This is a genomic window from Microbacterium laevaniformans, assembly GCF_016907555.1.
Taxonomy (GTDB): domain Bacteria; phylum Actinomycetota; class Actinomycetes; order Actinomycetales; family Microbacteriaceae; genus Microbacterium; species Microbacterium laevaniformans.
This window is the reverse complement of record NZ_JAFBCE010000001.1, coordinates 1,713,539-1,769,763: the sequence shown is the minus strand read 5'-3', so window position 1 is coordinate 1,769,763 and position 56,225 is coordinate 1,713,539. Positions and strand designations below refer to the sequence as shown.

At 70.1% G+C, this 56,225-nt stretch carries 59 protein-coding genes and 1 tRNA gene (2 of these 60 running past the window's edge); 41 read left to right on the top strand and 19 right to left on the bottom strand.

Going from position 1 to position 56,225, the window contains the following annotated elements; all coding sequences use genetic code 11:
- Positions 1–106, top strand: partial view of a fumarylacetoacetate hydrolase family protein gene (locus JOE53_RS08370; protein ID WP_204947393.1) — the 3' end only. The gene continues 629 nt to the left of window position 1, outside the view; only the last 106 of its 735 coding nucleotides appear in the window; its start codon lies off the left edge, out of view; it ends in the stop codon at positions 104–106.
- A 16-nt stretch (positions 107–122) separates the two neighbouring features.
- Here the strand turns inward: JOE53_RS08370 and JOE53_RS08365 are convergent, their stop codons facing one another.
- Complete coding sequence (locus JOE53_RS08365; protein ID WP_204947392.1) at positions 123–827, bottom strand: FadR/GntR family transcriptional regulator; 705 nt, start codon at positions 825–827, stop codon at positions 123–125.
- Positions 828–993: 166 nt separating this feature from the next.
- Between JOE53_RS08365 and JOE53_RS08360 the strand changes: the two genes are divergently transcribed.
- The 7 genes from JOE53_RS08360 (at position 994) to pth (ending at position 6,900) form a co-directional block, all read left to right on the top strand.
- Positions 994–2,379 (top strand): GntP family permease, encoded by a 1,386-nt coding sequence (locus JOE53_RS08360; RefSeq protein WP_204947391.1) that lies wholly within the window; start codon positions 994–996, stop codon positions 2,377–2,379.
- Complete coding sequence (locus JOE53_RS08355) at positions 2,372–3,139, top strand: SDR family oxidoreductase (RefSeq protein WP_204947390.1); 768 nt, start codon at positions 2,372–2,374, stop codon at positions 3,137–3,139. Before JOE53_RS08360 ends, JOE53_RS08355 begins: the two co-directional genes overlap by 8 nt.
- 15 nt (positions 3,140–3,154) lie before the next feature.
- The gene (locus JOE53_RS08350) at positions 3,155–4,183 is read left to right on the top strand and encodes a zinc-binding dehydrogenase (RefSeq protein ID WP_204947389.1); all 1,029 of its coding nucleotides are present in this window, start codon (positions 3,155–3,157) and stop codon (positions 4,181–4,183) included.
- 2 nt (positions 4,184–4,185) lie between these two features.
- Positions 4,186–4,692 carry a gluconokinase gene (locus tag JOE53_RS08345; protein ID WP_204948203.1) on the top strand — a complete coding sequence of 169 codons (507 nt, stop codon included), beginning with the start codon at positions 4,186–4,188 and terminating at the stop codon, positions 4,690–4,692.
- An 81-nt stretch (positions 4,693–4,773) separates the two neighbouring features.
- A complete protein-coding gene (locus JOE53_RS08340) occupies positions 4,774–5,247 on the top strand; it encodes a shikimate kinase (RefSeq protein ID WP_233449518.1) in 474 nt (157 codons plus the stop codon).
- 362 nt (positions 5,248–5,609) lie between these two features.
- Complete coding sequence (locus JOE53_RS08335; RefSeq protein ID WP_036315218.1) at positions 5,610–6,233, top strand: 50S ribosomal protein L25/general stress protein Ctc; 624 nt, start codon at positions 5,610–5,612, stop codon at positions 6,231–6,233.
- 82 nt (positions 6,234–6,315) lie between these two features.
- The gene (gene pth / locus JOE53_RS08330) at positions 6,316–6,900 is read left to right on the top strand and encodes an aminoacyl-tRNA hydrolase (RefSeq protein WP_204947388.1); all 585 of its coding nucleotides are present in this window, start codon (positions 6,316–6,318) and stop codon (positions 6,898–6,900) included.
- Positions 6,901–6,945: 45 nt separating this feature from the next.
- On the opposite strand, the gene JOE53_RS08325 is transcribed toward pth, so the two are convergent.
- Positions 6,946–7,506 (bottom strand): hypothetical protein, encoded by a 561-nt coding sequence (locus JOE53_RS08325; protein ID WP_204947387.1) that lies wholly within the window; start codon positions 7,504–7,506, stop codon positions 6,946–6,948.
- Between the two features lie 111 nt (positions 7,507–7,617).
- On the opposite strand from JOE53_RS08325, the gene mfd reads away from it, so the two are divergent.
- Positions 7,618–11,244: a transcription-repair coupling factor gene (gene mfd / locus JOE53_RS08320; RefSeq protein ID WP_271171041.1), complete on the top strand. Its 3,627-nt coding sequence runs from the start codon at positions 7,618–7,620 to the stop codon at positions 11,242–11,244.
- Between the two features lie 34 nt (positions 11,245–11,278).
- Here mfd and JOE53_RS08315 read toward each other — a convergent pair whose 3' ends face one another.
- On the bottom strand, positions 11,279–12,718 hold the full coding sequence (locus tag JOE53_RS08315) for a basic amino acid/polyamine antiporter (RefSeq protein WP_204947386.1): 1,440 nt from the start codon (positions 12,716–12,718) through the stop codon (positions 11,279–11,281).
- Positions 12,719–12,833: 115 nt separating this feature from the next.
- On the opposite strand from JOE53_RS08315, the gene JOE53_RS08310 reads away from it, so the two are divergent.
- On the top strand, positions 12,834–13,433 hold the full coding sequence (locus JOE53_RS08310) for a gamma carbonic anhydrase family protein (RefSeq protein WP_204947385.1): 600 nt from the start codon (positions 12,834–12,836) through the stop codon (positions 13,431–13,433).
- Between the two features lie 30 nt (positions 13,434–13,463).
- Here JOE53_RS08310 and JOE53_RS08305 read toward each other — a convergent pair whose 3' ends face one another.
- Positions 13,464–16,136: a phosphoenolpyruvate carboxylase gene (locus tag JOE53_RS08305; RefSeq protein WP_061682938.1), complete on the bottom strand. Its 2,673-nt coding sequence runs from the start codon at positions 16,134–16,136 to the stop codon at positions 13,464–13,466.
- A 180-nt stretch (positions 16,137–16,316) separates the two neighbouring features.
- On the opposite strand from JOE53_RS08305, the gene JOE53_RS08300 reads away from it, so the two are divergent.
- From JOE53_RS08300 to ilvA, 20 genes are all read left to right on the top strand, one after another.
- On the top strand, positions 16,317–17,471 hold the full coding sequence (locus tag JOE53_RS08300) for a Na+/H+ antiporter NhaA (protein WP_204947384.1): 1,155 nt from the start codon (positions 16,317–16,319) through the stop codon (positions 17,469–17,471).
- Positions 17,435–18,175, top strand: coding sequence for a nucleoside triphosphate pyrophosphohydrolase (locus JOE53_RS08295; protein WP_005052518.1), 741 nt, complete (start codon positions 17,435–17,437; stop codon positions 18,173–18,175). Before JOE53_RS08300 ends, JOE53_RS08295 begins: the two co-directional genes overlap by 37 nt.
- Positions 18,176–18,206: 31 nt before the next feature.
- Positions 18,207–19,478: a histidine--tRNA ligase gene (locus JOE53_RS08290; RefSeq protein ID WP_061683026.1), complete on the top strand. Its 1,272-nt coding sequence runs from the start codon at positions 18,207–18,209 to the stop codon at positions 19,476–19,478.
- Positions 19,479–19,651: 173 nt separating this feature from the next.
- Positions 19,652–20,101, top strand: coding sequence for an MFS transporter (locus JOE53_RS08285; RefSeq protein WP_325168493.1), 450 nt, complete (start codon positions 19,652–19,654; stop codon positions 20,099–20,101).
- Positions 20,102–20,231: 130 nt separating this feature from the next.
- Entirely contained in the window at positions 20,232–21,014 is a 783-nt protein-coding gene (locus tag JOE53_RS08280; RefSeq protein ID WP_036284805.1) for an SGNH/GDSL hydrolase family protein, read from the top strand.
- A gap of 72 nt (positions 21,015–21,086) precedes the next feature.
- On the top strand, positions 21,087–21,452 hold the full coding sequence (locus tag JOE53_RS08275) for a GntR family transcriptional regulator (protein WP_061682935.1): 366 nt from the start codon (positions 21,087–21,089) through the stop codon (positions 21,450–21,452).
- Positions 21,449–22,456: a DUF1648 domain-containing protein gene (locus JOE53_RS08270; RefSeq protein WP_061682934.1), complete on the top strand. Its 1,008-nt coding sequence runs from the start codon at positions 21,449–21,451 to the stop codon at positions 22,454–22,456. The genes JOE53_RS08275 and JOE53_RS08270 overlap by 4 nt, the downstream gene beginning before the upstream one ends.
- Positions 22,457–22,499: 43 nt before the next feature.
- Complete coding sequence (locus JOE53_RS08265) at positions 22,500–23,168, top strand: O-methyltransferase (RefSeq protein WP_036284813.1); 669 nt, start codon at positions 22,500–22,502, stop codon at positions 23,166–23,168.
- 109 nt (positions 23,169–23,277) lie between these two features.
- Complete coding sequence (gene eno, locus JOE53_RS08260; RefSeq protein WP_204947383.1) at positions 23,278–24,558, top strand: phosphopyruvate hydratase; 1,281 nt, start codon at positions 23,278–23,280, stop codon at positions 24,556–24,558.
- A 72-nt stretch (positions 24,559–24,630) separates the two neighbouring features.
- The gene (locus JOE53_RS08255; RefSeq protein WP_005052540.1) at positions 24,631–25,158 is read left to right on the top strand and encodes an FtsB family cell division protein; all 528 of its coding nucleotides are present in this window, start codon (positions 24,631–24,633) and stop codon (positions 25,156–25,158) included.
- A gap of 86 nt (positions 25,159–25,244) precedes the next feature.
- Positions 25,245–25,715 carry a DUF501 domain-containing protein gene (locus JOE53_RS08250; RefSeq protein ID WP_061683025.1) on the top strand — a complete coding sequence of 157 codons (471 nt, stop codon included), beginning with the start codon at positions 25,245–25,247 and terminating at the stop codon, positions 25,713–25,715.
- Entirely contained in the window at positions 25,712–27,076 is a 1,365-nt protein-coding gene (locus JOE53_RS08245) for a S8 family peptidase (RefSeq protein WP_082784293.1), read from the top strand. Before JOE53_RS08250 ends, JOE53_RS08245 begins: the two co-directional genes overlap by 4 nt.
- 20 nt (positions 27,077–27,096) lie before the next feature.
- Positions 27,097–28,566: an NAD(P)/FAD-dependent oxidoreductase gene (locus tag JOE53_RS08240; protein ID WP_373876952.1), complete on the top strand. Its 1,470-nt coding sequence runs from the start codon at positions 27,097–27,099 to the stop codon at positions 28,564–28,566.
- Between the two features lie 83 nt (positions 28,567–28,649).
- Positions 28,650–28,722: transfer RNA gene (locus JOE53_RS08235), tRNA-Leu, on the top strand.
- Between the two features lie 107 nt (positions 28,723–28,829).
- On the top strand, positions 28,830–30,062 hold the full coding sequence (locus JOE53_RS08230) for an alanine racemase (RefSeq protein WP_204947382.1): 1,233 nt from the start codon (positions 28,830–28,832) through the stop codon (positions 30,060–30,062).
- Positions 30,059–31,372, top strand: a complete 1,314-nt coding sequence (locus JOE53_RS08225) for a D-arabinono-1,4-lactone oxidase (RefSeq protein WP_204947381.1) — start codon at positions 30,059–30,061, stop codon at positions 31,370–31,372. Before JOE53_RS08230 ends, JOE53_RS08225 begins: the two co-directional genes overlap by 4 nt.
- Before the next feature lie 107 nt (positions 31,373–31,479).
- Positions 31,480–32,046, top strand: coding sequence for a LemA family protein (locus tag JOE53_RS08220; protein WP_005052555.1), 567 nt, complete (start codon positions 31,480–31,482; stop codon positions 32,044–32,046).
- A gap of 13 nt (positions 32,047–32,059) precedes the next feature.
- Positions 32,060–32,947, top strand: a complete 888-nt coding sequence (locus JOE53_RS08215; protein ID WP_204947380.1) for a M48 family metalloprotease — start codon at positions 32,060–32,062, stop codon at positions 32,945–32,947.
- A gap of 16 nt (positions 32,948–32,963) precedes the next feature.
- Complete coding sequence (locus tag JOE53_RS08210; protein WP_204947379.1) at positions 32,964–34,163, top strand: AI-2E family transporter; 1,200 nt, start codon at positions 32,964–32,966, stop codon at positions 34,161–34,163.
- Positions 34,160–35,386 carry a threonine ammonia-lyase gene (gene ilvA, locus JOE53_RS08205; protein WP_061682927.1) on the top strand — a complete coding sequence of 409 codons (1,227 nt, stop codon included), beginning with the start codon at positions 34,160–34,162 and terminating at the stop codon, positions 35,384–35,386. Before JOE53_RS08210 ends, ilvA begins: the two co-directional genes overlap by 4 nt.
- A 14-nt stretch (positions 35,387–35,400) precedes the next feature.
- Here ilvA and greA read toward each other — a convergent pair whose 3' ends face one another.
- Together greA and JOE53_RS08195 are read right to left on the bottom strand one after the other, a co-directional pair.
- Complete coding sequence (gene greA, locus JOE53_RS08200) at positions 35,401–35,889, bottom strand: transcription elongation factor GreA (RefSeq protein WP_005052563.1); 489 nt, start codon at positions 35,887–35,889, stop codon at positions 35,401–35,403.
- Between the two features lie 105 nt (positions 35,890–35,994).
- On the bottom strand, positions 35,995–36,402 hold the full coding sequence (locus tag JOE53_RS08195) for a DUF4307 domain-containing protein (protein ID WP_005052566.1): 408 nt from the start codon (positions 36,400–36,402) through the stop codon (positions 35,995–35,997).
- 63 nt (positions 36,403–36,465) lie between these two features.
- Between JOE53_RS08195 and JOE53_RS08190 the strand changes: the two genes are divergently transcribed.
- A complete protein-coding gene (locus JOE53_RS08190; RefSeq protein WP_204947378.1) occupies positions 36,466–36,780 on the top strand; it encodes a hypothetical protein in 315 nt (104 codons plus the stop codon).
- A gap of 37 nt (positions 36,781–36,817) precedes the next feature.
- Here the strand turns inward: JOE53_RS08190 and trhA are convergent, their stop codons facing one another.
- Positions 36,818–37,522: a PAQR family membrane homeostasis protein TrhA gene (trhA, locus tag JOE53_RS08185; RefSeq protein ID WP_204948200.1), complete on the bottom strand. Its 705-nt coding sequence runs from the start codon at positions 37,520–37,522 to the stop codon at positions 36,818–36,820.
- A 121-nt stretch (positions 37,523–37,643) separates the two neighbouring features.
- Here trhA and JOE53_RS08180 point away from each other — a divergent pair, with 121 nt between their 5' ends.
- The 3 genes from JOE53_RS08180 to JOE53_RS08170 all read left to right on the top strand — a co-directional run bounded on the left by JOE53_RS08180 (position 37,644) and on the right by JOE53_RS08170 (position 41,246).
- A complete protein-coding gene (locus JOE53_RS08180; RefSeq protein WP_005052573.1) occupies positions 37,644–38,429 on the top strand; it encodes an isoprenyl transferase in 786 nt (261 codons plus the stop codon).
- A gap of 43 nt (positions 38,430–38,472) precedes the next feature.
- A complete protein-coding gene (locus tag JOE53_RS08175) occupies positions 38,473–39,726 on the top strand; it encodes an aminotransferase class V-fold PLP-dependent enzyme (protein WP_204947377.1) in 1,254 nt (417 codons plus the stop codon).
- Positions 39,727–39,890: 164 nt separating this feature from the next.
- Entirely contained in the window at positions 39,891–41,246 is a 1,356-nt protein-coding gene (locus JOE53_RS08170) for a PhoH family protein (protein WP_204947376.1), read from the top strand.
- 37 nt (positions 41,247–41,283) lie between these two features.
- Here JOE53_RS08170 and JOE53_RS08165 read toward each other — a convergent pair whose 3' ends face one another.
- From JOE53_RS08165 to xseA, 7 genes are read right to left on the bottom strand one after another with little or no spacing between them, the layout of a single operon-like run.
- The gene (locus tag JOE53_RS08165) at positions 41,284–41,940 is read right to left on the bottom strand and encodes a response regulator transcription factor (RefSeq protein WP_005052579.1); all 657 of its coding nucleotides are present in this window, start codon (positions 41,938–41,940) and stop codon (positions 41,284–41,286) included.
- Entirely contained in the window at positions 41,937–42,929 is a 993-nt protein-coding gene (locus tag JOE53_RS08160) for an ATP-binding protein (protein ID WP_271171042.1), read from the bottom strand. Before JOE53_RS08160 ends, JOE53_RS08165 begins: the two co-directional genes overlap by 4 nt.
- A 35-nt stretch (positions 42,930–42,964) precedes the next feature.
- Positions 42,965–44,362, bottom strand: a complete 1,398-nt coding sequence (locus JOE53_RS08155) for a class II fumarate hydratase (protein ID WP_039412314.1) — start codon at positions 44,360–44,362, stop codon at positions 42,965–42,967.
- A 59-nt stretch (positions 44,363–44,421) separates the two neighbouring features.
- A complete protein-coding gene (locus JOE53_RS08150; protein WP_204947375.1) occupies positions 44,422–45,072 on the bottom strand; it encodes a carbonic anhydrase in 651 nt (216 codons plus the stop codon).
- Entirely contained in the window at positions 45,069–45,695 is a 627-nt protein-coding gene (locus tag JOE53_RS08145) for a DUF4245 family protein (protein WP_036318402.1), read from the bottom strand. The genes JOE53_RS08150 and JOE53_RS08145 overlap by 4 nt, the downstream gene beginning before the upstream one ends.
- Positions 45,695–45,925, bottom strand: coding sequence for an exodeoxyribonuclease VII small subunit (locus JOE53_RS08140; RefSeq protein WP_083867978.1), 231 nt, complete (start codon positions 45,923–45,925; stop codon positions 45,695–45,697). The genes JOE53_RS08145 and JOE53_RS08140 overlap by 1 nt, the downstream gene beginning before the upstream one ends.
- Before the next feature lies 1 nt (position 45,926).
- A complete protein-coding gene (xseA, locus tag JOE53_RS08135) occupies positions 45,927–47,210 on the bottom strand; it encodes an exodeoxyribonuclease VII large subunit (RefSeq protein ID WP_204947374.1) in 1,284 nt (427 codons plus the stop codon).
- Between the two features lie 61 nt (positions 47,211–47,271).
- On the opposite strand from xseA, the gene JOE53_RS08130 reads away from it, so the two are divergent.
- The 3 genes from JOE53_RS08130 to JOE53_RS08120 all read left to right on the top strand — a co-directional run bounded on the left by JOE53_RS08130 (position 47,272) and on the right by JOE53_RS08120 (position 49,465).
- Positions 47,272–48,333 (top strand): 4-hydroxy-3-methylbut-2-enyl diphosphate reductase, encoded by a 1,062-nt coding sequence (locus JOE53_RS08130; RefSeq protein ID WP_204947373.1) that lies wholly within the window; start codon positions 47,272–47,274, stop codon positions 48,331–48,333.
- On the top strand, positions 48,330–48,899 hold the full coding sequence (locus tag JOE53_RS08125; protein ID WP_204947372.1) for a DUF6264 family protein: 570 nt from the start codon (positions 48,330–48,332) through the stop codon (positions 48,897–48,899). Before JOE53_RS08130 ends, JOE53_RS08125 begins: the two co-directional genes overlap by 4 nt.
- A gap of 68 nt (positions 48,900–48,967) precedes the next feature.
- Positions 48,968–49,465, top strand: coding sequence for an MOSC domain-containing protein (locus tag JOE53_RS08120; protein ID WP_325168492.1), 498 nt, complete (start codon positions 48,968–48,970; stop codon positions 49,463–49,465).
- A 111-nt stretch (positions 49,466–49,576) separates the two neighbouring features.
- Here JOE53_RS08120 and fbaA read toward each other — a convergent pair whose 3' ends face one another.
- Positions 49,577–50,608, bottom strand: a complete 1,032-nt coding sequence (gene fbaA, locus JOE53_RS08115) for a class II fructose-bisphosphate aldolase (protein ID WP_204947371.1) — start codon at positions 50,606–50,608, stop codon at positions 49,577–49,579.
- Positions 50,609–50,792: 184 nt separating this feature from the next.
- Here fbaA and glpX point away from each other — a divergent pair, with 184 nt between their 5' ends.
- Positions 50,793–51,782 (top strand): class II fructose-bisphosphatase, encoded by a 990-nt coding sequence (gene glpX, locus JOE53_RS08110; RefSeq protein ID WP_112931245.1) that lies wholly within the window; start codon positions 50,793–50,795, stop codon positions 51,780–51,782.
- Positions 51,783–51,938: 156 nt separating this feature from the next.
- A complete protein-coding gene (locus tag JOE53_RS08105; RefSeq protein WP_259457147.1) occupies positions 51,939–52,091 on the top strand; it encodes a hypothetical protein in 153 nt (50 codons plus the stop codon).
- 12 nt (positions 52,092–52,103) lie between these two features.
- Here JOE53_RS08105 and JOE53_RS08100 read toward each other — a convergent pair whose 3' ends face one another.
- From JOE53_RS08100 to adhP, 3 genes are all read right to left on the bottom strand, one after another.
- A complete protein-coding gene (locus JOE53_RS08100) occupies positions 52,104–53,411 on the bottom strand; it encodes a DNA recombination protein RmuC (protein WP_204947369.1) in 1,308 nt (435 codons plus the stop codon).
- A gap of 62 nt (positions 53,412–53,473) precedes the next feature.
- On the bottom strand, positions 53,474–54,079 hold the full coding sequence (locus tag JOE53_RS08095; protein ID WP_204947368.1) for a 3'-5' exonuclease: 606 nt from the start codon (positions 54,077–54,079) through the stop codon (positions 53,474–53,476).
- Between the two features lie 126 nt (positions 54,080–54,205).
- A complete protein-coding gene (gene adhP / locus JOE53_RS08090) occupies positions 54,206–55,273 on the bottom strand; it encodes an alcohol dehydrogenase AdhP (protein ID WP_204947367.1) in 1,068 nt (355 codons plus the stop codon).
- Positions 55,274–55,366: 93 nt separating this feature from the next.
- Between adhP and JOE53_RS14725 the strand changes: the two genes are divergently transcribed.
- Both JOE53_RS14725 and JOE53_RS14720 read left to right on the top strand, forming a co-directional pair.
- Positions 55,367–55,711: a class I SAM-dependent methyltransferase gene (locus JOE53_RS14725; RefSeq protein WP_233449516.1), complete on the top strand. Its 345-nt coding sequence runs from the start codon at positions 55,367–55,369 to the stop codon at positions 55,709–55,711.
- Positions 55,692–55,985, top strand: coding sequence for a hypothetical protein (locus tag JOE53_RS14720; protein WP_233449515.1), 294 nt, complete (start codon positions 55,692–55,694; stop codon positions 55,983–55,985). Before JOE53_RS14725 ends, JOE53_RS14720 begins: the two co-directional genes overlap by 20 nt.
- A gap of 24 nt (positions 55,986–56,009) precedes the next feature.
- Here JOE53_RS14720 and JOE53_RS08080 read toward each other — a convergent pair whose 3' ends face one another.
- A protein-coding gene (locus JOE53_RS08080) for an ABC transporter ATP-binding protein (protein WP_204947366.1) crosses the window boundary here: on the bottom strand, positions 56,010–56,225 show its end. 831 nt of this gene lie beyond the right edge of the window; the window shows 216 of its 1,047 coding nt (coding positions 832–1,047); its start codon lies beyond the right edge, outside the window; its stop codon occupies positions 56,010–56,012.

Here is a 56,225-nt window from a genome sequence, read left to right as displayed (position 1 = left end):
CGACGTCGTCATGACCGGAGCGCCGTTCAGCGCCGCTCCGATCGAGCCGGGTCACCGCGTCGACGTGATCGTCGGTGATGTGAGGCTGACCACGCCCACATCCTGATGATGCTGCCCGCGCCTCAGAGGTGGGCGACTTCGCCGGACACGAGCGTCAGGTGCTCGCGTGCCGAGGCCTCGGCGCCCGCGCCGTCGCGCTCCACGATCGCCTGCGCGGTGGCCACGTGGGCCTCCAGCGTGCCCACCCGCGGCAGGCTCGGCGTGAGGCCGCGCACCGCTCGGCCCCGCAGGATCTCGGCGATCGGTTCGCTGAGCTTGCCGAACAGCGGATTGCCGCCGGCGCGCAGGAGAAGCGAGTGGTAGGCGATGTCGGCTTCGAGATACTCCTCGGTGTCGCCGAACCCCTGCGCGCCGAGCTCGTTGAGGCGGGTCGCATGCGCGAGGAGCAGCTCGCGTTCGGTGTCGTCGGCGCGCTCGGCCGCGAGACGGGCGGCGATCGGCTCCACGGCGGCGCGCAGCTCGGTCAGCTCCCGGAGGACGTCGTTGCGCCGGGGGCCGTCCAGAGTCCACTCGATGACGGTGGCGTCGAGACTGTCCCATTCCTCGCGCGGTCGCACCACGAGTCCCACACGGCGCCGGGAACGCAGCAGGCCGTGGGCTTCGAGCACGCGCACCGCTTCGCGGACGACGGTGCGAGAGGCGGAGAACTCCTCCTCGAGATCGGCGACGGTCATCCCCGACCCGGGGGCGAGCGTGCCGCCGGCGATCCGGCGGCCGAGGGTCTCGACGATGTGCGCGTGCGACGCGGTCGGGGCGGTGGTGGGCATCGGCGTCCTTCTGTCATGGGACACGCTACCGGGAGGCGGCGCCTCCCGCGGGGTACGCGCGAGAAAAGTACGACTATTCGCTTGCGATAAGTAGTACTTTTGTGAAACGGTGGTCCCGCTGCCGGGAACGACCCCGGCGCATGGACGATTCATCGGAGAAGCCCCCATGCAAGATTGGACGCAGACGCTCGGCGCCGTCCCGCTGCTGCTCATCGCAGCAGGCGCCATCGCGCTCATCCTCATCCTCATCATCTGGGCGCGCATGCACGCGTTCCTCGTGCTCGTGCTCGTTTCGCTCCTCACGGCGCTGGCGACTGGCATTCCGATCGACGGAGTCGGCAAAGTCCTCATCGACAGCTTCAGCGGCACTGTCGGCGCCGTCGCCCTGCTGGTCGGATTGGGCGCGATGCTGGGAGCTCTGGTGGAGACCTCCGGCGGTGCACGCGTGCTCGCGGAGAAGATGGTGTCCGTCTTCGGTGAGAAGCGGGCCGCATTCGCACTCGGTGTGGCCTCGCTCATCATGGGATTCCCGATGTTCTTCGACGCGGGACTCATCGTGATGCTCCCGGTGATCTTCGCCGTCGGACGACGCATCGGCGGCAAGCACATGCTCCTGTACGGCATCAGTGCCGCCGCCGCGTTCTCGGTCATGCACGTCTTCGTGCCGCCGCACCCCGGGCCCATCACGGCCAGCGAGACGTACGGGGCCAATCTCGGGCTCGTCCTCCTCATCGGTATCGTCGTCGCGCTGCCGACGTGGTACCTCACCGGCTACCTGTGGGCGACGTTCACCGACAAGCGCATCCCGCTTGCGATCGTCGACCTCTTCGGCGGCCGCGACGTCGAGCCCACCAACCCGCCCAAGGCCGGCACCGTCATCGGGGTGCTCGCGATCCCGCTCGTGCTGATCCTGCTCAACACGGGCATGTCCGCGCTCGTGTCCGCCGGGGCCGTGGACGGCGCGCTCGTCTGGGTGCAGGCGCTGCGCCTGATCGGCACCAGTCAGATCGCCCTGCTCATCTCCGTGCTCGTCGCCCTGTTCGTGCTGGGCACCCGACGCGGCGTGCACGGCACGGCGCTGGAGAAGATCGTCGACTCCGCCCTCGGGCCGATCTGCTCCGTCGTGCTCATCACGGGCGCCGGTGGCATGTTCGGCGGCGTGCTGCGGGCGTCGGGCATCGGCTCGGCGCTCTCGGACTCGCTGTCCTCGATCGGCATTCCGGTGATCTTCGCCGCCTACCTCATCGCGGTCGTCCTGCGCGTCGCACAGGGCTCGGCCACGGTGGCCCTGGTCACGGCGGCGGGCTTGGTCTCGCCCGCGGTGCTCGCAGCCGGCTTCAGCCCCCTGCAGGTGGCGTGCGTCGTTCTCGCCACCGCCGCCGGCTCCGTGTTCGCCGGGCATGTCAACGACTCCGGCTTCTGGCTGGTCGGTCGCCTCATGGGCATGGACGTGAAGACCACGCTGAAGACGTGGACGGTTCAGCAGGCCCTCGAGTCGGTCGTCGGCTTCGCCTTCGTGCTCATCATCTTCGGGGCGGTGTCCCTTGTCTGATCTGTTCGACCTCAGCGGGCGTACCGCCCTCGTCACCGGATCTTCGCGGGGGCTCGGACAGAGCCTGGCGGCGGGCCTGGTCGATGCGGGCGCGCGCGTGATCGTCCATGGGCGCAGCCGGGAGGGTGTCGCCGACAGCGCCGCCCTGCTGGCCGATCGGACGAGCGCGCGCGTCGAGACCGTCGTCTTCGATGTGACGGATGCCGCGGCCGTCGAGGCCGCGATCGCCGAGCTCGTCGCGCGCGTGGGCGTTCCCGACATCCTCGTCAACAACGCCGGCATCCAGCGTCGAGCGCCGTTCGCCGAGTTCTCGGTCGCGGACTGGGACCAGGTGATCGCCACCAACCTGTCCAGCGCGTTCTACGTGTCGCGCTTCGTCGTGCCGGGGATGATCGCACGCCGCTCGGGGAAGATCATCAACATCGCGTCGGTGCAGTCCGCGCTCGCGCGGCAGACGATCGCCCCCTACTCGGCGAGCAAGGGCGGCATCGCGCAGCTGTCGCGGGGCATGGCTGCCGATCTGGCGCGCCACGGCATCCAGGTCAACACGCTCTCGCCCGGCTACTTCGCCACCGAGATGAACGCTGCCCTCGTCGCCGACGAGGACTTCACCGCCTGGGTCGCCCAGCGCACCCCGGCTGGTCGGTGGGGGCGGGTCGGGGAGCTGCGCGGCCCCCTGACCTTCCTCGCCTCGGCGGCGAGCGACTTCGTGAGCGGACAGAACCTGTTCGTCGACGGCGGCATGACCGCGGTCGTGTGATCGAGAGGAGCAACCATGGATGCGGTCGTGATCAGAGGGCGCCAGGACGTGGCGGTCGGACAGGTCGACGTGCCGCCGTGCGCCCCCGGACAGGTGCGCCTGCGAGTCGGCTACGTCGGCATCTGCGGCTCTGACCTGCACTACTACTTCGACGGCGCGAACGGGGCGTTCGTGGTCACCGAGCCTCTCATCCCGGGGCACGAACTCGCCGGCTGGATCGACGACGATCCCTCCGGCACCTGGGCGCCGGGCACGCCCGTCACGGTGCACCCGGCGCGCTTCGGGAGCTGCGTGCCCGCCATCGCCGAGGCGCCGCACCTGTGGCCCGGGGGTTCGTACCTCGGGAGCGCCTCGACGACACCGCATACGCAGGGGGCGATGGCAGATCGCCTCGTCGTCGACGCGGCGATGGTGCGGGTACTGCCCGACTCCCTGTCGGTGCGGCGTGCGACGCTGGCGGAGCCGCTGGCCGTGGCCCTGCATGGCGTCGGTCGCTCCGGGAGTATCGACGGCGCGCGGGTGCTGGTGTGCGGCGCCGGTCCGATCGGGCTTCTCGCCGTCGTCGCCGCGCAGGCCCGCGGCGCTGCGGTCGTCGACGTCAGCGATCTGCTGCCCGAGGCGTTGGAGCGCGCGGCTGCGCTCGGCGCCGATCGCACGTGGCGCGCGGGAAGCGATGAGGTGCCCGGCGAGGCCTACGACGTGGTGCTGGAGTGCTCGGGCGCGGCGGCCGCCGTCAGCACCGCCGTGGCCGCGGTGCGTCGGCGCGGCGTCGTCGTGCAGGTCGGCATGCTGCCGAACGAGCCCCGTCCGATCAACCTCGCCCCCTTGGTCGCCAAGGAGGCGACGCTCACCGGCGCCTTCCGCTTCCTCGACGAGATGGAGGAGGCGATCGCTCTCCTGGACGCGCAGCCCGCGGTGGAGAGCGTCATCACCCACGAGTTCGCGCCCGCCGACGCCGTCACGGCGTTCGAGACCGCTCGTGACTCGGCATCCAGTGCCAAGGTGATCGTGGCCATGGCGTCCGCGCGAGAGGCGGGGCGGTGAGCATGCCCTCCCGTGCGCCGCGCATCGTCGTGATGGGCCCGAGTGGCTCGGGCAAGACCGCCGTCGGGGCCGCGCTCGCCGTCGACTTCGGCGTCGACTTCGTGGATGCCGACGACCTGCACCCCGTGCAGAACGTCGCCAAGATGGAGTCGGGCGTGCCGCTGGACGATGACGACCGACGGCCCTGGCTCGACGTCGTCGGACGGCGCCTGGCGTCTTCACCGGGGCTGGTCATGGCCTGTTCCGCTCTCGCCCGTCGCTATCGCGATCGCATCCGCGAGGCCGCGCCCGATGTCCGCTTCGTCGAGCTCGTCGTGTCGCGCGAAGAGCTCGACCGCCGGATGCGCTCGCGCCAGCATTTCATGCCGGTCGCCCTCTTGGAGTCGCAGTTGGCGACGCTCGAGCATCTCGGTGCCGACGAGGACGGGGTCGCCGTCGAGAACATCGGGGGCATCATCGAGGTCGCCGCCCGCGCGCGCGCCGCTCTGGATCAGGCCGAGCGCCGATAAGCAGACGGGCGGCGACGAGAAGGAGGGGTACGCTCGCATCGCGGGGCGCAGTGGCCGGTCCCCGCGGCAGCGGAGGTGAAGATGGCGCGGGTCGTGTTGATGGGGTCGTCGGATGCCGCGGTCGAGCTCACCGGAGCGGCGCTCGCCGCGCGACTGCGCGCCCGCTACATCGACGGCGACGAGTTGCGCCCGCCCGCCCGCCGGCGTCGCCGCCGCGCTGAGACGACGCCCGCAGCGTCCGATGCCGAGATCTGGTTGGACGCGCTGCGCCTCGTTCTCGCGGAGGCGGCGGCCGTCGTGGTGACCACGGGACCGCTCACGCGCGCGGCGCGTGATGCCGTCCGTGCGCGCGTGCGCGACGTCGTGTTCGTCGAGCTGGTCGGCCGCGAGAGTGTCGGCGAGCCGCTCACGCAGGACGAGGCGGGATTCCGCGTGGCCGCGGGGGCCGATCTGCAGATCGTCGTCGATCGGGTCGCCGATCTGCTGACAACCACGACACTCGCGGATGCGGGCGACGGGATCAGTCCTTGCGGTAGCCCGAGCGCCCGAGCGTGAAGAGGGCGCCGACGACGGCGACGGTCGCTCCCACCGACATCAGTCCGATGATCCACAGGAGTGCGTGCGACATCCAGCCGTAGTCCATGGGTTCCTCCGGAGTGAGAGACGGGTGGGCGCGGCCTCGGCCGCGCGAGGGCACCCGTGCGGGCACCGTCTCCATCGTAGCGGCGTCGCTGGTAGAGTGGAGTCCTCCCTCGGCGAGGGATGCCGTGTGTTCGCGTATCGGCATCCGTGATCGACGCGGTGATGCGGGCCCACGCGGCGCGGACGGACAGTCCGGGCGGGCTCTCCTCACGTGACCACGTTCGAGTCGAGACCCAGACCCAGACCAGGGCGAGAAGCCCGCAAGGAGAATCATCATGTCGACCGAGACCGACACCAAGGTCATCGCCGAGGTTCGCGAGAACTTCGGCAAGGGCTTCGCCCGCCGTCTGCGCGCCGCAGGCAAGATCCCCGCCGTCATCTACGGCCACGGCACCGACCCGGTGCACGTCGCGCTGCCCGGCCACCAGGTCGCGCTGCTCGTGCGTCGTGCCAACGCCGTCCTCGAGCTCGAGATCTCCGGTGCGCAGCAGCTCACCCTCGTGAAGGACGTCCAGAAGGACCCGGTGCGCCAGATCATCGAGCACATCGACCTCCTCGTCGTGAAGAAGGGTGAGAAGGTCCAGGTCGACGTTCCCGTCGTCGTCGTCGGCGAGCCCTTCGCGGGCACCATCGCCAACCTCGACAACGCGACCGTGTCGCTCGAGGTCGAGGCCACGCACATCCCCGAGAACGTCGAGGTCGACGTCGAGGGCCTCGAGGACGGCACGCACATCACCGCGGCCGACCTGAAGCTCCCGCGCGGCGCCGCGCTGGTCACCGACGCCGAGACGCTCATCGTGGCGATCTCGGTGCCGGCGGCGACGATCGCCGAGGTCGACGAGATCGAGGCGGCCGACGAGGCCGTCGCCGAGGAGCAGTCGGAAGAGGCTGCCGAGTAATCGACGCATCATGAACGAAGCCCGTCGCCGCCGATACTGGTGGGGCGGGCTTCGTCGTGGATCGACCGGTGAGGACATGAGCATGGCCGAGACATGGCTGGTGGTGGGGCTGGGAAACCCCGGCGTCCGCTACGAGAGCACCCGTCACAACGTGGGGCAGATGGTGATCGCCGAGCTCGCCTCTCGGCGGGGCGAGACGCTGCGTGCGCACAAGGCGAACGCGCGCGTCGCGGAGAGCTGGCTGCGTCCGGGCGGGGCGAAGCTCGTGCTCGCCACCCCCAATTCGTACATGAACGTGTCGGGCGGGCCGGTTTCGCAGCTTGCGCGCTTCTATGACGTTCCCGCCGACCGCGTCGTGCTCGTCCACGACGAGCTCGACATCCCGTTCGACACCGTCAAGCTCAAGACCGGCGGTGGACATGGCGGCCACAACGGCATCCGCGATGTCGCCAAAGCACTGGGTACCCCCGACTTCCCGCGCGTGCGGGTCGGTATCGGTCGTCCTCCGGGACGCCAGGATCCGGCGGACTGGGTGCTCGATCCGTTCTCTTCGGCCGAGCGGGCCGCGTTGCCGGTGCTGGTGTCGGAGGCTGCCGACGCGGTCGAGCTGCTCGTCGGGGAAGGACTGCTCGCCGCCCAGCAGAAACATCACGCGCCGCGCGCCTGAGCCTGCGAGCGGCTTCGTCGGGAGGTGTTCGGTGGTCGGGGAGCGTCAGGAGTAGGTGGGGATCGCGGCGACGACGCCGGCAAGGACGGCGAGCATGACCGCGACGGCATAGACGATGGGGCCCGCCGCCGCGACGATCACGGCGCCGATGCCCTGCCCGCGTCCCCGCCGGCTCGCGATGGCGACGATCCCCTGGATCAGAGCCCAGATGCCGAGGACGGTTCCGCTCCAGAATCCGATCTCGGCCCACAGCACGAGCCCGCGCACGGGACTCAGCAGGGCGAGGGTCTGATCGTCGGAGAGATGCTCCAGCGGCCTGGTCGATGTCAGACCTGCGTGGGCGACGGCTCCCGACGCGGCGGCGAAGCTCGTGGTGGCGCTGAGCACCGAGGAGAACGCGACGGCGCAGATCGCGACGATCACCGCGATCGTACCGAGAGCCTTCGAGGTGGTCGGCGCGGGCGGCGTCACCGATGGCGGCAGGTAGACCGGGGGAGCACCCGGCACGGACTGGACGTAGCCGCCGGTCGGCCATGCGGGTCCGCCGGGTCCCGGAGCTCGCGTCACGGCGGGCGGTACGGGGGCGTGCTGCGGGTTCTCGCTCACCTGCTCATCCTAGGGACAACCCCGGTGAGAGCAGGAGCCACATCGTGGCGCACCCCTCACGCGGGGCCGGCGGGCGAAGCGCGTGTCGGTGGGGCGCCGTAGACTCGTTCGGTGACAGTTTCCGGGATCGTTCGCGCCCTCCTTCAGGCGGACGTGGTCCGCGATTCGGTCGAGTCGGCGCTGTCAGACGCCGATTTCTCGATGATTCCGGGGCTGGACGCGCCGCTGCTGGCCGCGCTGCTGGATCGTCGGCGCGCGGCGGGTCTGCCGGGCGTGCTGTTGGCCGTGGCTCCCACGGGGCGCCGGGCGGAGGCGCTCGGGGCGGCGTTGTCCGACGTCATCCCGGATGCCGAGGTGCTGCACTTTCCGGCCTGGGAGACGCTTCCGCACGAGCGGCTGAGCCCCTCGCCCGAGACGGTCGGACGCCGCCTGGCTCTGCTGCGTGCCGTCGCGAGCTGGGACGGACGACGCCCGCTTGTCGTGACCGCCTCCGTGCGCAGCGCCCTTCAGCCCCTCGCGGCCGGACTCACCGACGCGGGTGTCATCGCACTGTCGGTGGGCGGACGCGGATACGACCTCGATGGCGTCACGCGCCGCCTCGTGGATCTGGCCTACCACCGGGTCGACATGGTATCCCGCCGCGGCGAGTTCGCCGTTCGCGGCGGCATCCTCGACGTCTTCCCGCCGGCGGCCGACCATCCGTATCGGGTCGAGTTCTTCGGCGACGAGATCGATCAGATCCGCGCGTTCTCCGTCGCCGACCAGCGCTCTCTGCCCGGAGAGATGACAGACATCACCCTCCTGCCCAGCCGCGAGCTGCTGTTGACGCCCGAGGTCCGGGAGCGCGCGGCGGCGCTGCGCGAGCGCTTCCCCGGTCTGCGAAGCATGCTGGAGAAGATGAGCGAGGGGATCCCCGTGGAGGGAATGGAATCCCTCCTGCCCGTGCTCGCCGACGCCGTGGTGCCGCTCATCGACTACCTGCCCACCGGCGCCGCGGTCGCTCTCGTCGATCCGGAGCGCGCCGTCGGCCGCGCCATGACGCTCGGGGAGACCAACCGGGAGTTCCTGGAGGCCGCGTGGAGCGCCGCCGTCGCCGGCGCCGACACCCCCGTCGACCTGGGCTCCGGCGACTTCCTGACCCTGCCGGAGTTGCAGGCCGCGACATCGGCCCGCTCCGGCGTGTGGTGGACGTTCAGCGGCTTCGATTCGGGTGAGGCGGATGCCGCGGCCGACCTCGCCGGTCTCGCCTCGGCACTCCGCAGCGATGTCGTCCGTGTTCCCGGCTCGGCGGTGCCGTCCTTCCAGGGCAACGTCGACGGCGCGACCGCGCACGTCGCACGGCTGCTCGCCGAGGGGTGGCGTGTCGTGGTCGCGGCCTCGGGTGTGGGACTGGTCGATCGCGCCCGCGACGTGCTCACCGAGCGGGGCATCGCCGCGCGCAGCGTCGACGGGCTCCACGATGCTCCGGAAGCGGGCGTCGCCGTCACGGTCGTCGGAGCGTTGGAGAGCGGCTTCGAGCAGCCCGAGGCGCGACTGGCCGTGCTCACCGAGGCGGAGTTCTACGGCCGCACGATCGGCGCCGACAGCCGGGTCGTGAAGAAGCTCGCCTCCCGTCGCCGCAACGTCGTCGACCCGCTGCAGCTGAAGGCGGGCGACATCGTCGTGCACGCCACCCACGGCATCGGCCGCTTCGTCGAGCTGGTGCAGCGCGAGGTCTCCAGCGGCGGCCGCAACGCGGTCAAGACCACACGCGAGTACCTCGTGCTCGAGTACGCGCCCTCCAAGCGCGGGCACCCCGGCGACAAGCTCTTCGTCCCCACCGACCAGCTCGATCTGCTGAGCAAGTACGTCGGCGGCGAGGCGCCCACGCTGTCGAAGATGGGCGGCAGCGACTGGGCGGCGGCCAAGGGCAGGGCGCGCAAGGCCGTCCGCGACATCGCCGTGGAGCTCGTCAAGCTGTATTCGGCGCGCATGGCCGCCAAGGGGTACGCCTTCGGTCCCGACACGCCCTGGCAGCGCGAGCTGGAGGAGGCGTTCCCGTTCGCAGAGACGCCCGACCAGCTGCAGACGATCGAGGAGATCAAGGCCGACATGGAGCGGCCGATCCCGATGGACCGCCTTCTGTCGGGGGACGTCGGCTTCGGTAAGACCGAGGTCGCCGTGCGGGCCGCGTTCAAGGCGATCCAGGACGGCAAGCAGGTCGCGATGCTGGTCCCCACGACACTGCTCGTCAAACAGCACCTCGACACGTTCACCGAGCGGTTCGCGGGCTTTCCCGTGAAGGTGCGTCCGCTCTCGCGGTTCCAGTCCGACAAGGAGGCACGAGAGATCGTCGCAGGGCTCCTCGAGGGCAGCGTCGACATGGTCATCGGCACCCACCGCATCCTCACCGAGAAGGTCGCCTTCAAAGACCTCGGGCTCATGATCATCGACGAGGAGCAGCGGTTCGGCGTCGAGCACAAGGATGCGCTGAAGAAGCTGAAGACGAACGTCGACATCCTCGCGATGAGCGCGACCCCCATCCCGCGCACGCTCGAGATGGCCGTCACCGGCATCCGCGAGATGTCGACGCTGCAGACGCCGCCCGAGGACCGGCATCCGATCCTCTCCTACGTCGGGCCCCGCAGCGACAAGCAGATCGCCGCGGCGATCCGCCGGGAGCTGTTGCGCGAGGGGCAGATCTTCTACGTCCACAATCGCGTGCAGTCGATTCAACGCGTCGCCGCCCAGCTCGCCGAACTGGTACCCGAGGCGCGGATCGCCGTCGCCCACGGTCAGATGGGCGAGCACGCACTCGAAGAGGTCGTGGACGGGTTCTGGGAACGGCGTTTCGACGTGCTCGTCTCGACGACCATCATCGAGACCGGCCTGGACATCTCCAACGCCAACACGATCATCATCGACCGCGCCGACAAGTACGGCCTCAGCCAGCTCCACCAGCTGCGCGGGCGCGTCGGCCGGGGCCGGGAGCGTGCGTACGCGTACTTCCTCTACGACGAGATGAAGCCGCTGTCGGAGACCGCGGCCGATCGCCTGGAGACCATCGCCGTCAACAACGACCTCGGCAGCGGCATGCAGGTTGCCCTCAAGGACCTCGAGCTGCGCGGTGCCGGCAATCTCCTGGGCGCCGAGCAGGCCGGCCACATCGCCGGCGTCGGCTTCGACCTCTACCTGCGCATGATCGGCGAAGCGGTCGCGACGTTCCGCGGCGACGAGGTGGACGGGCCGACCGAGCTGCGCCTGGAGCTGCCGATCGACGCGCGTCTGCCCGAGAGCTACATCGACAGTGAGCGGTTGCGTCTGGAGGCGTACCAGAAGCTCTCCGCAGCGGCCTCGCCCGATGCGCGCACGCGCGGCGGGGATGCCGGGTCCTCGACCGACCCGATCGACCTCCTGATCGAGGAGCTCACCGACCGCTACGGCACGCCGCCGCGCGAAGTCGACGGGCTCGTCGCCATCGCGCGCCTGCGCCGTCGCGCCGCCGTCGCGGGCCTCAGCGACGTCGTCGCGATGGGGCCGAACCTGCGGGTCGTGCCGGGACCGGCATCCGATTCTCTGCGCGTGCGGCTGCAGCGGCTCTATCCGAAGTCGAAGGTGCTGGCGGGCGGCGAGGCGATGATCGTTCCGCTGCCGACGGCGGCGGGGGAGCCGCTCGGCGACGGCGATCTCATCGCCTGGGTCGCTCAGCTCATCGACCAGCTCTACCCGCTCCCGGTCGCGGAGGCCGTCGACGCGTGAGCGCGCTCTCGGGCCCTCCGCCGGTGGCCCGCGCTCAGACGGTGATCGTCCCGAGCGCCAGCAGCACGGCGGCAGCGATCGCCGCCGCGCCCGCGACGGCGAAGACGACCCCCTCCCAGGGGGTGAACACGCGCTCGTCGTTCCGACGTCGGGCGAGGGCGAACAGCAGGCTCCCGGGGACGAGCACGAGCGTCGCGAGCAGCAGGTACTGGCCGCCCGCCGCCGCCAGGAGGAAGATCGTGTACCCCGTGGCGCAGACGGCGACCACGACCGCGCCGGCGACGCGCAGCGACGGCGCCGACCGGGCATCGGCGAGCGCGACGCGCAGGCCGTAGCCCGCCGTCAGCACGTAGGGGATGAGCGCGAACGCACTCGTCAGGCTGAGGGCGACGTTGAACGCGTTCGTCGAGAAGAGCACCACGATCAGGAGCACCTGCACGAGCAAGGTGGACATCGTGAGCGCGCCGACGGGGACGTCTCGGTCGTTGGTGCGGGCGAACACCGGGGGCAGGTCGCCGTCGCGTGCGGCGACGAGCAGGACCTCCGCGGCCATCAGCGTCCAGGAGAGGTACGCCCCGAGCACCGCGACGATCAGGGAGACACCGACGAACCCGGCTCCCCACGGCCCGACGACCTCGGCCAGCACCCCGGCCATGGAGGGCTGCGCCAGCGCCGCGATGCGCTCGCGCGGCAGGATTCCGAACGACACGATCGTGACCGACAGGAAGATCGCCAGGACGCTGACGAATCCCAGCACCGTCGCCCGTCCCACATCGCGCCGACGGCGGGCATGCCGGGAGTAGGCGCTGGCGCCCTCCACCCCGATGAAGGCGAACACCGTCACGAGGAGGGTCCCGCGCACCTGGTCGTACAGCGGCAGGTCGGCGGGGCCGGAGATGTTCGCCGCGAAGACGGCGGGGTCGAACGCGAACAGGCAGAGGAAGACGAACGCGACGATCGGCAGCACCTTGGCGACGCTCACGATGCGGTTCACGGCGGCGGCCTCGCGCGTGCCGCGGCGCACGAGGAGGAAGAACACCCAGAGGCCGGCCGACGAGACCGCGACGGCTACGGGCGTGTCGCCCCCGGCGACGGCGGGAACGACCGCGCCCACCGTCGACATGATGAACACCCAGTAGAAGACATTGCCCGCGCACGCGCTCGCCCAGTAGCCGAACGCGGAGAGGAACCCCAGATAGCGCCCGAAACCGGCGCGCGCGTAGGAGTAGACCCCGGCATCCAGCTCGGGGCGCCGGGCGGCGAGGCGCTGGAAGACGAGCGCCAGCATGAACATCCCCGTGCCCGCCACGGCCCACGCGACGAGGGAGCCGACGACGCCGGTCTGCGCCGAGAACGTGCCGGGCAGCGAGAAGACACCCGCGCCCACCATCGAGCCGATGACGAACGTCGACAGGGTGAGGGTCGAGACGGTCGCGGGTGCGGGCGCGGACCGGGCGACGACGGAATCTGACACAGCGGAACTCTCCGGCCGCGGACACGGTCGGCGCGGCCTGTAACACCCTAACGGCGGTGCGCCGGGCCTCGACGTCGCCCCTCGCGCGTCCTAGGGTGAGGGCGGGAGGACGATCATGCAGTTCGAACACCTCGGGGTGCGCCCCCGTATCCATCCCGACGTGGTGATCGCGCCGACCGCGGTGATCTCGGGGGATGTCGAGATCGGTGCCGGATGCCAGATCCTGCACGGCGCGGTGCTGACGGCCGAGGGTGGGCCGATCACGCTCGGGCCGCACGTCATCGTGATGGAGAACGCCCTGATCCGGGCGAGCGCCGCTCATCGCGTGCACATCGGCTCGCACGTCCTCGTCGGGCCCACCGCGAGCATCTCGGGTGCGACGGTGGGCGACGAGGTTTTCCTCGCCACCGGGGTCCGCGTCTTCAACGGCGCCCGCATCGGCGATCGCGCCGAGGTGCGCATCGGTGCGATCGTGCACCTGCGCACGGTCGTGCCGCCGGATGCCGTGGTGCCGATCGGATGGGTCGCCGTGGGCGATCCCGCTCAGATGCTGTCGCCCGATCGTCACGAGGAGATCTGGGCGTTGCAGAAGGAGCTGGACTTCCCGGGGTTCGTCTTCGGTCTGGATCGGGAGACGCCCGATCTCATGGTCCAGCTCACCGAGCGCTACGGCGCGGCGCTCGCGCGCCACGCAGACGACCGCCGCGTGGACTGAGCCCCCGCGGCGATCGTCATCGGGGCGCGATCACCCCGTGTTCTGCAGTCCGGCAGAGACGCCGGAGACGCTCAGCAGCAGCAGACGTTGCCACTGCGGCAGGTCGGCCTCGTCGTGCTCGCCCGTGCGGAGCGTCCGCAGGGCACGCAGCTGGAGCAGCGAGAGCGCATCGACGTACGGGCTGCGCATCTTGACGGCGCGCTGCAGGACGGGCTTGTTCGACAGGAGCTCGTCACCCCCGACGATGCGGACGACCCAGTCGCCGGTGAGCTGCAGCTCCTCCACGACGAGGTCGGCCAGATCCGCGCGGTCACCGAGGTCGAGGTAGCGGCGCGCGATGCGACCGTCGGCCTTCGCGAGGCTCATGCCGACGTTGTCGATGACGGTGCGAAACAGCGGCCACTCGGCGTACGCCCGACGCAGCAGGTCGACATCTCCGACGGCCTCCAGCGCGGAGCCCAGGCCGAACCAGCCGGCCAGGTTGATGCGGGCCTGCGACCATGCGAAGACCCAGGGGATGGCGCGAAGGTCTTCGAGGGACTCGACCGACAGGCCGCGTCGAGCGGGACGTGAGCCCAGCGCCAGCAGACCGATCTCCTCCATCGGCGTCACGGTCGCGAACCACGACGCGAATCCATCGGCCTTGACCAGCGAGAAGAACCGCGCACGCGAAGCGGCATCCATCGTCGCCGCGACCTCGGCGTAGCGCTCGGCGGCGGCGCTGTTGCGCTTTTCGATCGACGGAGCGGAAGCGAGCAGGACGGCGGCGGCGACCTGGTCGATGTGACGCATCGCGATGTTGGGGTCGCCGTAGCGCGCGAAGATCACCTCGCCCTGTTCGGTGAGCTTGAATCGTCCGTCGACCGAGTGCGGAGGCTGCGCCAGGATGGCCGAGTTGGCCGGTCCGCCGCCGCGACCGAGCGCGCCGCCGCGTCCGTGGAAGAGGGTGAGGTGGATGCCGGACTCCTTGGCCCACGCGGCGATCTTCGCCTGTGCCTCGTAGAGCGCGAGGTTGGCGGCGACGGGGCCGACGTCCTTCGAGGAGTCCGAGTAGCCGAGCATGACCTCGAGGCGCCGGTCGGTGGCTTCCAGCCGTGCGGCGAACTGCGGGTGATGGACGATCTCGGCCATGATGCCGGGCGCGGCCTGCAGATCGGCGAAGGTCTCGAACAGCGGAATCACGTCGAGGACCGGAACGGTGCCCCCGGGCCCGACCGCCAGGCGCGCGAGCTCGTGCACGGCGGCGAGGTCGGCGGCGGACTGCGTGAACGAGACGATGTAGCGGCCGGCGGCGCGCGGTCCGTAGCGGTTCTGGATCTGCGCGATCGTGCGGAAGACCTCGAGGACCTCCTCCGCCTGCGTGCTCAGCGGCTCACCGCTGGCAGCTTCGGCGAGCACCTTGGCGTGGACGGCGGAGTGCTGGCGCACCTCGAGTTCGGCGAGGTGGAAGCCGAACGTCTCCACCTGCCACAGCAGCTGCTGGAGGTGTCCGTACGCCTGGCGCGGGGCACCCGCATCGACGAGGGACTGCTGGACGGTGCGCAGATCGGCCAGCAGCGCGTCGGGGTCGCGATACGCGAGATCGGCGTCGCGCTTGCGCGTGGCGGTGATCCGGCGGGCGATCAGCAGCATCGTGCGCTTGTGCGGCTCGACCTTGGCGCGCTTGGCGGCATCCGCGGCACCGTCCTCGTCGGCGTCCGCCAGACGCTGCAGCAGGCCGAGCAGCTCCGCGGTGGGCGGGGTCGTGTCCTCGGACAGCGTGAGCGTCTTGGCGATCCGCACGGCGGAGCGCTCCAGGCCCAGCAGGATATGCTCCGCACCGATCGACGCGGCCTTCTTCGTGACGGCCGCGGTCACGAACGGGTTGCCGTCGCGGTCGCCGCCCACCCACGTGCCGAGGCGGACGAAGGGACGGATGACGGGTGCCCGGCCGCCGGCAGCGGGTCCCTGCAGCGCATCGTCGACGCGCCGGTAGACGTGAGGGACGGCCGTGTAGAGAGTCTCGTCGAAGACCGCCATGATGGCACGCACCTCGTCGACCGGCGTCGGCTTCTCCGCCCGCAGCGGCGCCGTGCGCCAGAGCGTGTCGATCTCCTCCAGCATGCGCCGCTCCGCACGCCGCTCGTCCGCGCCGCCGTCGAGCGAGGCATCGCGCTCGGTGAGCAGAGTCACCAGACGTCGGATGCTGGTGGACACCGCGCGACGGCGCGCCTCGGTGGGATGCGCCGTGAACACGGGGTGAAAGCGCATCGCCTGCAGACGGGCGAGGGCGGTGTCGTCGCCGACCTCCGCCGCCAGGCGCACGAAGGCCGCGGCCACCGAGTCGGCCGCGTCCTCTCGCTCAGGGCGCCCGTCGCGCTCGCGCAGGACACGCACACGCTGGTGCTCCTCGGCGAGGTTGACGAGATGGAAGTAGACCGTGAACGCACGGGCGACCTCGTCGGCGCGCTCCACGGAGAAGGACTCGGCGATCTGCGCCGCCCGCTCGAAGGCCTCCGCTGACTCATCGCCGTACGCGGCGATGGTGGCCAGGCGCAGTCGCTCCACGTCGTCGTAGAGCCCTGGGGAGCCGCTTTCGCGCAGGACACGACCGAGCAGAGCGCCGAGCATCCGCACGTCGGCACGGAGGCGCTCCGGCAGTTCGTTCTCGGCCTCATCGCGGCCGACGAGGTCGATCGCTTCGGTTCGGGTGAGTTCGCGCATGAGACCACGGTAATGGCACGGTGTTTCACATTTGTCACGGGGTAGGCTGACAGGGCGGGGTGACGACGTTTTATGACACCCCGACTGCGACGCGACGGCTCCGTATGCTCTGCGCGTCGTCGGACGGTGTGCCGGGAAGCCTGGTCGGCAAGTCCCGTTCGTCGACCCTCCGGAGTGACCGTGTCCTTGTTGCGATCTGCCCGCTTTCCCGCCGTTCTGCTTCTCGTCGCCGCCTCGATCGGCCTGGTGCTGGCCAATAGCGCGGCTGCGCCGATCGCCTTCGCCGTCGCCGACGACGCGCACATCGGCATTCCGGGTGTCATCGATCTGTCCGTGCGCCACTGGATCTCCGACGGCCTGCTCGCCGTCTTCTTCTTCGTCGCCGCGGTCGAACTGCAGTTCGAGCTGACGAGCGGTCAGCTGGCCTCCCCGCGACGCGCCGTGCTGCCCGCCATCGCCGCGGCCGGCGGCGTGATCGTGCCCGTGGTGCTGTATGTTCTGATCGCCGGCGGGGAGGCGACCAGCGCCGGATGGCCCATTCCCACAGCCACCGACATCGCCTTCGCGCTGGGAGTGCTCGCCGTCTTCGGTCGAGGTCTGCCCTCCGGAGTGCGTATCTTCCTCCTTGCGCTGGCCATCTTGGACGACATCGTCGGGATCGTCTTCATCGCGGTGCTGTTCACGGCCGACGTCGACTTCGCCATGATGCTGCTCGCGCTGGTGTTCGTCGTCGTTTTCGCCGCCTGCAGCCGGCTCCTCGACACCCGTGCCCGTCCTGTCGCCGTCGTCGGTCTCGTCGCGAGCGCGATCGGCACCTGGTACGCGGTGCACGAGTCGGGCGTGCATGCGACCATCGCCGGGGTCGTCCTCGGGCTGACGATGGCCCAGCAGCCCGCCTTGCGGGCTCGTCACGCCATCGAACCGTGGGTCAACGCGATCGTGCTGCCGCTGTTCGCGCTGTGCGCAGCCCTCGTCGCGATTCCCGCTGTGTCTGCCGGAGAGCTCTCGCCGGCCTTCTGGGGCGTTCTGGTCGCCCTGCCCGTCGGCAAGATCATCGGCATCGCCGTGGCGGGTGCCCTGGCGCAGCACCTCCTGCGGGTTCCGAAGACCGACCGGCTCGCCGGCGGCGACCTCGTCGCGGCGGGCGCCCTCGGCGGTATCGGCTTCACCGTGTCGCTGCTGCTCAGCGAGCTGGCGTTCTCCGGGGCTCCCGACATCCGCGATCAGGCCACTCTCGGCGTGCTCGCCGGATCGGCGATCTCGCTCGTGATCGCCGGGATCCTCGTATCGTGGCGGGCATGGCATCATCGACGCCGGAACACGGCGACCGTCTGAGTCCGATCGATCCTGCGCCGATCGCCCCCCGCACCGACGCCCTCCGACGCGCCGCCGACGTCATGGCGGCGGTACGGGAGCGATGTGTCTGGTCGGCGCGCATCACGCATGAGGATCTCGTGCCGTACCTCGTGGAAGAGTCGGCCGAACTGATCGACGCGGTCGAGGCGGGAACGCGCGCGGACCTTCGCGAAGAGCTCGGCGATCTGCTCTGGCAAGTGCTGTTCCACGCCACGGTGGCCGCGGACGCGACGGAGGATCCGTTCGACATCGACGACGTCGCCGACGCGCTTGCCGACAAGATGATCCGGCGGCATCCGCACGTGTTCGGGGATGCCGTCGCCACCACTCCCGAAGAGGTGCTCGTCCACTGGAATGCCGCGAAGTCCGCCGAAAAGCGCGACCGGCGATCCGTGCTCGACGGGGTCTCGGCCCACATGCCCTCCCTCGCGCTGGCGCAGAAGCTGCTGGGCCGCGCCGCCGCGCTCCCGTTGTCGTCGTCTCGCACGCCCGGTGGGCAGGACCGGGGGCCCGTGGGCGCCCAGAGCGAGGAGGAGCTGGGGGAGGCGCTGCTCGGGCTCGTGTCGCTCGCGCAGGAGCGTGGGTGGGATGCCGAGCGGGCGCTTCGGGTCAGGATCCGAGGCCTGGAGGACGAGGTGAGGGCCGTCGAGGCCTCGTCGGCATCCGACGACCTGGAAGAATGATCGCGTGGCATCCGTGAACCCGCCGCGCGGAATGCGCGACTTCCTCCCCGCCGACAAGACCCGTCGCGAGCGCGTGCTCGCCGTCATCCGTGAGCGCTACCGCGCGCACGGGTTCGATGAGATCGAGACCCCGGTGATGGAGGACTACGACCGGCTCCACGCGGGCATCGGCGGCGACAATGAGAAGCTCGCTTTCAACGTCCTCAAGCGGGGACTGGATGCCGACGCGATCCGCGCCGCAGCCGACGACGCGGCCGCACTCAGCGACCTCGGCCTGCGTTACGACCTGACCGTGCCCCTGGCGCGCTTCTATGCGACGCACCGCGCCGAGCTGCCGTCGGTCTTCCGGGCCATCCAGATGGCGCCGGTGTGGCGTGCCGAACGGCCGCAGAAGGGCCGCTATCGCCAGTTCGTGCAGTGCGACATCGACATCATCGGTGACGCGACGGGCCGCGCCGAGGCGGAGCTTCTGGTTGCGAGCCTCGATGCGCTCGATGCGCTTGGCCTGGTCGGCGGCAGCATCCGCATCAACGACCGCCGCGTGCTCGACTGGATGCTCGGCAGCTTCGGTTTCGCCGCGGAGGAGCGTGCCGGCGTACTCATCACCATCGACAAGCTGGACAAGATCGGTGCCGAGGGCGTCGCCGCCGAGCTTCGTGAGCGGGGTGCCACGCCGAACGCCGTCGACGCCTTCGACGCCTTCCTGCGTCGACCGCGGACGCGTGAGTACCGTCCGTACGGGGAGGGGCACATCCTGAAGGCGCTGCCCGAGGGGGCGCCCGCCGACATCGTGGCCGACCTCGTGGTGATCGGCGCGGCGGTGTCGGCGGCCCGCGCGGTCTCTGCGGACGACGCGCAGGGCGCGCCGCTCGTGTTCGATCCGTTCCTCGTGCGCGGGATGGGGTACTACACCGGCACCATCTTCGAGCTCGCCCACCCGAGCGTCACGTACTCGCTCGGCGGGGGCGGTCGCTACGACGGGATGATCGGACGCTTCCTGGGCCAGCAGGTGCCGGCGGTCGGGTTCTCCCTCGGCTTCGAGCGCATCGTCGACCTCCTGGAGGATGCCGACGACGCGGGCATGTCGACCATCGTCCTCGTGCACGAGCGCGACGTGCCGGTGGGTGAGCTCCTCGCGCTCAAGGCCGCACTGGTCGCCGAGGGGGCGCGGGTGCGTGTGGAGCAGCGCACGAAGAACCTGAAGGCGCTGCTGGAGCGTGCTGCCGCCGACGGGTATTCGTCCTTCGCGACGGTGGCGGCGGGTCAAGCGCGGGAGGCGCTGGAGATCAAGCCGCTCGGCTGAGACGGCGCGGGGGTCGATCCGGACAGCACCGGCTCCTCGGCGGCGTAGCGGGCGAGCACGTCGAGTCGGCGCGCCGTCGCCGCATCCTGCGGGCGGAACCAGACCACTCGCTGTCCGCCGGCCTCGGGTACGACTCCCTGACGGCGGGGCTGCTCCTGCTGCCGTTCGCGGTCGTGTTCGCGGTCGTATCTCTCTCGCTCGTGCCGATCCAACGCCGGCTCGGCGTGCGCACTCTCGTCTGGGGCGTGGCGCTGCAACTGATCGCCCTCGTCGGGTTCCTCCTCGTTTCGTTCATCGCGTGGGGGCCGTCGCTGATCCGGTGGGCCCAGCCTGCGCTCGTGCTGCTCGGCGCGGGGCAGGCGCTCGTGTTCTCGCCGCTGGCCCAGGCGGTGGTTCGGGAGGTCCCCGTCGAGGCGGCGGGTCTGTCGGGCGGCATGTTCAGCACCGTCCAGCAGCTCGCGCTCTCGCCCGGCGTCATCGCGATCGGGGCCGTCACGACGGCGACCGGGTGGAGCGGGCGCGAGGAGGTGGTGGCGGGCTTCGTGCTGGACGCCGTCCTCGCCTGCAGCGTTCTCGCGGTCGCGCTCGTCCTCACGGCAGCGGCCGGGCGCGGGCATCGCTGAGCCCGGCGTCCGTGGCAGGGCACGGCCCGTCACCTTCCGTCCACCCGACGGGAGCGTGTCGTTCACCCGGGGGGAGTGTGATCTGTCCGTGGCATCGCGTTCGCACCGTCGGCGTGCTCTCCGCCCGCGCGTGGCGACGAGCGCGGCGCTCGCCGGCGCGGTCGTGGCCGGTGCGTTCGCCGCGCGGAGCGTGCTGACGCGTCAGGCCGCCCTCGCGCGGCTGCGCATCGGCAAGCCGCTCGGCGAGAGCGCGGTGGAGGCCGACCGCGTGTGGCGGCCGAAGCTCGCCGGCGCGCCGCTCGAGCTGCTGGTTCTGGGTGACTCGATCGCGGCCGGCCTCGGCGCGCAGCGGCCCAAAGACGTCCTGGGGGCGCGGCTGTCCAAGGGCCTCGCCGACTTCCTGCATCGGCCGGTGCGCCTTCGCACCGTCGCGGTGGTGGGTGCCGAGTCGAAGGATCTCGCGGACCAGCTCGATCGCCTTCCCCCGGACTATCGGGCGGATGCCGCGGTCATCATCGTCGGAGGCAACGACGTGACGCATCGCACGCCGGTCTCGCAGGCGGCGGGTGATCTCGAGGCGGCCGTGCGGCGCCTGGGCGACGCAGGTGCGTCCGTCGTCGTCGGCACCTGTCCCGATCTGGGGGCGTTGCGACCCGTGCCCCAGCCCCTGCGGGCGCTGGGGGCTCAGGCCTCGCGACAGCTCGCCCACGCGCAGGCCGTTGCGGCCCGCCGGGCCGGAGCCCGCGTCGTCTCACTTCGCCGGGCTGTCGGTGCGATGTTCATCGAGAACCCCGACGACATGTTCAGCGTCGATCGCTTCCACCCCAGCGCACTCGGCTACCGGCGCACGGCGGATGCGCTGCTCCCGGAGATCGTCGCGGCGCTCGCCCAGGGCGTGCGCGCTCGGGGGTAGTCGGGGGGCCGTCGCGATTCTTCCCTACGCAAACTGTTCTATTTGTCATAGAATTGTTGTCGGGAGGCCGATATGCTGATCCGCACCGACGCGACGAGCGACGTGCCGCTGTTCGCACAGATCGCGGCATCCGTCCGGGCGGATGCCGTCGCACGTCGCCTCCGCCCCGGTGATCGCCTGCCCTCGGCCCGCGAGGTGGCGTCGGCCCTCGGCATCAACCTGCACACGGTGCTCCACGCCTATCAGCAGCTGCGGGACGAGGGGCTCGTCTCGATGCATCGTGGTCGCGGAGCCGTCGTGACGGCGGCGGCGGACCGTCTGGCTGAGCTGCAGCCCGACATCGCCGACATCGTCGCCCGCGCCCGCGAGCGCGGGCTGTCCCGGCAGGCACTCGCCGCCCTGATCCACCACACGTCCGACCCCGAGGAGTCACCATGACCACGCCACGACCGCGCGCCGTCTCCCGCTTCGTCCTCGTCGCCGTCGCGGTCCCGGTCGTCGTCATCGCGGGCGCCGTGCTGCTGCAGCTCGGCGCCCGCGATGCGCTGCCCGACCCGATCGCGATCCACTGGGGCGCGGACGGCGCGCCCGACGGGTTCGGCGCGCCGTGGGTGACGGTGTTGGCGACCGTGCTGGTGGGTCTCGGTGTGCCCCTGCTGATCGCGGCATCCGCTGTGAACGGGCTGCGCCGGGGCGATCGCGGCCCGACCTATCGGCTGATGGGCGCCCTCGCGGCGGCGATGTCGGCCGGCGCGGGCGTGCTGATGACGTCGTCGGTGCTGATCCAGCGCGGGCTGGCCGATGCCGCTGCCGGGCCGTCCCTGCTGCCGTGGCTCGTCCTGGCCGGTCTCATCGCGATCGGCGTCGGTGTCGCCGGCTGGCTGGTCCAGCCCGATGAGCGTCTGCCGGCGACGGGGAGCATCGCGACGATGGATCCGCCCTTGACCGACGGGGAGCGGGCGGTGTGGTTGCGCAGCGTCCACCTCGCGCGGGCGGGAGTGGTCGTGCTGTGTGCGGCGTGGGCTCTGCTGGTCGTTGTCGCCGTGATCACCCTCACGGTCCGCGCCGGCGCGACGGTCGCGACGATCCTCGCCCTCCTCATCGCCGTGATGGCCGCCGTCATCGCTGCGACCGCGGTCTTCCACGTCCGTGTCGACGAGACGGGGCTGACCGTGACCTCCGCGACGGGCTTCCCTCGGTTCCACGTTCCCGTCGCCGAGATCGAGCGGGTCGAAGTCGTCGAGGTCAGCCCGATGGGGGAGTACGGCGGCTGGGGTCTGCGTTGGGCGCCGGGCGGAGGCTTCGGCGTCGTGCTGCGTGCCGGAGCGGGGATCCGCGTCCACCGCACCGGTGGCAAGGTCTTCACCGTGACCGTCGACGACGCCGAGACGGGTGCGGCGCTGCTGTCGGCCGAGCGCGAACGCACCGAGCGCGAGCGATGAACCCGCCGTTGACCCCTCCGCGCCGAGCGGGTTTGCTGGGTGCATGACGGACCTCTCCCTCGCTGCGGCCCACGCGGTCGACCGCTATCTCGTCGATGCGCTGATCGGCGCGGATGCCATGCTCGACGCTGCCGTCGCCGACCAGCGCGCGGCCGGCATGCCCGCCATCGAGGTGGCGCCCACCGGCGGCAAGCTCCTGTGGCTGCTCGCCCGGGTCAGCGGCGCCCGCCGCGTGCTCGAGATCGGGACGCTGGGCGGGTATTCGACCATCTGGCTGGCCCGCGGCATCCCCGACGAGGGCCGTGTCGTGACGATCGAGGCGGAGCCGCGCCACGCCGACGTGGCGCGCGCGAGCATCGACCGTGCGGGAGTGGGGGAGCGCGTCGAGATCCGCATCGGACGCGGTGCGGAGGTGCTGCCCACCCTGGCGGAGGAGGCCCCGTTCGATCTCGTGTTCATCGACGCCGACAAGGAATCCAACACGGTGTACCTGGACTGGGCGGCGCGACTGGGCCGGCCCGGCACTCTCGTCGTCATCGACAACGTGGTCCGGGGCGGCCGAGTGGCGGATGCCGAGGACGAGAACCCTCAGGTGCGCGGCGTGCGTGCAGGGTTGGAGATGCTTCGAGACGATCCGCGCTTCACGGCGACGGCGCTGCAGACGCTCGACGCGAAGGGCTGGGACGGGATCGCGCTCGCGCTGGTCGTTTGATCCGGTGCCCGACGTATGGCGGCGGTACCCGGGTCACTAGACTCAAACGCGGAGCGGGAACACACCCGTGACGCTCCGAGATTTATCCTCCACAAGCAAGGAGTCCCCTGTGGCACTGATCGAGGCTGTAGGCGCACGCGAGATCCTGGATTCGCGTGGCAACCCGACCGTCGAAGTGGAGGTGCTGCTCGACGATGGCATCGTCCAGCGCGCGGCCGTCCCCTCCGGCGCGTCCACCGGCGCCTTCGAGGCGTACGAGCTGCGCGACGGCGACAAGAACCGGTACGGCGGGAAGGGCGTCCTGAAGGCGGTCACCGCCGTCATCGATGAGCTCGGCCCGGCCATCGAGGGCGTCGAGGCGAGCGAGCAGCGCGTCATCGACGAGATCCTCATCGCCACCGACGGCACGGAGAACAAGTCGCGCACGGGCGCCAACGCCATCCTCGGCGTCTCGCTCGCGGTGGCCAAGGCGGCGGCCGACAGCGCCGACCTGCCGCTGTTCCGCTACCTCGGCGGACCGAACGCGCACGTCCTGCCCGTGCCGCTGTTCAACGTCATCAACGGCGGCGAGCACGCGGACAACGGCATCGACTTCCAGGAGTACTTCCTCGCGCCCATCGGTGCGGAGACCTACGGCGAGTCCCTCCGCTGGGGCACCGAGGTCTACCACGTCCTCAAGGGCGAGCTGAAGGCCGCCGGCTACAACACCGGCCTCGGCGACGAGGGCGGCTTCGCGCCCGACCTGCCCAGCAACCGCGAGGGCCTCGACTTCCTCATCAAGGCGATCGAGAAGGCCGGCTTCACGCCCGGCAAGGACGTCGCCGTCGGTCTGGATGTCGCCGCGACCGAGTTCTACAAGGACGGCGTGTACACGGTCGAGGGCAAGGCCTGGTCGGCCGAGAAGCTGACCGACTACTTCGCCGACCTCGTCGCCAACTACCCGGTCGTCACGATCGAGGACGCCCTCGCCGAGGACGACTGGGAGGCCTGGAAGCACCTCACCGATGCCATCGGCTCGAAGGTCCAGCTCGTCGGTGACGACCTGTTCGTGACCAACCCGGTGCGCCTGCAGAAGGGCATCGACCTCGGTGTCGCGAACGCTCTGCTCGTGAAGGTCAACCAGATCGGCACGCTGTCCGAGACGCTCGACGCGATCTCGCTGGCCACCCAGAACGGCTACCGCTCGATGCTGTCGCACCGCTCCGGTGAGACCGAGGACACGACCATCGCCGACCTGGCCGTCGCGGTCAACGCGGGTCAGATCAAGACCGGCGCGCCCGCCCGCAGCGAGCGCGTCGCGAAGTACAACCAGCTGCTGCGCATCGAGGAGGAACTCGGCGACGCCGCGGTCTTCGCCGGTCGCGGCGCGTTCCCGCGCTTCAAGGCCTGAGGGTGCTGGAGATTCGCTGAGCGATTCGGGGCGCCTCCCGTCGCACGTCCGCGTGCCACGTAGGCTGGTCCCATGACGAGAGAGGGAGCCGTGCGCACTGCGCCGGCTCCCTCTTCCGCGTCCCGCACGTCGGGCGGACGCCGGGGGTCGGGCCGTGTGGACGTGCGCGCCTGGGCCGGCGGCATCCGCTTCTCGGCCTTCACCGCGATCATGCTGGGCCTGGTCGTGTTGGCCGTCTTCACGCTGGTGCCCACCGTCGGCACGTATCTCGGCCAGCGTCAGCAGATCGCGGCGCTGGCGCACTCGGTTCAGGTGAGCGAAGCGGATGTGGCGACCCTTCAGCAGCAGAAGGACCGTTGGAACGACCCTGCGTACGTGACCTCCCAGGCGCGGGAGCGACTGTATTACGTACGACCGGGCGAGGTCGTCTATCTCGTCGACAACGATCTGCCCGCCACCGCGATGCCCCCGACGCAGGCCGCCGTGAGCGCTCAGGTGCAGGAGACCCGCACCGACTGGATGGCGCAGCTGGTGCGCTCGGTCGCCGGGGCAGGTCTGGCTCAGACGGCGGCGGTGCCCCCGGCCGCGCCCGCCGGCTGATCCAGCGGTCGGTCAGCGCGCCCCGGTACCCTTGACGGGTGCCGCATCCCCCTCTCAGCCCCGCTTCCGCCGCCGACCTCGAGGCCATGCGGTCCCAGTTGGGGCGTCCGATGCGTGGCGTCGTCGGCATCGCCGCGCGTTGCGCCTGCGGCAACCCGACGGTTGTCGCCACAGAACCGCGGCTTCCCGACGGCACACCGTTTCCCACGTTCTACTACCTCACCCATCCCGGGGCGACGGCCGCGATGTCGGCATTGGAGGCGAACCAGGTGATGCCCGAGCTGGCCGCCCTGCTCGCCGACGATGAGGACGTCGCCGCCGCGTATCTGGCGGCGCACGAGGCGTACCTGTCCGATCGAGCGGTCTACGGCGACGTGCCGGAGATCGCCGGCATCTCCGCGGGCGGGATGCCGACGCGGGTGAAGTGTCTGCATGCCCTGGCGGGGCACGCGTTGGCCGCCGGAGCCGGCGTGAACCCGATCGGCGACCTCGCGCTCGCGCGCGCCGAGTGGTCGCCCGAGCGCTGCACGTGCGCCCACCCGCGGAGCGCGGTGTGAGCGCTCGGCGGCGGCGTGTCGTCGCCGTCGTCGCGGCCGTGCTGATCGCGCTGGGCGGGCAGCTGGCGGCGGGTGCGGCGAGCATTCCCGCGGTCGCCGTCGCCGCTGGCGACCCTGCCCCGACGGCTCCCGCCGGGCCGTCGGCCCTCGCCGCGACGGCACCTCCGCCGGGAACGGGCGATCCCGCCCGCGCGGCGGAGTACTGGCTCGACGAGTACGGCATCCGGCAGGCGTGGCAGACCACCCGCGGCAAGGGGGTGACGATCGCGGTCATCGATACGGGCATCGGGCGTTCTCCGGTGGAGTTCTCCGGTGCGGTCGTCGGGGGAGCGGACTTCTCCGGAGCGGGGTCGTCGGACGGGCGCACCCCGGTCGGGGCTGTCGATGCCAACCACGGCAGCTGGGTGGCCTCGTTGGCGGCCGCCCGCGGAACCGGTGCCGACACTGGGATGATCGGCGTCGCCCCCGAGGCGAATCTGCTCTCGCTGTCGATCGGATTCGGCGCGGCATCCTCGGTGCCGTTCGTGCAGCAGGTCGCCGATGCGATGAAGTGGGCCGTCGATCACGGCGCCGACATCATCAACCTCTCGTTCACGACGAACACCCTGACCTGGGACCCGTCCTGGGACGATGCCTTCCAATACGCGTTCGAGCACGACGTCGTGGTCGTGGTGGCCGCCGGAAACAAGGGCAGCGGTACCGAAGAGGTGGGCGCGCCGGCGACCATCCCCGGGGTGCTGACCGTCGGCGGTGTCAACCGTGCCGGCACTGCCAGCGAACAGGCTTCGACGCAGGGCATCACCATCGGCATTTCCGCGCCGAGCGAGCAGCTGCTCGGTGTCTCCGCCGACGGGCAGCTCGTCGTCTGGGACGGGACCAGCGGGGCCGCGCCCATCGTGGCCGGCATCGCGGCGCTCGTGCGTTCGGCTCACCCCGACCTGGACGCCGACAACGTCATCAACCGCATCATCAAGACGGCGCGGCCCGCCGCCGCGGCGACCAAGGTGCCCGACGAGAAGTACGGCTACGGGCTCATCGATGCGAACGCCGCGGTGAGCGCGTCGGTCGCAAGCGTCGACAGCAACCCGATGGGAAGTCTGTCCGACTGGATCCGGCTGTACCGTCGCGCCGACGCCGGTCCCCAGCCCACCCCGACCTCCTCGCCCGTCACCATCGAACAGCTGCCGGCGGCCGAGACGCTCGACCGGCGTTCTCCGCTGCTGCCCAGCGTCGAGACCCTCCTCTACGGAACCGTGCCGCTCGTGGGGGTGACCCTGACGGCTATACTGGTCGCGCTCGGTGTCACTGCTGCTGCCCGGCGCATCAGATCGGAGCGCGCACCTCGTACTCCGAGCCGTTGATTCAAGGAGTGCTTCCACCTGTGACTCACACAGAGACCAGCACGGCTGCGCGTGCCGTGCCCAAGATCCTCATCGTCGGTGGCGGTTACGCCGGCTTCTACACGGCGTGGAAGCTCGAGAAGCACCTGCGCAAGGGTGAGGCCGAGGTCACGATCGTCGACCCGCTGCCGTACATGACGTATCAGCCCTTCCTGCCCGAGGTCGCGGCCGGTGAGATCGAAGCTCGTCACGTCGTCGTGGGCCTGCGTCGGCACCTGAAGAAGACGCGTGTCGTCACCGCCAAGGTCACCGGCATCGACCACGCCACCCGCACGGCCACCATCACGCCGGCCGTGGGCGACGCGTGGCAGGAGAGCTACGACCAGATCGTGGTGACCGCCGGTGCTGTCTCGCGCACCTTCCCGATCCTCGGCATCGCCGAGAACGCGATCGGCCTGAAGACGATCGAGGAGGCCGTCGCCGTCCGCGACCGCATCCTCACAAACTTCGACCGTGCGGCCAACCTCCCCGCCGGTCCCGAACGCGACCGCCTTCTGACCGTCGTGGTCGTCGGCGGTGGCTTCGCGGGCATCGAGGTGTTCGCGGAGACCCGCGCTCTCGCCTCTTCGCTGCTGAAGGACTACCCGCAGCTGCGCTTCGAGGACACCCACTTCCACCTCGTCGAAGCGATGGGGCGCATCATGCCCGAGGTGTCGCTGAAGACGAGCGAGTGGGTGCTCAAGGACCTCGCCAAGCGGGGCGCCAACGTGCACCTCGACACCCAGGTCACCGGCGCCGTGGACGGCAACGTCGAGCTCTCGACCGGCGAGGTCATCCCGACCGATCTCATCATCTGGACCGCCGGCGTCATGGCCAACCCCACCGTCGTGCGGGGCAGCGACCTGCCGGTGGAGGAACGCGGCCGCATCCGCACCCGTGCCGACCTGCGTGTCGGAACGGCGGACGAGGTCGTCGAGGGCGCGTGGGCGGCCGGTGACGTATCCGCCGTCCCGGACCTCACGGGCAAGGGCGTCGGCGGCTATTGCGTGCCCAACGCGCAGCACGCCGTCCGTCAGGCCAAGCTGCTCGCGAAGAACCTGGTGGCCGTCCTCCGCGACGAGCTGCCCCGCGAGTACATCCATCACAACCTCGGTGCCGTCGCCGGCCTGGGACTGTACAACGGTGTCTTCCAGTCGCGAAACATTGCGCTCAAGGGCTTCATCGCGTGGTGCGCGCACCGCGGCTACCACGGTCTGGCCATGCCCTCGTGGGAGCGCAAGTGGCGCGTGATCGGCGACTGGTGGCACAACTTCTGGCTCCGCCGCGACAACGTGTCGCTGCAGACCGTCCAGAACCCGCGCTACGTGTTCGAGGAGTTCGCCTCGCGTCCGCGCCCGGCGGCGCCGGCTGCTGCCCCGGCGGCACCGGCGATCGACCCGAAGTCGGTCGCTGCCGAGAAGACCGGTGCGGCCGAGCCCAAGGTCGAGGAGAAGGCCACCGCCGCCAGCTGAACCGCGGTTCGCGCGTCATGAACCCCCACCCGCCCCGGCGGTGTGGGGGTTTCGTGCGTGTGGCGTCGCTACCCTGGTAGCGGGCCCCCGTAGCCCAATGGCAGAGGCAGGCGACTTAAAATCGCTTCAGTGTCGGTTCGAGTCCGTCCGGGGGTACTCCCGCCGATGCGCGTCAGCCGGCCGAAAGATCCCTCGAGTTCCACTGCGGATGACACCCCGTGTCATCTAGGCTGGTGCCCTCACGAGCGAAAGAGCCCGAACCGATGAGCCTGGACCTCCTGAGCCTTCCCCCTGCCACCGGCCCGGGCTGGGATGAGCCGGCGGCGTTCTGGACGGCACGATCGGCCGCGGTCTCGGCAGTGGCCGGACCCGTGGCCGCCATCGACCTCGATGCGCTCCGGTTCAACGCGATGGATCTCGTGGTCCGCTCCGCGGGTGTGCCGATCCGCGTGGCCAGCAAGTCGATCCGCGTCCGTGAGGTCCTGGACGCCACCCTCGCGATCGGGGGTTACCGCGGCATCCTCGCCTTCACGCTTCCTGAGGCGCTCTGGCTCGCGCGCGAGCATGACGACATCGTGCTCGGATACCCGAGCGTGGACCGCGCGGCGTTGGAGCAGCTCGTCGGCGACGACGATCTCGCGCACCGGATCACGCTGATGGTCGACGATCCCGCCCAGCTGGATGCGGTGGATGCCGTCGCCGCTCCCGCCTCTCGCGCACGCATCCGTGTCGCGATCGATGCGGACGCATCGTGGCGGGCACCCGTGCTGGGCCACATCGGCGTGCGTCGCTCGCCTGTGCACGAACCGGCGGAAGTCGTGCGGCTTGCGCGCTCCATCGTCGCCCGTCCCGGTTTCGAGCTGGTCGGCCTGATGATGTACGAGGCACAGATCGCCGGACAACCCGACCACACCGGTTCCGGCGACGGTGTCATCCGCTGGATGCAGCACCAATCACGGGACGAGCTCGTCGCCCGGCGGGGAGCGATCGTGGCGGGGCTGCGTGAGATCACGCACCTGGAGTTCGTCAACGGCGGCGGCACCGGCTCATTGGAGTACACGGCAGCCGACCCGGCCGTCACCGAGACGACGGCCGGCAGCGGGCTGCTCGCCGGTCACCTGTTCGACGGCTACCGCGCTTTCATGCCGGCGCCCGCCGCAGCCTTCGCGCTCGAGGTCGTGCGCAAGCCGCTCGAGGACATCGCCGTCGTCCTGGGAGGCGGATGGATCGCGTCGGGCCCGCCCGTCGCCTCTCGCCAGCCCCGCCCGGTGTGGCCGACCGGGCTCAAGACCCTCGCGCGGGAGGGCGCCGGGGAGGTGCAGACGCCCCTGCAGGGCGAGTCGGCGCGCCGCCTTCGCGTGGGCGACAGGGTCTGGTTCCGCCACGCGAAGAGCGGTGAGCTGTCCGAGCGCGTCGACCGCTACCAGCTCACCCTCGGCGAGAGCCTCGTCGGCGAAGCCGCCACCTACCGCGGCGAAGGGAAGAGCTTCCTGTGACACGGCCCGGCGGCACATGGCAGAACTGGGCGCGCACCGAGAGCGTGCGCCCGCAGCTGGTGGAGTACCCCACGACGATCGAGGCGGTGCGCCGTTCCGCGCGCTCGGCCGGCGCTCGCGGGCGCGCGCTGAAGGCTGTCGGCGCCGGACACAGCTTCACCGGGATCGCGGCGGCGCCGGGAACCCTGCTGGATCTGAGCGAGCTGAGCGGCGTGATCGCCGTCGATCGCGAGCGCGGGCGTGTGCGCCTGCTGGCCGGCACGCGACTGCACCGCATTCCGGCGCTGCTCGCGCCCCACCGTCTCGCGATGGCGAACCTCGGCGACATCGATCGTCAAACCATCGCCGGAGCGCTCTCGACCGGCACCCATGGCACCGGTCTCGGTCACGGGGGACTGGCGACCCAGGTCGTGGGTGCCACGCTCGTCACGGCGGATGGAGAGCTGCTCACCGTCGGCGACGAGAACGAGCCCGAACTGCTGCCTGCCGTCGCGCTCGGTCTGGGCGCCCTCGGCATCCTCGTCGACGTGACGCTCCAATGCGTGCCGGCGTTCGCGCTCGGCGCACAGGAACAGCCCGAACCTCTCGACGCCGTCGTGGACGACCTCGATGCGCGCGTCCGCGGCGTCGACCACTTCGAGTTCTACTGGTTTCCGCACACCACTGTCGCCCTGACGAAGACGAACACCCGGATGCCGACAGATGCGCCGACGGCCCCGCTGTCGCCCCTGTCGCGCATGCTCGATGAGCGGATCGTGGGCAACGGCGTGCACCAACTGGTGTGCAGCGCCGGTCGGCTCGCCCCGCCGCTCGTGCCGGCGATCAACTGGCTGTCCGCCCGGGTGTGGGGGGATCGGCGGTTCTCCGATGCGTCGCATCGCGTGTTCACCACGCAGCGCAGCGTGCGCTTCCGTGAGATGGAGTACGCCGTGCCGCTGGACGAGCTGGCGTCGGCGTTTCGTGAGGTGCGCGACCTCGTGGACGCGTCGGGGTGGCGCATCGAGTTCCCGATCGAGGTGCGGGTGGCGCCCGCGGACGACCGGTGGCTCTCGACGGCCTACGCGCGTGACAGCGGCTACATCGCCGTGCATCGATACTGGCGCGCCGACCACCGTGCCTATTTCGCCGCCGTCGAGGAGATCATGCGCGCCCACGCCGGCCGGCCGCACTGGGGAAAGCTGCACACGCTCGATGCGGCGGCTCTGCGCGAGCGGTATCCGCGCTTCGACGACTTCCTGGCGCTGCGTGACCGCCTCGATCCGACGCGCATGTTCCGCAACGCCTATCTCGACCGCGTCCTCGGCGCGTGAGGGTCTGTCTCGCACCTGTGCAGATGGGGAACCGCTGGGAGTGCTGGCCGCGGCGGATGACGTGGCCCCTCGCGCCGATAGGATGATCCTCAGTCGATGGGAGTCGTATGGAATGGCTGATCCCGGTCCTGATCGTCGTCGCTCTGGTGGTGATCGCCGGAATCTATCTCTGGGCGACCTACAACTCGTTGGTCGCGCTCGGTGTGCGCGTCGACGAGGCGTGGAGCGACATCACCGTGCAGCTGAAGAGGCGCGCTGATCTGCTGCCCAATCTCATCGAGACGGTCAAGGGGTACGCGGCGCACGAGAAGGCGGTCTTCGAGAACGTCACCCGCGCCCGCGCGGAGACGCTCACCGCCGGCTCACCCGCCGAAGCCGGCGTGGCCGAAGGCCACATGCAGCAGGCGCTGAAGTCGCTGTTCGCGGTCGCCGAGGCGTATCCGCAGCTGCAGGCGAGTCAGAACTTCCTCCAGCTGCAGCAGTCGATCGTCGACACCGAGGACAAGATCCAGGCGTCCCGTCGCTTCTACAACGGCGGCGTGCGCGAGCTGAACACGAAGATCAAGGTGTTCCCGAACAACATGTTCGCGCGCAACCTCGGCTTCCACGAGCGGGAGTTCTTCGAGGTCGTCGACGGCGCCGCCATCGCCGAGCCGCCGCGCATCCAGTTCTGATCGGGCGGGCGGCATGTACTCCGCGATCGCCCGCAACAAGCGCAACACCTGGCTGATCCTGGCCGGCTTCATCATCGTCCTCGGACTGATCGGCCTGGCGGCGGGATGGCTCGCGGGCAACAACTGGTGGATCTCGGCGTTCGTGCTCCTGGGGGCCACGGGCTACGCGACCGTGCAGTATTTCGTCGCCGACCGCGAAGCCCTCGCGCTGTCGGGTGCGCAGGAGGTGACGCGCGAGGAGGCTCCGCGCTATTACCGGATCGTCGAGAACCTGTGTCTGACGACGGGCACCCCCATGCCGCGGCTCTATGTCGTCGAGGATGCCGCGCCCAACGCCTTCGCGACCGGACGCACGCCAGAGCGCGCGGCGATCACGGTGACGACGGGCCTGTTCGAGATCATGACGGATCGTGAACTCGAGGGGGTGCTCGGGCATGAGCTCGGGCACATCCGCAACTACGACATCCGCGTCACGCTCGTGGTGTTCGGTCTCGTGGTCGCCGTGGGGCTCGTGGCGGACATCCTCTTGCGGATGGCCTTCTTCGGGGGCGGCCGGCGCGGCGGAAACAGCCAGTCCCAGCTCTTCTTCCTCATCTTCGGCCTGGTCGCCGCGATCGTGGCGCCGCTGATGGCCGCGGTCGTCCAGGCAGCCATCTCGCGCCAGCGCGAATACCTCGCCGATGCGACCAGTGCTCTCACCACCCGCGACCCCGACGGCCTGGCATCTGCTCTTGCCAAGCTGGGGGAGTACGGCCGACCGCTCGCCAAGGCGAACACGTCGATGGCTCACCTCTGGATCAGCGACCCGCTTCGACCCGGTGCGATGGAGCGCCTGTTCGCCACGCATCCACCGATCCCGGATCGCATCGCCCGTCTGCAGGAAATGGGCGGACGGTTCTGAGTTCTAGACTGGCGGGATGAGCGGCACCGACGACAGACACGGCGCCGCGCCGCGCGGGTCGTTCCTCGACACTCTGCGCGAGCGCACGGTCGCCTCCGACATCGACCGCGGGCTTCCTCGGGGCCTCAGAGTCGCGACGGCGTATGCGTGGCGGTTCGTGGTCATCGCCATCGCGGCCGGCATCCTGATCTGGCTCGTCATCCAGCTGAAGCTCCTGGTGATCCCGCTGATGGTGGCGATCCTCGTCACCGCGCTGCTGTGGCCGGCCTTCACCTGGATGCTGGCGCACGGGGTACCGCGGTGGCTGGCGATCGTCCTGTCGGTGCTCGGCACGGTTGCGGTGATCGGAGGGCTGCTGTGGCTGGCGATCTGGCAGATCACCCGTGAGTGGTCGAGCGTGCAGGTGCGCACCACCGAAGCGATCGGCCAGTTCCGTCAGTACCTCATCGACGGGCCGCTCCACCTCACGGCGCAGCAGATCGACGATCTCCTCGTCCAGGCGGGCGGCTACCTGCAGCAGCAGGCGGAGGTGCTCTGGTCGGGGGCTCTGGCGGTCGGTTCCACCGTCGGCCACGTCGCCACCGGCGCGGTGCTCACGCTGTTCATCCTGCTGTGCACCCTCGCCGACGGCGGTGGCATCTGGAGCTGGGTCGTGCGCCTGTTCCCGCGACGCGCGCGCAGCGAGGTCGACGGTGCCGGCCGCGCCGGCTGGCGCACCGTCGTCACGTATGCGCGCACGCAGTTGCTCGTTGCGACGATCGACGCCACCGGCATCGCGCTCGGCGCCTTCCTCCTCGGTGTTCCGCTCGCCATCCCGATCGGCGTGCTCGTCTTCCTCGGCGCGTTCGTGCCCTTCGTCGGCGCCATCGTCACCGGTGCGCTGGCGGTGTTCCTCGCCCTCGTCTACAACGGGCCCTGGATCGCGCTGTGGATGCTGGTCGTCGTCCTGGGCGTCCAACAGCTCGAGGGACATGTGCTGCAGCCGCTGCTGATGGGCTCGGCCGTCAAGGTCCACCCGCTGGCCGTCGTACTCGTCGTCGCCGGCGGTGCCATGATCGCCGGCATCCCCGGTGCACTCTTCGCCGTCCCGCTGGCGGCGTTCATCAACGTCGTCGCCGTCTACCTCGGACGCCGCGCGAACGATCCCCTGGCCCCACCCGATCGGGCCGATCTCATCTGGAGCACCGTTCCCCGCAGTAGGAAGAAGCCCGCGTGACCCTCCCGACCCTGGCGGAGTTCGAGGACGCCGCCGCCGTCCTGCGCGACGTCATCGTGAAGACGCCGTTCGACGTCTCCGACCACCTCACGGAGGTGCTCGGTGCGCCCGTCTACCTGAAGCTCGAGAACCTGCAGCGCACGGGCTCGTTCAAGATCCGAGGGGCGACCTACCGACTGTCGCGTCTGAGCGCACAAGAGCGTGCACGCGGCGTGGTGGCCGCCTCTGCCGGCAACCACGCCCAGGGCGTCGCCTCGGCCGCGCAGAAGCTCGGCATCCCCGCCACGATCTTCATGCCGCTGGGCGTGCCGGTCCCCAAGCTCCTCGCGACCCGCGGCTACGGCGCCGAGGTCGTGCTGGAAGGGGCGACCGTCGAGACGCCGCTGCGGCTCGCGGCGGAGTTCGCCGAACGCACCGGCGCCGTGATGATCCACCCCTACGATCACCGCGACATCATCGTCGGCCAGGGGACGATGGGTCTGGAACTGTGGGACGGCGTGCCCGAGCTCGAGACCGTCGTCGTCGGGATCGGTGGCGGCGGACTGATCGCCGGGGTCGCCGCCGCGGTGAAGGCGCGGGCAGCCCTCGAGGGCAGACGCGTTCGGATCATCGGCGTGCAGGCCGAGAACTCCGCCGCGTACCCGTCCTCCCTCGCCGCCGGCGTACCGCTGACGGTTGCCACGACGCCGACCATCGCCGACGGCATCGCCGTCGCGCGTCCCGGAGATGCACCCTTCGAGGTGATCAGTGAACTCGTCGACGAGGTCGTCACCGTGAGCGACGACGACATCGCCCGGGCGCTGCTGGTGCTGCTGGAGCGCGCGAAGCAGGTCGTCGAGCCCGCTGGCGCCGTCGGCGTCGCTGCGATCCTCGCCGGCAAGATCACGGCGAGCGGTCCCACTGCCGTCATCCTCTCCGGAGGCAACATCGACCCGCTGCTGCTGCAACGCGTCGTGGCGCACGGACTGGCGGCATCCGGTCGCTACATGACCCTGCAGATCCCGCTGCCCGACCGGCCGGGCCAGCTCGCGCGCGTGTCGGAACTGCTCGCCATAGCCGGAGCGAACGTGATCGAGGCGCTCCACACGCGCCACGGCCAGGGTCTGCAGATCAGCGAGGTCATCCTGCAGCTCAGCGTCGAGACTCGCGGCGAAGAACACCGCGCCCACGTCATCGGCGTTCTGGAGGAGGCAGGCTTCCGCCCCCGCGTCGCGCAGGACTGACGCGGGGCCCGCCGCTACTGGCCGTTGTAGGTTTCGACCTTGACGATCTCCACCGATATCTCGCGACCGTTCGGCGCGGTGTACGAGGTCTTCTCGCCCTCCGCCAGGCCCAGGATCGCAGCGCCCAGCGGGGAGGCCTCGCTGTAGACGTCGAGCTCGGAGCCCGCCGCGATCTCGCGGCTGCCGAGCAGGAACACCTCTTCGCCGCCGGCGACGATCGCCGTCACCACGGTGCCGCCCTTCACGGTGCCGTCGGACTCCGGGGCCTCGCCGACCACGGCGTCCTTCAGCAGCGCCTGCAGGGTGCGGATGCGTGCTTCCTGCTTGCCCTGTTCGTCCTTGGCGGCGTGGTAGCCGCCGTTCTCCTTGAGGTCGCCTTCTTCGCGGGCGGCCTCGATGCGCTTGGCGATCTCTTCGCGACCCGTCGTCGACAGGTGCTCGAGCTCGGCGGCGAGCCGGTCGTAGGCGTCCTGGGTGAGGAAGGTCTCCGTGTTCTCGGCCACGTCGTCTCCTTGTCGATGGGGGCGGTCGATGCGCGTGTGCGGCACCGGCCGCCGACACTATGCCAAACGCCCCGGCAGCTGCCAGGGCGCATGTGTCGAATCAGCCTACGGGATCCAGCACGAGGGGACCAAACCGGTCGTCGCAGCGGCGGTGGTCGCCACCCGCTCGCTGAACGTGCGGCTGTGGGCGTCGTCGGCCGGGTAGGAGACGACCTTCCACCCGACGATGCCGTGCTCCTCGTCCTGGGCCTCGACCACGCAGCTGACGGCGCTTCCGCGCGCCAGCGTGAGCTGGAAATCGACCGTCACGCTGTGCGGAGCATCGCTGAGATCGAATCCGGTGACGTCGATGTCCACGGACTGAGCCGCCTGCGTGTAGGTGTTCCATCCGAAGTAGCCGATGAGGGCGAGAACGACCGCGCCCCCGAGGATCCAGGTCCAGCGACGGCGCCCCGCGCTGCGTGCTCGGCCGTAGCGGTCGTCGAGCTCCTGCTGTGTGCGCATCGCGGTCATGACACTTCCCGAGGTTCTAGGCTGGACTTCCAGGCTAGGCGCTCCGCGCGGAACAGAGGAACGATGCACGCACTGACGATCGCGCTGTCGGCGATCGCCGACCCGGCGATTCCGACTCCCACCATGACGGTTAACCCTGACGCCGTCACTCCGGGATTCGTGGGCTTCGTCGGCATCGCGGTGGTCGCCATCGCCGTGATCTTCCTCCTCATCGACATGCTGCGGCGCATCCGTCGTGCCGGCTACCGCGCAGAGATCGCGGAGGAACTCGACGCGAAGACGGCAGCGGATGCCGAGGCCCGCGCCGACGCTCAGGCGGCGGCGGCCGTCGAGGCGAGCGACACCGACGACCAGGACATCGACCCCGCCTCACGCTGACGCCGGTGCGCCGTGGGTCCGACCGGTACGCGCCGGCTCAGCCCGCGGCGCCCAGAGAGGGCACGAGCGGGTGCAGCGCGATCAGCAAACACGCCGTCCAATGGCAGAGGAAAGCCAGCACGGTGCACACGTGGAAGATCTCGTGGAACCCGAAGTGGCCCGGCCACGGGTTCGGCTTCTTCAGCGCGTAGACGATCGCTCCGCCGGTGTATAGCAACCCGCCGACGATGACGAGGACCATCATCGCGAGGTTCGCCTGCAGCAGGTCGACGATGTACATCACCGCTGCCCACCCCAGCAGAAGGTAGAGCGCCACGTAGAGCCACCGCGGGGCGTTGATCCAGAAGACGCGGAACAGGATGCCGAGGATCGCGCCCGACCAGACCAGCACGAGCAGGAGGGTGCCCTTGTCGGGCGTCAGCGCCAGCACGGCGATCGGCGTGTAGGTGCCCGCGATCAGCAGCAGGATGTTGGCGTGGTCGATGCGCTTGAGCACCGCCTTGGTCGTCGGCCCCCAGGTGAACCGGTGATACAGCGCGGAGTTGCCGAACAGGAGGAGCGAGGTCACCATGAAGACGACCGCTGCCCACTTCGCGGCCGCACCCTGAGCGAAGACGATGAGCAGGACCCCGGCGGCCACGGCGACCGGGAATGTTCCGGCGTGGATCCAGCCACGCCACGTGGGCTTCAGCTCGACTTGTGCACGGACGGAGCCGGCTTCGAGAAGCGGGAGCTGGGGCATGTCGGCGCCCTCGGCGGATGCGTGTCGGGTCACGGCACCGAGCCTACGCGCAGCCTCATGCCGTCTTCCGCACTTATCCTGTGTACGGTCGGGGCCGGGGCTCGCGCGATAGCGTAGGAACGTGACACCCACCGGTTCGGGCGAGGGGCGTGGATTCCTCTATCGCCTCTACAGTTCGCGCCTGCGTCGCGAGTTGACCCCCGACACCGTTCCCCACCACGTCGCGATGATGATCGACGGCAATCGTCGCTGGGCGCGTCAGGCCGGCTTCACGACGGTCGCGCACGGACACCGTGCCGGAGCCGCGAAGATGCACGAGTTCCTGCGCTGGTGCGACGATCTCGGCATCCGTGTGGTGTCGCTCTACCTGCTGTCCACCGACAACCTCACCAAGCGCGACTCGCAGGAGCTCGCCGATCTCATCGAGATCATCGCCGAGCTCGCCGACGAACTCTCGCTCGAGCCCGGCTGGCGCGTGCAGCACGTGGGTCGTGCGGAGATGCTGCCACCGGACCTGGCCCGCGTGTTACGGACGGCGGAGGAGCGGACCGCCGGAAACACGGGCCTGCACGTGAACCTCGCGGTCGGCTACGGCGGACGAAGCGAGATCGTCGACGCCGTTCGCAGCATCATCGCGCAGCACGACGAGCGCGGCGGCTCGCTCGAAGAGCTCGCCGCCAGCCTCACCCCGGAGCAGATCGGCGAGCATCTGTACACCGGAGGGCAGGCCGATCCCGATCTGGTGATCCGTACCTCCGGCGAGCAGCGTCTCAGCGACTTCCTGCTCTGGCAGTCGGCGCATTCCGAGTTCTACTTCGTCGAAGCGCTCGGGCCGGATCTGCGCGAGGTCGACTTCCTCCGCGCGATCCGCGACTACGCCACGCGCGATCGCCGCTACGGCAGCTGACGGGGGCCACGCGATCCGTCCCCGAACGACTCGGCGTGGGACAATGGGCGACGTGAACGACCTGCAGCCCTACCTCGATACCTTCGACAGCGCAGCGGGGTATCTGGACTGGGCGGCATTCGGACCGCTCTCGCCGGCGGTTCGAGCCGAGACCCTGGCCGACGCGGAGCTTCTCGGCAGCGGGCGCCGTTCGGGCATCGATCTGGTGTCGGAGAGATCCGACGAGGCGCGCGGGCTGGTCGCACAGGTTCTCGGATGCGCCGTCGACGAGGTCGTGTTGCAGCCGTCGACGACCCACGGACTGCAGCACGCGATGCAGGGGCTTCGTGGCACGGTCATCGTCTCGGCTCAGGAGTTTCCCGCCCTGCGGGTGACGGCACGCCGCGCGCAGGACGCTCGCGGTGTGCTCTCGGTTCGCGAGATCGAGCCCGTCGCCGGGATCGTCACGGCGGATGCCGTGGCGGAGGCGCTCGATGACGATGTCACCGCCGTCGCCGTCAGCCTGGTCGATTTCCGCACGGGCGCTGTCGCCGACGTGCGCGAGATTCGTGAGCGGATCGGCGACCGCCTGCTGATCGTCGATGCCGTTCAGGGCTTCGGCGTCGTCGACGCCGACTGGGATGCGGCCGATGTCGTCTGCGGCAACGGATACAAGTGGCTTCGGGCCGGCCGGGGCACCGGCTTCGCGAGGTTCTCCGATCGGGCGCGCGAACGGATCGAGCCGGTGCTGTCAGGGATTTCCGGCATGCAGGGCGACACGACCAGCGTGGGTGTGCCGGCGCCGCTGCCGACAGCGGCCGCATACCAGGTCGCCCCGGCCGACCACCTCGCTGCCGGTCGCCTCGCGGCGGCGTTGCGCGAAGTGGTCGACGCGGGCATTCCCGCCATCGCCGCCGAGCTGCGCGCACGCGCACGGGCCGTGATGGAGCTCGCCGATCGCTACGGGGTCCCCGTCCTCACCCCGCGCGACCGGCACGCGGGCATCGTGGCGCTGCAGCCTGCACCTCACGAGGCGGCGCCGCTGGCCGCAGCTCTCGCCAATCAGGGCGTCACCGTCACCGCCCGCGGCACCACGATCCGGGTCGCGCCGCACGTGGGAACGGGCGCCGACAGCTTCGTCCTGCTCGGCGACGCGCTGGCCGAGGTCGCCGCCAGCCGCGTCATCATCGACCCCGCTCCCGCGGCGCTCGCGCTGTCCGAGCCCGGTTCTGCGGATGACGCGCCGATCTCGCTCGAGGTCGTCGCACCCCCCGCGGAGGCCGCCGAGGCTGCGTCCGCCGACGACATCACACGTTAACGTCCCCGTCATCGACCGGCGGCGTGTCGCGGCTGGCGCGCCTGCATCGCCGGCCGTACGGTCATCACATCGGGCAAGGCGCCCGGTCGGGTCGGCCTCCACACGACTCGTGGCCACGGTCGACTCGAAACTGCCGGGTGCTCCACCCGGGGCGGGAGTGAGTTGTGACCACACGGGCTTCACTGCAGCAACGCCGGATCGATGAGAGCGTCGAGGGGGCCGCGGACACCGATCTGCGGACCTACGTCCTCGACACCTCCGTGCTCCTGAGCGATCCGCGCGCGTTCTTCCGGTTCGCGGAGCATTCCGTCGTCGTCCCCGTGGTGGTGATCACGGAGCTCGAAGGCAAGCGGCACGACCCGGAGATCGGCTACTTCGCCCGGCAGGCTCTGCGCCACCTCGACGAGCTGCGTGTCGAGCACGGTCGACTGGACTTCGCCGTCCCGGTCGGGGAGGGGGGAACGCTGCGTGTCGAGCTGACCAACACCGATTCCTCCGTTCTGCCCGCCGGCATGCGCCTCGGCGACAACGACACGCGGATCCTCTCCGTCGCCATGCACCTCGCTGCCGACGGTCAGCAGGTCACGGTCGTCTCCAAGGACCTCCCGATGCGCGTCAAGGCCGCCTCCCTCGGCATCCACGCCGAGGAGTATCTCGCGGAGCAGGCCGTCGACAGCGGGTGGACGGGCATCGCCGACATCGCGATCTCCGGCGACGACATGAGTGACCTCTACGAGGCGGAGGTCGCGACCAGCGACGAGGTGCGCGGCTTCCCGGTGAACACGGGACTCGTGATCCACTCCGAGCGGGGGTCGGCTCTCGGCCGGGTCACGGGAGACGGCGCATTCCGTCTCGTCCGCGGCGACCGGGACGTGTTCGGGCTGCACGGCCGCAGCGCCGAGCAGCGCATCGCGATCGACCTGCTCATGGATCCCGAGGTCGGGATCGTCTCTCTCGGCGGACGTGCGGGAACGGGGAAGTCGGCCCTCGCCCTCTGCGCCGGCTTGGATGCCGTCCTCGAGCGCCAGCAGCAGAAGAAGATCATCGTCTTCCGCCCGCTCTTCGCCGTCGGCGGCCAGGAGCTCGGCTACCTGCCGGGCGACCAGTCTGAGAAGATGAACCCGTGGGGGCAGGCGGTCTTCGACACCCTCGGCTCGGTGGTCTCCGGAAACGTCCTCGAGGAAGTCGTCGCGCGGGGGATGCTCGAGGTGCTGCCGCTGACGCACATCCGCGGACGTTCTCTGCACGACGCTTTCGTGATCGTCGATGAGGCGCAGTCGCTCGAACGCAACGTGCTGCTCACGGTACTCAGTCGGATCGGACAGAACTCGCGCGTCGTGCTGACCCACGATGTCGGCCAGCGTGACAACCTCCGCGTCGGCCGCCACGACGGCATCGCCTCAGTGATCGAGACGCTGAAGGGGCACAGCCTCTTCGGTCACGTGACACTCGTGAGATCCGAGCGTTCCGCCATCGCCGCGCTCGTCACCGATCTGCTGGAGCAGGGCGAGCTGAGCTGACGCGGCCCGCCCGTACCCGCGCCGTCCGCGGCGAGGTCTACTCCCAGCGGTAGCCCTCGCCGCGGACAGTCGCGATGTGGTCGGCGCCGAGCTTTGCCCGCAGATACCGCACGTAGACGTCCACGACGTTCGAGCCCGGATCGAAGTCGAGGCCCCAAATGCGGCTGAGCAGCGTCTCACGCGTGAGAACCTCACCGGCGTGCCGCAGGAACTGCTCAGCGAGTGCGAACTCGCGCGCGGAGAGGTCGACGTCGTGACCGGCCACCGTGCAGCGGCGCGCCAGCAAGTCGAGCGTCACATCCCCGCGGGAGAGGACCATCGTGATGGCACCCGTGCGCTCCCGAAGACGCGAGCGCACGCGCGCCATCAGCTCCGCGAGAGAGAACGGCTTCGGAACGTAGTCGCTGGCCCCGGCATCCAGACCGTCCACCGCGTCGCGGGCCGAACTGCGAGCCGTCAGCATGATGACCGGGAGGGACTGCCCGTCGCCGCGCAGGCGCCGGAGAACCTCGAATCCGTCCATGCCCGGCAGCCCGACGTCGAGGATCACGAGGTCGATGTCGCCTCGCGACGCGCGTTCGAGTCCGGCGGCGCCGTCCTCGCAGGCGGTCGTCTCATACCCTTCGGCCGACAGGGCGCGCGTGACCATCGACACGATATGCGGCTCGTCGTCGACGATGAGGATGCGAGTCATCCGGAGGCCTCCCGTTGTTGGACGACATCCCCCGCACGCACCGGTGTGGGCAGCGTCGCCTGCGTGCCGATGGGGATCTCGATGGTGAAGGTGGCACCGCCACCCGGCGTGTCGGCCACGGTGCAGTGACCGCCGTGGGCCTTCGCGATCGCGTCGACGATGGCGAGGCCGAGGCCCGATCCGCCGACCGACCGCTTGCCCGTGCCGCGGTCGAAGCGACGGAAGATGCGGTGGCGGACGGCGGGCGCGATTCCCGGGCCGTGATCGCGCACCCACAGCTGAGCTCCGGAGGGATGCACGGCGCTGCCGATCTCGATCGCCGAGCCGGCGGGGGTGTACTTCGCCGCGTTGTCGGCCAGTTGCAGCCACGCCTGCAGGAGGCGATCACGGTCGCCGTGGATGATCCCTGCTGCGCGTTGCTCGACCCCCCAGTCGTGGTCCGCGATGACGGCGACCAGCTCCGCGACGCGTCGGGTCAGCGCGTCCAGATCGACATCTCCCATCGTGAAGCTGTCGCTTTCGACGGCGGCCAGCAGGTCGATGTCGCCGATCAAGCGCGTCATGCGATCGAGTTCGGCGATGCCGAGCACACGCGTCGCCGCGACGTCGGAGGGGTCGGCGGCATCCATGAGCTCCAGGTGTCCGCGCACGATCGTGATCGGCGTCTTCAACTCGTGTCGCACGTCGTCCAGGAGCCGGCGCTGGGCGTCGAAGAGAGCATCGGGGCTCTCGAGGCCGTCAGGCGGCTCTGGCGTCTGGCGGCTCTCGTCCAGGAGCAGCCAGCCGACCAGTGCCGTCACCGCGAGTGTCAGAGCCGCTGCAGCGGCGAAGACGACGACCGAGACCCAGGTGGTCGGCGCGCCGGTCGCGGCGTGGACCGAGAGCAGCGCGACCGCCGTCAGTCCGAATCCCGCCGCGACCACGGCCAGGACGACGCCGAGCCCGCGTGCGCGCCTTGCCGCACGGGGAGGGCGGACGGCGCGATTCACCCTCTGATTATGAACCCGACAGGGGGAGCAAGCGATCAGCCGGGGTGCGTCATCGACAGAAGGTCGAGCTTCGTGTCGAGTTGCTCCTCGGTCAGCTCTCCTCTTTCGACGTAGCCGAGGTCGATCACAGCCTCGCGCACCGTGATGCCCTTGGCGACGGCGTGCTTGGCGATCTTCGCCGCCGCTTCGTAGCCGATGAGCTTGTTGAGCGGGGTCACGATCGACGGCGACATCCCGGCGAAGGCGGCGGCGCGCTCGAGGTTCGCTTCCAGACCGTCGACCGTCTTGTCGGCCAGCACGCGCATCGCGTTCGACAGCAGGCGGATCGACTCCAGCAGGGCCGTGCCCATGACCGGGATCGCGACGTTCAGCTCGAACGAGCCGGATGCGCCCGCCCAGGCCACCGTCGCGTCGTTGCCGATCACGCGCGCGCACACCATGAGGGTCGCCTCGGGGACGACCGGGTTCACCTTGCCGGGCATGATCGAGGACCCGGGCTGCAGGTCGGGGATGTGCAACTCGCCGAGGCCGGTGTTGGGGCCCGATCCCATCCATCGCAGGTCGTTGTTGATCTTCGTCAGCGAGACCGCGATCGTGCGCAGGGCGCCGGATGCCTCGACCAGGCCGTCGCGGTTGGCCTGCGCCTCGAAGTGGTCGTGCGCTTCGGTGATGGGAAGTTCGGTCTCTTCGGCCAGGAGCGCGATGACCTTCTGCGGGAAGCCGAGTGGTGTGTTGATGCCGGTGCCGACGGCCGTGCCGCCCAACGGCACCTCGCCCACGCGGGGAAGCACGGCACGCACCCGCTCGATGCCGAGGCGGATCTGGCGCGCATACCCCCCGAACTCCTGTCCGAGGGTCACGGGAGTCGCGTCCATGAGGTGCGTGCGGCCCGACTTCACGGCGTCCTTCCACAGGAGCGCCTTCGCCTCCAGGGCGACAGCGAGGTGGTCGAGGGCGGGGATGAGGTCATCGATGAGCGCCTGTGTGACGGCGATGTGGACGGAGGTCGGGAAGACGTCGTTGGACGACTGCGATGCATTGACGTGATCGTTCGGATGCACCGGCGCGCCGAGCTTCTGCGTCGCGAGTGAGGCGAGTACCTCGTTCATGTTCATGTTCGACGAGGTGCCCGATCCCGTCTGGTATGTGTCCACGGGGAAGTGGGCGTCGTATCGACCGGTGATGACGTCGTCGGCGGCAGCCGCGATCGCATCGGCGATCGCGCCATCAAGGGTTCCGAGTTCCTTGTTGGCCAGCGCCGCGGCCTTCTTGATGCGCGCAAGCGCGGCGATCTGCGTCGACTCCAGCCCGGTGCCCGAGATCGGGAAGTTCTCCACGGCGCGCTGGGTCTGTGCGGCGTAGAGAGCGTCCTTCGGCACGCGCACCTCGCCCATCGTGTCGTGTTCGATGCGGTACTCGGTGGTCTCGGTCATTGCGGTCACGTCCTCGTTTCCTGTGCGTCTTCGGTTGTGGTGTCGGCCGGGAGCCCGGCTCAGGCCGTCTGGAGGCCTACGGCGACGTGCGGCACCGCCGTGCCCTCGCTCAGCCGGTAGTTCGCGCCCACGATGCCCAGTCGGCCCTCGGCGACGGCGTCGGCGATGAGCCGCGACGAGGAGAGCAGGTCGTCGACCGTGTTCTTGAGGTGCTCCCGTCCGACGTCTTCGGCGTCCAGCTCCCGCGGGTCGACCTCGCCGCCGGCATCGCGGAGCACGGTGCGTGCCGCCGGCACGATGCGGGCGATCAGGCGCCAGATGTGCGGGGGGAGTTCGGGAGAGCCGAGCGCGGTGGAGTCGATCGCGGCGCGCACGGCGCCGCACGCGTCGTGCGCGAGCACGATGATGAGCGAGACATCCAGCGCCGCCACCGCGTACTCCAGGCTGGCCACGGCGGAGTCGGAGGCGACCTGGCCGGCGTTGCGGACGACGAACAGATCGCCGAGTCCCTGGTCGAAGATGATCTCCGCCGCCAGGCGGGAGTCCGCGCAGCCGAACAGCGCGGCGCGCGGGGTCTGGGCGGCGGCGAGCTCGTTGCGCCGTTCGACGTCCTGTCGCGGATGCCGCGGCGCGCCCGCGACGAAACGGGCGTTGCCCTCGAGCATCTCCTCCCAGACGAGCGAAGGGGTCGGGCGGGCGGTTGCGTTCATCTCTTCTCCTCGCGCATGGTCAGAATCTGATCGGTGACGCCCGACGCCGCGACGGCGGCCGTTGCGGCGTCAGTCGCCCCGTAGATCAGCACCGTGTCGGAGCCGGCCGTCGTCGAGATGGCGTACGAGACCGTGTCGGTGCGGGCGGCGGCAGGGATCGTGTACTCGTCCCAGGCGATCCCGTCGATGGTGACGCTGCCGGAGGGCGCGAACCCGCCCAGCACCTTCGTCGCCCATCCGGCGTCGGCGTCGACGCCCTGTGCCACGCGCACGTAGCCGCTCGGCGGTGCATACACGACGCGCCACATCGAGCCCTCCAGTCGCGCCGAGTTGGCGCGCCAGTTCTCGGGGACGACAGGAACCAGCAGGGGGTGTCCGATGGCTGCCGACGCGCTCTGCGCTGCCGCGGCCACGTCCGCCTCCTCAGGGTCGGGCAGTGAACCGCGCGGCACCCCGAAGTAGACGACGGCGACGACGGCCATGATGACCAGGAGAGCCGCCACCAGGTTGCGGAAGGTCTTGCTCTGACGGTACGCCCGCGAGGCGGCCGCCTTGCGATCGGCGGTCTCCGCGGGCGTCTCGGGTCGGCCGAGCTCCGCGACGATGCGAGGACCCGATGCCATTACGACTCCGCGTCCGCGGGACGGGCGGCATCGAGAAGCCGCTTCGCGCCGAGCAGCCACTCCTCGCACCGCGCAGCGAGAGCCTCGCCCCGGGTCCAGAGGGCGAGCGACTGCTCGAGGGTCGGGGCACCCTGCTCGAGTTCGGCCACGACGCGGACGAGTTCGTCCCGGGCCTGCTCGAACGACAGATCGGCGACGTCGGTGGCCGTGTCGCTGGTCATGGCGTCCATTCTAGGGCGCCCCGCCGACGTCTTCTGCGAGCGGGCCCTCCGATCGGGCGGTGAACGAGCCGTCGGCGACGGTGACCGTCACCGCGGTGCCGGCCGGTACCTGACGAGCGTCGCGGACGATGACCCCGGCATCCAGATGGGCGATGGCATAGCCGCGTTCGAGTGTCGCGCCGGGGGAGAGGGCGCGCAGCGACGCGCGCAGCTGCGCCGTCGTGCGTTCCGCGGCATCCATCCGTCGGTGCACGATGTCGCGGCCGCGCGAGACGAGGGTCCAGAGCTCGTGGGTGCGGGGCGTGAGCAGAGACTCGGGCGTCCGCAGCACAGGACGCGAGCGCAGCTGCTCGAGCTGGGCGATGTCGTGACCGACCCTTTGTGTGAGGCGCGTGCGCGCACGCGAGCGCAGCTGGTTCACGAGCGCCCGTTGCTCCGAGACGTCGGGGACGACGCGCTTGGCGGCATCCGTCGGTGTCGACGCCCGTACGTCCGCGACGTCGTCGAGCAGGGGATGGTCGTTCTCGTGGCCGATCGCGGAGACGACCGGCGTGGATGCCGCGGCCACCGCACGCACCAGGCGTTCATCGCTGAAGCCGAGCAGGGTCTGCGGATCGCCGCCGCCGCGGGCGATGATGATCACGTCGACCTCCGGGTCGGCGTCGAGCGCCGTGAGCGCCGCGATCGTTTCGGGAACGCAGCGCTCGCCCTGGACGGCGGCATGGATCGTGCGGAAGCGGACGCCCGGCCAGCGCAGTTCGGCGTTGCGGTGAACATCCTTCTCGGCGTCGCTGCGCTCACCGGTGATGAGGCCGACGAGCTGCGGGAGGAAGGGGAGGCGCTTCTTGCGGGCGGGGTCGAACAGCCCCTCCGCCCGGAGCTGCCCGCGGAGCTTCTCGAGCCGCTCGAGCTGATCGCCGAGGCCCGTGTGGCGCATCGCGGAGACGGTGAAGGTGAAGTCCCCGGTCTTCACGAAGAAGTCGCTCTTCACGCACGCCACCACGAGGTCGCCGACCTTGAGGTCGTCGGGCAGGCGCTGCAGGGTGGATGACCACAGACGGAACGAGAGCATCGCGTCGCCGTTCGCGTCCTTCAAACGCCCGAAGACGTGTCCGCCGCGAAGGTTCCATGCGGTGATCTCACCCTCGACCCAGACGGATCCCCACGTCGAGACGAACCCGCGGATGGTCTCGTTCAGACGCGAGACCGACGTCGGTGCGTCCGCGCGCGACTCTCGCGGTGCGACCGCATCGGGGGGAGGGACGTGCCCGGGAGCGGACGCGAACGATGCCATCGATACCTTTCCGCCGCGCGCATGCGGCCCTCACTCAGCCCGCTCTCCCTAGAATCAAGGGGTGAGCAGCACAGCCATCCGTCTTCCGACGCCCCATGTTCCAGGCCCGCGCGGACGGCTTCAGGATAACCCGGTCCCCGGACGCAAGCGGGTGCTCCTCGCCTCGCCGCGAGGGTACTGCGCCGGCGTCGACCGCGCAGTGATCGCGGTCGAGAAGGCGCTGGAGCGCTACGGCGCGCCCGTCTACGTGCGCAAGCAGATCGTGCACAACATCCACGTCGTCACCGAGCTCGAGGCGAAGGGGGCCGTCTTCGTCGAGGAGGTCGACGAGGTGCCCGAAGGCGCCCACGTCGTCTTCAGCGCGCACGGCGTCTCGCCCGCTGTCGTGAACGCGGCATCCGATCGGGGCCTTCAGGCCATCGACGCCACCTGTCCCCTCGTGACGAAGGTGCACCGCGAGGCGGTGCGCTTCGCCCGCGACGACTTCGAGATCCTGCTCATCGGCCACGACGGCCATGAAGAGGTCGAGGGAACGGCAGGAGAGGCCCCCGACCACGTCACCGTCGTCAACTCGCCCGAGGAAGCCGACCGCGTCGTCGTCAAGGATCCGGCGAAGGTCGTCTGGCTGTCGCAGACGACGCTGTCGGTCGACGAGACCATGGAGACGGTCCGCCGCCTGCGCGAGCGATTCCCCGAACTGCAGGATCCGCCGTCGGACGACATCTGCTACGCCACGCAGAACCGCCAGGTCGCCATCAAGAAGGTCGCCAAGGACGCCGACCTCGTCATCGTCGTCGGTTCGGCGAACTCCTCCAACTCGGTCCGACTCGTCGAGGTGGCGCTGGAGTACGGGGCGAAGGCGGCCTACCGCGTCGACTACGCCCACGAGATCCAGCAGGACTGGCTCGACGGCGTCGAGACGGTGGGCGTCACCAGCGGCGCCTCGGTGCCCGAGGTGCTCGTGCAGGAAGTTCTCGCCGACCTCGCCGGCGCCGGCTACGCCGACGTCGAGCAGGTGCGCACGGCCGAGGAGGATCTGATGTTCTCGCTTCCCAAGGAGCTCCGCCAGGATGCGAGCGGGCGCCGGGACGACCGTGCACTGGGTGGGCGGTCGCGCGGATGAGCGACCCGACCGGATCGTCCGCACACGCGCAGACGCCGCGCCCCCGTCCGCAGTACGGCGAGTATGCGAGCCCGGAGGAGCAGCGGGCGCGCATCCAGCAGCCCGAGACGGCTTCCGTCTCGCCGCATCCGGCGCTGCCGCACACGGTGCCGAGCCGCGCGCACCCGCCCACCGCGCCCGCCACGACGGCTGCCGCGCGCCCGACGCGCGCCGCGGACCGCATCATCACGTTTGCCCTGCTCGTGTACGGTCTCGTGACCGTCGTCAGCGCGGTGCCGCAGCTGTGGGACTTCTCCGGGTTCGCACAGACCTGGATGCAGGTGGCCGGCATCGACGCGACCTTCACCAACACGGCGCAGGGCGAGCTGTGGGGTCGTATCGGCGCCTTCGTCTTCATCGGCGGGTGGATGCTCACCGCGTTGCTGTCGTGGGTCTCGCTGCGCGCGCGGCGGCTGTCGTGGTGGATTCCTCTCGCCGGAGCGATCGTGACCTTCATCCTCGCCACGGTGTGCCTGACGGTGCCGCTGCTCGGAGACCCTGCGATCGTCACCCACTTCGCCCGATGAGCGACACGGGGCGCCTTCTCGCCGTCTGCGTCGTACGGGCGCTGCGCCCTGACGCCGGATCACTCGGTGTGACAGCGATCGATAAGGCCGCGGTCGACGGGGCGGTACGCCTCGGACGCTACGGCGCGTATGCCGATGTGCAGGCGAATCGGAAGCACCATGGTGGCCTGGACAAGGCTCTGTATGCGTACGCGCAGGAGGACGCCGAGTTCTGGGAGACGCAGCTGCGGGCGCCTCTCCCGCCCGGATGGTTCGGCGAGAACCTCCGTGTCGAGGGGCTCGACGTCAATCGTGCCCGTATCGGCGAGCAGTGGCGGATCGGGGAGACGGCCGTCGTCGAGGTGACGATGCCGCGGACACCGTGCCAGACCTTCGCCCGCTGGGTGCGCACCGTCGACCGGTCGGCGGAACGCGGCTGGGTGCGGCGGTTCTCGGCAGAACGGCGGCTCGGTCCGTACCTGCGCGTCGTGCGTACGGGCTCCGTCCGCGCGGGCGATCCCATCCGGGTGATCCACGTGCCCGACGGTGCTCCGGGACTGCTCGACGCGTACGTCGACCCTGCCTGATCGCAGCGACCGCACCCGCCTTCAGCGCGGCGCGGCACCGCACATCGCGGCAACGGATACCGACGAGAAACGCCCCCGGAGACGTGAGCTCCGGGGGCGCTTCGATGCGGATCAGAGGCTGATGGAGTGACCAGCCGAACCAAGCTGCTGTGTCGCCTCGACGACGCGAGCGGCCATGCCCGTCTCGGCCACCTTGCCCCAGGCACGCGGGTCGTAGGCCTTCTTGTTGCCCACCTCGCCGTCGACCTTCAACACGCCGTCGTAGTTGCTGAACATGAAGCCGGCGACCGAACGGGTGAAGGCGTACTGCGTGTCGGTGTCGATGTTCATCTTGACGACACCGTTGGCCACGGCGGTCGCGATCTCCTCCGGAGTCGAGCCGCTGCCACCGTGGAAGACCAGGTCGAGGGGCTTCGCGTCGGTGCCGAAGCGCTCCGCGATGCCCGCCTGGATCTCGCCGAGCAGCTCGGGGCGCAGCTTCACGTTGCCGGGCTTGTAGACGCCGTGCACATTGCCGAACGTCAGAGCGGCGATATAGCGGCCGTTCTCGCCGAGGCCGAGCGCCTCGACGAATCGAGACACGTCGGCGGTGGTCGTGTAGAGCGCCTCGTTGGAGCCCTCGTGCTTGACGCCGTCCTCTTCGCCGCCGACCACGCCGATCTCGACCTCGAGAATCGCGTTGATGTTCTTCATGCGAGGCAGCAACTCCTTCGCGATGGCGATGTTCTCGTCGAGCGCAACAGCCGACCCGTCCCACATGTGCGACTGGAAGATGGGGTTGCGGCCGGCGCGGACCTCCTCCTCGGATGCCGCGATCAGCGGGAGCACGAAGTCCTCGAGGGCGGGCTTGGGGCAGTGGTCGGTGTGCAGCGCCACCGTGATCGGGTAGTTCTTGGCGACCTCGGTCGCGAACTTCGCGAACGCGAGCGCACCGGTGGCGCGACCCTTCACGGTGTGGCCCGCGAAATAGTCGGCTCCGCCGGTGGTCACCTGGATGATGCCGTCGGATCCGGCTTCGGTCAGACCCTGCAGGATCGCGTTGATCGACTGCGAGCTGGCGGCGTTGATCGCGGGGAACGCGTAGCCACCGGCCTTCGCGCGGTCCAGCATCTCGGCGTATTGCTCAGGGGTGGCGACAGGCATTTCTGCTCCTCAGTTCTGCGGGGATTCCTGGCACAGCCTATCGAAGCACCAGCGACGTCGGTGAGGCCCCCGCCGGGCAAAAGCGCCGGGTCGAGCTTGCCGCAGTGATAAGAAGTGCAGTTCCTTCCTCAGGCATTGGCTGAAAACGCCGCACCCGCGGGGTGCGGCCGCCTAGGCTGACGTCATGGTGAGCCTGACCGCGGACATGAGCCCTTTGCACCCCGACCGGAACCTGGCGATGGAGTTGGTGCGCGCGACGGAGGCGGCGGCCATTCGCTCCGTACCGTTCATCGGACGGGGCCAGAAGGAGAAGGCCGACGGCGCGGCCGTCGACGCCATGCGGGCGTTTCTCACCACGGTGAACTTCGACGGAGTCATCGTCATCGGGGAGGGCGAGAAGGACAACGCTCCCATGCTCTTCAACGGTGAACACGTGGGAACGGGTCGCGGACCCCAGTGCGACGTCGCCGTCGATCCGATCGACGGAACATCGCTGACCGCCGAGGGACGCAACAACGCGCTTTCGGTTCTCGCGGTCTCCGATCGCGGCTCCATGCTCGACGCGTCGAGTGTGTTCTACATGGACAAGATCGTCACGGGTCCGGCCGGCGTCGGTGTCGTGGACATCCGCCTGCCCGTCGGCGAGAACATCCGTCTTCTGGCGAAGGCACTGGGCAAGCCCGTCGACGAGCTCGTGGTCTCTGTGCTGAACCGTCCCCGCCACGCCCGACTGATCGAGGAGATCCGCGACGCCGGCGCCGGAACGCGGCTGATGAGCGACGGTGACGTCGCCGGTGGAATCAACGCGGCACGGCACAACGCCCGTACCGACATGTGCATCGGCATCGGAGGCAGCCCCGAAGGTGTCGCGACCACGTGCGCGATCAAGGCGCTCGGAGGCCACATCCAAGGACGTCTCTGGCCGCGCGACGACGACGAGAAGCAGCGCGGGATCGATGCAGGTCTGAAAGTCGACGGCTACGTGTACGAGGCCGACGAACTGGTCACAGGCCGCAACACCATCTTCGTGGCCACGGGCGTCACGAACGGTGAACTGGTCGCCGGTGTTCGCCGCGACGGCGACTTCGTCTACACGGAGAGCGTCGTTCTGCGGGGGGCTTCGGGCACGCTGCGGCGCATCTCTTCGGAGCATCTCACGTCGAAGTGGCTCTGAGCGCGGACCATATCATCGGCGCGGCGCGCCCGGTATGGGGCACGCGACAACCGTACCTCTGGCACAATGGGCAACGGTGTCACCGGCGACACAGACGTTTCCACGCAGTCCGGGGGTCACATGTCCGCAGCATCCAGCAGTCCCAGAACGGGTCAGGTGAGCGTTCCCGTGGACCCCGCACGCCGACCCGACGTGCTGTTGCGTCGCCGGATGCCGGAGGGTCACCAGGTCAGTGCGTGGTGGATGATCGGCGCGTTCGTCGCGGTCTCCCTGTCAGTTGTGGGGCTGCTCAACCTGTTTCCCGCCTGAGCGCGCCTCCGCTCACAGCCGGTCCCTGAGCGAGCCGAGATCGGCTGAGATGCCCGTTGCAGTTGCGTCGGCATCGGCGTCGGCGTCGGCGTCGGCCGAGTCCACCATCAGTTCCGGGGCGACGAGCTTTCGCGGTGTCTTCTCGATCGACGCGGGAGCAGCCGCGGCATCCAGCTTCGTCTCGTCGATCCCGGGAAACTTCCGCGCCGTCACGAGCACACGCGACTCGAGGGATCCGGTGAAGCGGTTATAGGTGTCGACCGTGCGCTCGATGGCGCGGCGGAGATCCTCGGCGTGCCCGGCGAGTCCCCCCAGCCGCTGATACAGCTCGGTTCCCAGCTCGAAGAGGCGGCGGGCCTCCGTGGAGACCTCCTGCTGGGTCCAGGTGTAGGCCACCGTCTTCAGGACGGCCCACAGGTTCACGGGAGAGGCGAGCGCCACACGCTGGCGGAACGCGTGATCGAGCAGCGTCGGATCCTCCTCGAGTGCGGTCGCGAGCAACGCCTCGTTCGGCAGGAAGCACACGACGAACTCGGGGCTCGAATCCAGTCCCGACCAGTACGACTTCTTGGCGAGGGCGTCGACATGGGCGCGGACGGCCCGCACATGACGTTGGAGCAGACCCGCACGACGGGTGGCCTCCTCGCCGGTCGCGGTGATCGCAATCGCCGAGGCTTCGATGTAGGCATCGAGAGGCACCTTGGCGTCGACCGCCAGCGACATGCCGCCCGGCAGGCGAACGATCATGTCGGGTCTACCGTCACCGGCGTGGGAAGTCACCGACGCTTGCAGATCGAAGTCGACGTAGCGGGTCAGCCCCGCTGATTCGACCACGCGCCGCAACTGCGTCTCACCCCAGACGCCGCGTGTGGCGTTGGAACGCAGGGCCCCCGCGAGGGACTCGGTGGTCGCCCGGAGCGCCTCATCGCTGGCGCGGGCCGCGCGCAGCTGCTCGGCGAGGGAGCCGTACTGACTCTGGCGATCGCGTTCGAGGTCGGTCACCTTCTGCTGCATCAGCTGGAGGGACTCCTGCACCGGCGCGAGCGCTCGAAGGACGAGCTGGTCACGTCGTTCACGTTCCTGCTGAGCGCTGAGATCGGCGCGGGCCTGGGCTCCGAGGTCGCGAGTGAGCGTACGCTCATGCTCCAGCTGCGCGCCGAGCGCGCGAGCCGACGTCTCCGCCGCCGCCAGGCGCGCCGACAGGTCTGCGGTCTCGCGTGCCGTGCGCTCCGCGGCGCGCGAGACCCCGGTGGTCCAGCCGCCGGCGGTGCCGACGACCAGGCACAGCGCTCCGACGACGATGAGGCTGAAGGCGTCCATGCCTCCAGGGTGGCGCACGCCACCGACATCCGTGGGCGCCGCGCGGTGCGGTGTGCGGCCGTTCAGCCGACCGCCGGGGCGACGGGCGCGAGCCGGTCGCTGCCGGCGAGCCGCGGGACGCGCACACCGAGCAGCATGGCGAGTTCGACGACGTCGTGCGCACCGGCGCGCGCCGCGGCGTCGATCATGATGTGCGCGCAGGCGAGCGCATCGGACGCGGCGTCGTGGTGGGCGAAGTCGAGGAATCCCGCGGCAGCGGCCACCGACGGCAGTCGATACGAGGCGAGGTCGTAGGTCTTGCGGGCGACCTGGAGACTGCACAGGTAGCGGTACGACGCGCACGCGGCATCCGTCGCCTCGCACGCGCGCCGCAGGACGCTCATGTCGAATCCGGCGTTGTGGGCCACGACGACGTCGTCGCCCACGAACCGGTCGAGGGCCGAAAGCTGGTCGATCCACGTCGGAGCATCCACGACGTCCTCCGGGCGGATGCCGTGGATGCCGATGTTCAGCTCGAAGAAGCGGTCGTGACCGGCCGGGGGTTTGATGAGCCAGCCCGCCGTCTCCACGACACGACCATCGCGCACACGAGTGAGACCGACCGCGCACGCCGAGGCGCTCGACGAGTTCGCGGTTTCGAAGTCGATCGCGGTGAAGTCGAGGGCCACCACTCAACTGTGCGCGTCGAGGCCACGTGGCATCGGCAGGCGCGCCGGGGGAGCGCACTGCGGACCCCGGCGCACGGCGGGGAGCGAACCTGCTGCGTTCGCTCCCCGCCGGCCGTCGTGCCCGGGTCAGTAGCGCATGACGATCCGACCGTCGATCTGGCCCTTCTCCATCCGCTCGAAGATGTCGTTGACGTCCTCGAGGCTCTCCACGTGCACGGTGGGGTGGATCTGACCGCGGGCATAGAAGTCGAGCGCTTCGATCATGTCCTGGCGCGTGCCGACGATCGATCCGCGGATCGTGATCGCGCGCAGGACGATGTCGAAGATGTCGGCGTCGAAGGTCCCGGGCGGCAGGCCGTTGAAGACGATGGTGGCTCCCCGCCGCACGACGCTGAGCGCCTGGTCGAAGGCTTTGGGATGCACCGCGGTGACGAGGACGCCGTGCGTTCCTCCCGTGTGCTCCGAGATGGCGGCGCCGGGATCGGCCTGCGCGGCGTTGACCGTGACCTCCGCGCCGTGGCGGCGAGCGAGTTCCAGCTTGGCGTCGTCGACATCCACGGCGGCAACCCGCATGCCCATCGCCCGCGCGTATTGCACCGCGATGTGGCCGAGCCCGCCGATGCCCGAGATGGTCACCCACTCGCCCGGTCGCACGCCGGTCATCTTCAGCCCCTTGTACACCGTGACCCCGGCGCAGAGGATCGGGGCGACCTCGACCGGGTCGGCGCCGTCGGGGATCCGCGCGGCGTACTTCTCATCGACGAGCATGAACTCGCCGAAGCTCCCGTCCACCGAGTATCCGCCGTTGTGCTGCGCGGGGCACAGCGTCTCCCATCCGGTGCGGCAGTACTCGCACGTTCCGCACGCCGACCACAGCCAGGCATTGCCGACCTTCTGGCCGACGGTGAGCGTCGTCACGCCGGGACCGAGCGCGACGACCTCGCCGTAGCCTTCGTGTCCGGGGATGAGATCGGCCTTCGGGGCGACCGGCCAATCGCCGCGCGCCGCGTGAAGGTCGGTGTGGCAGACGCCGCTGGTGATCACGCGCACGAGTGCCTGGCCGGGACCAGGGCGCGGGACCGGCACGTCGGAGACGATCAGCGGCTCGCCGGGCGCGGTGACCACCGCGGCGCGCATGGTCGTGGCGATCGCCTCGGTCGCGGCGGCATCAGGGGTGTCGGTCAGAGTCGTCATTGACATCACTTCCTCTCGGCGGAGCCGTTCCGCCAGATGTCTCGACGGTAGGAACGTCGAGGTTGCAACAGGTTGCAGGCGTAGGGTCGGCCCATGGCGACACGCGACGAGATGGCTGTCAGCTTCGGTTCGGCGGCGTGGGAGTACCAGGCGGGCCGGCCGTCGTACCCAGCGGCGGCCGTGGAGTGGTTACTGGCTCCGGCCGGTCAACATCCGCGTGTCGCGGATGTCGGGGCGGGTACCGGAAAGCTCACCGCCGCGCTGCTCGATGCGGGTTCCGACGTGATCGCCGTGGAACCGGATGCCGCGATGCTCGCCGCCCTGAGAGAGGCCCTTCCGGCCGTGGAGACGCTGATCGACTCCGCCGAACGCATGAAGCTTCGCGATGAGAGCGTCGACGCCGTCGTGTTGGGTCATCATGAAGGGCAGTCACGCTGAAGAGCTTCTGTCCGGCGCGGGGCCGGCCGTCGCCGCACCGTTCGGCGCGCTCGAGCATGAGAGCTGGCGATGGTCGCGACGACTGACGCGGTCAGAGCTCGCGGCCATGGTGCGCTCGCGCAGTTACGTCATCACCGCCACGCCCTCGGAGCGGGACCGCATCCTCGCCGAGGTCGAGGAGCTCTTCGCCGCGTCGTGTCACCGGGGTGAGGACGGGGTCGAGATCGTCGACCTGCCGTATCGCACCGAGGCGTTCCGCAGCATCCGCCGATGAGCGGGCGGACGCCGCGCCGAGGTGTCAAGCCGCGTAGACGACGGTGCCGCCGTCGACGGTGATCCGGACGTGGTCGCCGACGGCGGGCAGCGGCGACCCGACGGCGCGCAGCGGCACGCCGACCGTGGTGCCGTCGGCACAGGCGATCGTGGCGGTGGCCGTCGCGCCCACGACCGCGATGGCGATCACACGGGCAGGCGCCGCCCCGGCATCCGTCGTCAGCCTGAGCTGTGTCGGGCG

Bases quoted from the DNA above. Each gene is read 5' to 3' on its own strand.
- adhP (WP_204947367.1), bottom strand. From the start codon at position 55,273: ATGACGACTCTGACCGACACCCCTGATGCCGCCGCGACCGAGGCGATC.
- JOE53_RS08150 (WP_204947375.1), bottom strand. From the start codon at position 45,072: ATGAACGCAACCGCCCGCCCGACCCCTTCGCTCGTCTGGGAGGAGATG.
- JOE53_RS14720 (WP_233449515.1), top strand. From the start codon at position 55,692: ATGAAGGGCAGTCACGCTGAAGAGCTTCTGTCCGGCGCGGGGCCGGCC.
- JOE53_RS08155 (WP_039412314.1), bottom strand. From the start codon at position 44,362: ATGACCGAGACCACCGAGTACCGCATCGAACACGACACGATGGGCGAG.
- pth (WP_204947388.1), top strand. From the start codon at position 6,316: ATGGCCGAGACATGGCTGGTGGTGGGGCTGGGAAACCCCGGCGTCCGC.
- JOE53_RS08365 (WP_204947392.1), bottom strand. From the start codon at position 827: ATGCCCACCACCGCCCCGACCGCGTCGCACGCGCACATCGTCGAGACC.
- JOE53_RS08145 (WP_036318402.1), bottom strand. From the start codon at position 45,695: ATGGCATCGGGTCCTCGCATCGTCGCGGAGCTCGGCCGACCCGAGACG.
- JOE53_RS14725 (WP_233449516.1), top strand. From the start codon at position 55,367: ATGGCGACACGCGACGAGATGGCTGTCAGCTTCGGTTCGGCGGCGTGG.
- JOE53_RS08335 (WP_036315218.1), top strand. From the start codon at position 5,610: ATGTCGACCGAGACCGACACCAAGGTCATCGCCGAGGTTCGCGAGAAC.
- JOE53_RS08195 (WP_005052566.1), bottom strand. From the start codon at position 36,402: ATGACCGCGATGCGCACACAGCAGGAGCTCGACGACCGCTACGGCCGA.
- JOE53_RS08165 (WP_005052579.1), bottom strand. From the start codon at position 41,940: ATGACTCGCATCCTCATCGTCGACGACGAGCCGCATATCGTGTCGATG.
- JOE53_RS08125 (WP_204947372.1), top strand. From the start codon at position 48,330: ATGAGCGACCCGACCGGATCGTCCGCACACGCGCAGACGCCGCGCCCC.
- JOE53_RS08270 (WP_061682934.1), top strand. From the start codon at position 21,449: ATGACCACGCCACGACCGCGCGCCGTCTCCCGCTTCGTCCTCGTCGCC.
- JOE53_RS08310 (WP_204947385.1), top strand. From the start codon at position 12,834: ATGCAGTTCGAACACCTCGGGGTGCGCCCCCGTATCCATCCCGACGTG.
- JOE53_RS08215 (WP_204947380.1), top strand. From the start codon at position 32,060: ATGTACTCCGCGATCGCCCGCAACAAGCGCAACACCTGGCTGATCCTG.
- JOE53_RS08230 (WP_204947382.1), top strand. From the start codon at position 28,830: ATGAGCCTGGACCTCCTGAGCCTTCCCCCTGCCACCGGCCCGGGCTGG.
- JOE53_RS08265 (WP_036284813.1), top strand. From the start codon at position 22,500: ATGACGGACCTCTCCCTCGCTGCGGCCCACGCGGTCGACCGCTATCTC.
- JOE53_RS08360 (WP_204947391.1), top strand. From the start codon at position 994: ATGCAAGATTGGACGCAGACGCTCGGCGCCGTCCCGCTGCTGCTCATC.
- JOE53_RS08275 (WP_061682935.1), top strand. From the start codon at position 21,087: ATGCTGATCCGCACCGACGCGACGAGCGACGTGCCGCTGTTCGCACAG.
- trhA (WP_204948200.1), bottom strand. From the start codon at position 37,522: ATGCCCCAGCTCCCGCTTCTCGAAGCCGGCTCCGTCCGTGCACAAGTC.
- JOE53_RS08250 (WP_061683025.1), top strand. From the start codon at position 25,245: ATGCGGTCCCAGTTGGGGCGTCCGATGCGTGGCGTCGTCGGCATCGCC.
- JOE53_RS08340 (WP_233449518.1), top strand. From the start codon at position 4,774: ATGGCGCGGGTCGTGTTGATGGGGTCGTCGGATGCCGCGGTCGAGCTC.
- fbaA (WP_204947371.1), bottom strand. From the start codon at position 50,608: ATGCCTGTCGCCACCCCTGAGCAATACGCCGAGATGCTGGACCGCGCG.
- JOE53_RS08175 (WP_204947377.1), top strand. From the start codon at position 38,473: ATGGGCGACGTGAACGACCTGCAGCCCTACCTCGATACCTTCGACAGC.
- JOE53_RS08210 (WP_204947379.1), top strand. From the start codon at position 32,964: ATGAGCGGCACCGACGACAGACACGGCGCCGCGCCGCGCGGGTCGTTC.
- JOE53_RS08140 (WP_083867978.1), bottom strand. From the start codon at position 45,925: ATGGACGCCATGACCAGCGACACGGCCACCGACGTCGCCGATCTGTCG.
- JOE53_RS08100 (WP_204947369.1), bottom strand. From the start codon at position 53,411: ATGGACGCCTTCAGCCTCATCGTCGTCGGAGCGCTGTGCCTGGTCGTC.
- JOE53_RS08255 (WP_005052540.1), top strand. From the start codon at position 24,631: ATGACGAGAGAGGGAGCCGTGCGCACTGCGCCGGCTCCCTCTTCCGCG.
- JOE53_RS08220 (WP_005052555.1), top strand. From the start codon at position 31,480: ATGGAATGGCTGATCCCGGTCCTGATCGTCGTCGCTCTGGTGGTGATC.
- JOE53_RS08290 (WP_061683026.1), top strand. From the start codon at position 18,207: ATGCGCGACTTCCTCCCCGCCGACAAGACCCGTCGCGAGCGCGTGCTC.
- xseA (WP_204947374.1), bottom strand. From the start codon at position 47,210: ATGGCATCGTTCGCGTCCGCTCCCGGGCACGTCCCTCCCCCCGATGCG.
- JOE53_RS08305 (WP_061682938.1), bottom strand. From the start codon at position 16,136: ATGCGCGAACTCACCCGAACCGAAGCGATCGACCTCGTCGGCCGCGAT.
- glpX (WP_112931245.1), top strand. From the start codon at position 50,793: ATGGTGAGCCTGACCGCGGACATGAGCCCTTTGCACCCCGACCGGAAC.
- JOE53_RS08345 (WP_204948203.1), top strand. From the start codon at position 4,186: ATGCCCTCCCGTGCGCCGCGCATCGTCGTGATGGGCCCGAGTGGCTCG.
- JOE53_RS08295 (WP_005052518.1), top strand. From the start codon at position 17,435: ATGGCATCATCGACGCCGGAACACGGCGACCGTCTGAGTCCGATCGAT.
- JOE53_RS08190 (WP_204947378.1), top strand. From the start codon at position 36,466: ATGCACGCACTGACGATCGCGCTGTCGGCGATCGCCGACCCGGCGATT.
- JOE53_RS08350 (WP_204947389.1), top strand. From the start codon at position 3,155: ATGGATGCGGTCGTGATCAGAGGGCGCCAGGACGTGGCGGTCGGACAG.